The sequence below is a fragment of the Myxococcus sp. AS-1-15 genome (assembly GCF_020037055.1).
Taxonomy (GTDB): domain Bacteria; phylum Myxococcota; class Myxococcia; order Myxococcales; family Myxococcaceae; genus Myxococcus; species Myxococcus fulvus.
This window is the reverse complement of the sequence record NZ_JAIQDF010000001.1, coordinates 742,506-799,354: the sequence shown is the minus strand read 5'-3', so window position 1 is coordinate 799,354 and position 56,849 is coordinate 742,506. Positions and strand designations below refer to the sequence as shown.

The following is a 56,849-nucleotide window of genomic DNA, read 5'->3' as shown; positions in this document are numbered from 1 at the left end:
TGCTCTCCGGCGTCATCTACTTCTTCGCCTACAACTGGGCGCAGATGCACCGCTTCGCCAAGCTGGGGCTCATCGGCGTCGGCATCCTCGGCACCGCGCTGCTCGCGCGCAGGCTCGGTGACACGCTCGCGGGACAGTGCAGCCTCTTCGCCTCGTCGGTCCTCGTCGGCGCGATGCTGGCCGTCTACGGGCAGGCGTATCAGACGGGCGCGGACGCGTTCGAGCTGTTCGTCGGCTGGGCCGCGCTCATCCTGCCCTGGGTGCTCGCTGCGCGCTTCGCGCCGCTGTGGCTGCTCCTGCTCGTGCTCGTGAACACCGGCATCGTGTTGTTCCAGGACCAGGTCCTCGGCGGCGGTGACGCCTCGAAGGGCTGGCTCGCCGTGGTGCTCGGGCTGCTCAACGGCCTGGCGTGGGCCACCCACGAACACTTCGCGAACCAGGGTGTCTCCTGGCTGCAGGGCCGCTGGCTGCCCCGCGTGCTCGCGACGATGAGCGTCCTGCCCCTGCTCGCCGTCGGCACGGCGTTCATCCTCATTCCCAGGGAGGTCCGCTCCAGCGGGCTCGCCGCCCTGGTGCTGCTCCTGGGGACCTTCGCCGCGGAGTACGCGCTCCACCGGCACCTGCGCGGCGAGCTGTTCCTGCTCACCCTGGGCGCGCTCTCGGCGATGACGCTCGTGACGACGGGCCTGGGCCGCGTGGTGTTCGAGGGCACGAAGGACGAGCTGGGGCTCTTCATCCTCCCCATCTTCATCATCATCCAGGTCGCCGTCGCCGTCCGCTGGCTGCGCGCCGAGGCCCGCGCCACGGGCGCCTCCGAGGAGTCCTGACATGTCCCTGCGCCCATCCATCCAACAGGTCCTCGCGGGTCTGCGTCACGAAGGCCAGGTCGACGAGTTCGCCGAGTCCCGCGCCCGCTCCACGCTCGAGGTGCATCAGCGCACCAGCACCGCCTCGCCCTGGTTCGTGAAGGCCTTCGCCGCCTTCGGCGCCTGGTTGGCCGCGATCTTCCTGCTGAGCTTCTTCGCCTGCGTGGGACTCTGGGATGAAGAGGAGGTGTTCGCGGTCATCGGCATCGTCCTCGTCATCGCCGCCGTCGCGCTCCGGCGCACCATCCATGGCGTCTTCCTGGAGCAGCTCACGCTCGCGCTGACGCTCGCCGGCGTGGGCATGGCAGGGGTCGGGGTCGCTCAATTCGGCTCGGACAATGCCGGTGTCGGAGCCGGCCTCGTCCTCTGCCTGGTCCTGCTCTTCGTCTACCCGGACTCCACCCTGCGCTTCCTCGCCACGCTCGGCGCGGGCGCGGCGAGCCTCTATCTCCTGCTGGAGCTGGTGTCCGGGCAGGTCATGGACCTGGAACTGCTCGCGTGCACGGGACTGCTCCACTGGCTCTTCCTGCAACAGGCGAGGTTGCGGGCCGGCAAGTATGGAGACCTCGTCGGCCCCGTCAGCTTCGCGCTCGCCTGCGGCCTGCCCGCCGCGATGCTCACGCGCCTCGCGTCGTTCCTCGTCGAGACACACGAGTGGTCCCTGACGCTGCCGATGCCCCTGCTCACGCTGGGCCTCACCGCCATCACCCTCTACACCGCGTGGCACATCATGCGGGAGCACGACCTGCCCCCCTCCGGAGCCCCTGGCGCGGCCGTCTTCGCCGCGCTCACGCTCGTCGCCGTCCTCACGGTCCACACGCCCACGGTCATCTGCGCGGTGGGGCTCATGGCGCTCGGCTTCCATCGGCGCAGCAACCTGATGGTGGGAATCGCCACCGCGTTCCTGCTCGCCTCGGGCGCCTGGTACTACTACGACCTGAGCGTCACCTTGCTCGCCAAGGCGCTCGCGCTCATGGGCAGCGGGCTCATCCTGCTCGGCCTCCGGCTCTTCCTCTCACGCCGCTTCCCCCAGGCGCCGTCCCCCGTGGAGGCACGCTGATGCGCTCGCCCCTGTTCTTCGTCGGACTGCTGCTCGCGCTCGCCGTGCCACTGGGCCTCGTCGTCCAGAAGGAGCGCGTGCTCTCCACGGGCAAGGGCATCCTGCTGGAGCTCGCGCCCCGAGACCCGCGCTCGCTGATGCAGGGCGATTACATGGTGCTCGACTACGCGCTCACCCGGGAGCTCAACAACACGTACGAGAAGTTTCCCCAGGACGGCGTGCTCGTGCTGAAGCTCGACGGCGACGGCGTGGGGACGTTCGCGCGCATGGACTCGGCCGTCGTCCCCCTGGCTCCCGATGAGCACAGGCTGAGATACCGCATCAGGGACGGCCGCTTCCGACTGGGTGCGGAGTCCTTCTTCTTCCAGGAGGGCCACGCCAGGCGCTACGAGCGTGCGCGCTACGCGGAGCTGAAGACCGCCGACAACGGCGACAGCGTCCTCGCGGGCCTGCGTGACAAGGAGCGGCAGCCGCTGGGCGCCAACTCCGCTGACGACGTCGACGAGGCGACCATCACCGACACTCCCGACGAGGGCGAGGCGAACTCCGTCATCAATGCGCCCACGGACGTCGATGCTCCCACCACCATCGATGCCCCCACCACGGTCGATGCGCCTGCTCCCGTCGAAGCGCCCACCATCGACAGCCCCAGCGCGGCCGACGCTTCTACCGACGTCGACACTCCCAACGAAAAGGAGCCCACCGTCATCGAGTAGCCCTTGCGAGGATGCCTTCCGACGACGCGGCGCCTACTGTCATCGAGGAGCCCTCGCAGGGCGGCTCCTGACGACGAGGTTCCTGCGCGTCATCCAGCACCCTCTCAGCGGTGACTCCCGATAGCGCGTATCCCACTGACATCCAGCCCCCCTCGCCCGGGGTGACACGGACGACGCAGCCCACCGGCCTCAGGCTCCTCTCGCATCGAGGCGCTTGAATCCGCCGACGCGACTCCCTCCTCCAGCACCTCCCTCCGGGAGTGACACGGACGACGCAGCCCTACCGGCCTCAGGCTCCTCTCGCATCGAGGAGATTGAATCCGCCGACGTGGCTCCCTCCTCCTCCAGCCCCCCTCGCCGGGAGTGACACGGACGACGCAGCCCACCGGCCTCAGGCTCCTCTCGCATCGAGGCGCTTGAATCCGCCGACGCGACTCCCTCCTCCAGCGACCCTCCCGGGGTTGGCGCCCGCTGCCCATCATCCAGCCCCCTCTCCCCTCGGGATTGACTCCCGGGCGGGTTTCGCGCATCATCTTGTTGATTTCGATAATCAAAATCAAAATCATCGAGAAGGAGACACGCGATGCTCGGTCAGGGATGCGGCAAGAGGGTGCTCGCGCGGGGGCCATGCGCCGAGGTGACGCGTTGCACCTGCGGTCACATCCACCTGGCGATGGGGCCGGTGACGATTCGTGTCGAAGAGGAAGTGCTGCGCGCCATCGGCATGACGCTGGCGGAGGCGGTGCACAACCTGGACGAGCCCGAGCGCTCGCACGCCGACGAGGCGGAGAGCGCGCCGTCGATGCAGGCCCCGACGTTCGGCGGGTGGAAGCAGTGAGCGCCACCGGGACCTTGCGTCTGCCGCGCAACGAGCAGTCCGCGCGCGTGCGTCGACTGAGCGAGAGCGAGGCAGATGCCCTCCAGCCCGTGGCTCCCACCTCCGCGCCACTGTCCGTGCTGCTCACGGAAGGCACTGCCCGAGCGCACGAGCAGGCCGAGCGCTCCGTGTTCCTCCAGTCGCTCTTCGGCGGCTCGTGGGAAGGCGTCTACGGCCAGTACGTCCGCGCCCAGCACTACGTCAGCTACCTGCGCCAGCTCCACCTGCTCTACGCCACGTACGAGAGCGTGCTGCCCCGCGCCGCGCGCACGTCACTGACGCCCGTGCTGCTGATGCCGGAGCTGCGGCGCGCGGACGCGCTGGAGGCGGACCTGGCGTACTTCTGCGGCGAGACGCGCACGGAGACCTTCGCGTGCGTGGAGACGCGACTGCACGCCGAGCGCCTGCGCGAGGTCGCCGAGGACGCGCCGCACCTGCTCGTGGCGCACGTCTATGCGCGGTGCGTGCTGGACCTGTTCACCGCGCCGGAGCGCTCGCGCCTCGTCGCGAGCGCCTTCGAGCTCGAGGACTCCCGCGGCACGCTGTTCCACGGCTCCGCCACGCCCGACGAGCTGACCGCGCTGCGCGTGCGGCTGCACTCGCGCATCGACGGCCTGGAGCTGGAGGAGGACGAGGCGCGCGAAATCATCCAGGAGGCGCGCATGGCCTTCCGACTCCAGGCGCTCGTGTGCGACGAGCTGGCCCGGGGAGCGACGGGAATCTCCCCGCCGTCGGGCGGCTACCGGGGCGGGTTCAGCGCCTCCCAGTAGTTGGGCAGCCCGCGCAGGTGGTTGCCGCCGTCCACGTCCAGGCTCTCGCCCGTCACCCAGCCGGAGTCCTCGGAGCACAGGAACTGCACCACCCGCGCCACCTCGTCCGCCAGCGCGTGCGCGCGGCCCAGGGGCGTTCGCGCCAACAGCTCGCGGTGCATCGTCGGCCCCTCGATGAAGGCCGCGGCCTGGGGCGTGTGGGTGGCGCCCGGCGCGACGACATTCACGCGGATGTTGTGACGCCCCAGCTCCAGCGCCGCCGCGCGTGAGAGCTGCGCGAGCGCCGCCTTGGACGCGCTGTAGTGCCCCAGCCCCTCCGACACCACCGTCTGACACAGCGACGAGACATTCACGACCGCGCCCGGTTGATTCCGGGCGATGAGCGCGCGGGCGAAGGTCTTCAAGCAGAGGAAGGGGCCCTTCAGGTTCACCGCGAACAGCCGGTCCAGTTCGTCCTCGGGCAGGTCCATCAGCAGCGACAGCGACACCGTGCCCGCGTTGTTCACCAGGATGCCGGGCAGCCCCAGCTCGCGCGTGGCGCGCTCGTGGGCGCGCTCGACGTCATCCACGCGACACACGTCTCCAGCGAAAGGGACGGCGCGCGCGCGACCCTCCGCCTCGCGGTTGAGACGCTCGGCCGCCTCCACCACCTTCGTCTCCGTGCGTCCGAAAACGAGCACGTGGGTGCCCTCGCGCATGAGCCGCGAGGCGACGGCCAGACCGATTCCCTGCGCACCACCCGTGACGATGGCGCATTGAGAGAGGAGCTTCACCGTTCTCACCCCCGAGTGTCGTGTCTCTCGGAAGCTAGCAATGGCTCCTCTGCGCGAGCATTGTACCGCGGGCCACTTGGCGTCGACTCAGGCCGCCTCGTCCTCGGAGAGCAGGTCCGCGAACGGCGAGGCGTCCTCACCCAGCGCCTTGTAGAGCGCCTCCACCTTCTCCAGCTCGCGCTTGAGCGCCTTGTGGTGGTTGCGGTTCTTCACCAGGCTCTCGCGGCCCAACAGCTTGAAGCCGTCATCGCGCCCCACCTGCCGGATGGCCATGCCCAGCACCAGTCCCCGGAACGCGTCCGCCAGGTCCAGGTCCAGGGGCGCGTTGCGACGGCGCGCCTCCGCGACGAAGGCCTGCGCCGCCGCCTTCAGCGCGTCCGGCAGCGGCTTGCCGCCCGGCGCCTGCTCGTAGTCGAGCGCGCGCGCCACGTGCTTCTCGTGGAGCACCAGCTCGCCACCGGACACGGCGTGCTCCACCATGGCCAGCGTGTACGCACGGCGCACGATGTTGTCGAGCTGCCGCAGGTTGCCCGGCCACGCGCTGCCGACCAGCAGCCGCTCCGCGTCCGGCGTCACGCGCGCGCTGCCCTCGGGGGAGCGCTCGCGGTGGCGACGCTTCACCATGTACTGCGCCCAGAGCGGGATTTCGTCCTGGCGCTCCTGCAGCGCGGGCATGCGCACGGGCAGCACGTTGACGCGGTAGTAGAGGTCCTCGCGGAAGCGGCCCGCGCGCACCTCGGCGTGCAGGTCCGCGTTGGTGCCGATGATGAAGCGCACGTCCGCCTGACGCTCACCGGTGCCCTCGCCCAGCGGGCGGTAGCTGCGCGACTCCAAGAGGTGCAGCAGGCCCGCCTGCGCCTTGAGCGACAGCTTGTCGATTTCGTCGATGAACAGCGTGCCGCCGTCCGCGCGCGCCACGCTGCCGGGCGCGTCGCGCACCGCGCCCGTGAAGGCGCCCTTCTTCCAACCGAAGAGCTCCGCCATCTGGAGGTCCTCGGGCACCGTCACCAGGTCCAACGTCTCGAAGGGCTTGCCCCGACGGTTGGAGCGCTCGTGGCACCAGCGCGCCAGACGGGACTTGCCCGCGCCCGTCGCGCCGCTGATGAGGATGGTCTCGTCCTGCAGCGCGAACACCCGCAGGATGGGCAACAGCTCCGCCATGGAGCGCCCCACCACCGGCAGGTACTCGTCCACCTCCGGGGTCGCCACCGGACGCTGCGGCAGGCCGGCCAGGTACGGCGCCGCCACGTCCGCCAGCAGCTGGAGCCGCTCGCCCGACTCGCGCCAGACGAACTCCTGCCCCATGGCGGCCAGGCAGTCCGCCTCCAGGGAGATCATCCCCTCGATGCTGCCGCCCGGCGTGCGCAGGGGCAGCACGCACACGTGCGTGGCGTGGCGGCCCAGGAAGCGCTGACGGCTCTCGTTGCTGTGGAACCCCGCGAGCCCCGGGTCACCCGTCACCGGGGCGTCCGGCGCGTGCGGCTGCACCGTGCCCACGTTGACGTCGATGGACACCGCGCAGCGATGCTCCACCACCGCCCGCCACGCCGTCGCCGACGTGAAGAAGGGCGTCCCCACACTCGCATCCGTAATCTCAGTAGCGCCCACATCCAGCGCGGCCAGGCGCCGGTAGGCTTCCCCCGGGCGCAGGTGGACGATTCCGCGAAGCACGCGGGCTCGGGCTGCGTACCGACTGGACGCAACGGCGTCCTGCGCCACGGCCAACATGTGCTTGAGGGTGGTGGTCGCAGCGGTCTCGAAATCCTTCGCCCCCCGCAGCGCGCTCATGAGCTGCGGCATCTCCTCGTGCATCCACTCGCCTCCGTCCGGTGCCATCCGAGAGTACCCGCCAAGGGCCGCATCGGAGGGGAGGCAGTGTAGCGGAGATGAAGAACGCGGAAGGAGCGGCCCCTCCTTCCGCGTTCCCGAACCTCGCTGACGGCTGGGCACCCGGTTTCCCGTGGCGCCGCGTCGGAATCCCATGCGTGATTCATGCCAGACACGCATTTCACGTCTTTTCAGGGGTTTGGCTCCGAAAGGGGCCTCCAGAGGCCCGAATCCGCGTCCAACTGGTACGCAGCCGCGTCCCAACGCGACGCAGATGGGACGTGTGAGGGGGGCTCGCTATGCTTGACGCCCCTTATGACGGATTTTTCTCGGCTTCCCACGCTGCCTGGGGTGGGGGCGACCATTGGTCCGTACGAGCTGCTCGAGGTGCTCGGGCAGGGGGGCATGGGCGTCGTCTACCGGGGGCAGCATCCGGAGACGGGCGAGGCGGTGGCGGTGAAGACGGTGCGCGCGGCCTCGGAGGTTCCGCTGGCCAGCATCCGTCGGGAAATCCATGCGTTGCGCCGGCTCCGGCATCCGGGCGTGGTGCGAATCGTCGCGGAGGGCGTGACGCGGGGGCTGCCCTGGTACGCCATGGAGCTGCTCCGGGGACAGACGCTGCGGCTGGCCACGCCCGCGCCGGGGACGGGAGCGCTGGACCGCGAGCGGCTGAAGACAACGCTCAACCTGACCCGGCGGCTGTGCTCGGCGCTGGCGTTCCTGCACGGCAACGGGCTGGTGCACCGGGATCTCAAACCGGAGAACGTCTTCCTGCGTCCGGATGGGACGCCGGTGCTGGTGGACTTCGGCATCGCCGCGCGCTTCGGCGGCTCACGGGGGCGCGAGACGCTGGACGTGAGCGGCGTGGTGGTGGGCAGCGACACGTACATGGCGCCGGAGCAGCTCCGGGGCGACTACGTGGACGCGCGGGCGGACCTCTACGCCCTGGGCTGCATCCTCTACGAGCAGCTCACGGGACGGCCGCCCTTCGTCCCCGGCCGAGAGGGGCCGCTGCCCCATCAGCACCTGCACCTGACGCCCGTGCCGCCGGGCCTGCGCGTGGAGGGCGTGCCCGCGGCGCTGGACGCGTTGGTGTTGCGGCTGCTCGCCAAGCGCCCCCAGGAGCGGCCCGGGTACGCGGAGGACGTGTCGTCCGCGCTCGAGGCCCTGGGCGCGGAGCCTGGTGAGGAGGGCGCCGCCGCGGCGCCCCGGACGCCGGCCTATCTGTATCGGCCGGACCTGTCGGGACGCGGTGGTGAGCTGGGCCGGCTGCTGGCGGCGCTCGACGCGGCGTCGCGCGGACAGGGCGGCCGGGTCTTCCTCGGCGGAGAGAGCGGCGCGGGCAAGACGCGGCTGGCGCTGGAGCTGGCGGCGGAGGCGGGCTGGCGGCGCATGGCGGTGGTGACGGGCGAGTGCGTGGCCATGGGCGAGGGCGGCACGGATCTACACGCCGCGCCCCTCCAACCCCTGCGTCCGCTGCTGCTCGCGGTGGCGGACCGCTGCAACGAGCGCGGCGCGGCCGAGTCGGCGCGGCTGCTCGGTCCACGGGGCCGCGTGCTCGAGGCGTACGAGCCGTCCTTGTCGCAGCTGCCCGGTCAGCGCGAGCTGCCCGAGCCCCCTGCCCTGCCCGCGCAGGAGGCGCGCCTGCGCGTGTTGTCGGCGCTGCGCGACACGCTGTGCGCGCTGGCGGAGGCGCAGCCGCTGCTGCTGGTGCTGGATGACTTGCAGTGGGCGGACGAGCTGACGCTGAGCTTCCTGTTGGAGCTGGACGCGCGGCACCTGGCGAAGCGGCCGGTGTTGCTCGTGGGCACCTACCGGATGGACCAGATGGGGCAGGCCCTGCGCGAGGTGGTGGGCGCGTCCGACGCGGTACGAGTCGAGGTGGGCCGGCTGGACGCGAGGAGCGCGGGGCAGATGGTGCGCGGCATGCTCGCGCTGCGCGAGGTGCCCGAGCCCTTCGTCGACGCGCTGGTGCACGAGACGAGCGGCAACCCCTTCTTCATCGCGGAGTACCTGCGCGCCGCCATCGACGCGGGCCTGCTCTTCCGCGCGCCGTCCGGCGAGTGGCTCTTCGAGGCGCAAGGCAGCGCCGGCGGCCGGCCCCTGCCCCTGCCCGGCAGCATCGCCGAGCTCATCGAGCGGCGCCTGTCGGACCTGGGCGAGCACGGGCGCGCGCTGGCGGAGGTCGCCTCGGTGCTGGGGCGCGAGCTGGATGAAGAGCTGCTGCTGTCCGCCGCCGCGCTGCCGGAGGGCGCGAGCGCGGAGGCCGTGGAGGAGCTGCGGCGTCGGCAGGTGCTGGAGGAGTCCGAAGGAGGCCGGCTGCGCTTCGTGCACGACAAGCTGCGCGAGGTGGCCTACGCGCGCATCGCCGACACGCGACGACGCGTGCTGCACCATCGCTGCGCGGAGCGACTGGAGATGCAAGGCGCGACTTCACCCTCGGGCCTGACGCCGCTGGCCGCGGGGCTCGCCCACCACTGGTCCCGCGCGGGAGTGCCCGAGCGGGCCAGCGGCTGGTTCGCGCGGGCGGCGGACGCGGCGCGCGCGGCGTATGCCAATGGTGACGCCATCTCCTTCTACGAGTCCGCGCTGCGCGAGGCCGCGGCGTCCTCGGGGAACGCGCATGCGTCCGGCCCGGACGCGCCCCAGGTGGCGCTGGATGTCGTCTGGGAATCGCTGGGTGAGGTGCTCGCGCTGACCGGACGACAGCAGGCCGCGCGTCAGGCCTTCCTCCACGCCCTGGCACGGATTGAGCAGACCCAGCGTGTCCGTCGCGCCAATGTGTTGCGGAAGGTGGGCAAGTCCTTGCAGACGCACCATCAGAACGAGGAAGCGCTGCGGGTGTATGCCCAGGCCCAGGCCGAGCTGGGTCCCATGCCCGACAGCGTCTCCTCCTTGCCCGGGCAGGTGGAGGCCGCGTGGTGGCACGAGTGGGTGCAGCTGCAGGGTGAGCGCATCACCGTGCACTACTGGCTGGCCCAGCTCGACGAGATGCGGGCCCTGGTGGAGGGAGTGCGTCCGGTGATGCGGGCCCACGGCACGCCGCTGCAGCGCGCGCGGTTCTTCAACTCGCTGGTGCAGATGCAACTGCGCAGCGAACGCTATCGAGCATCGACAGAGACCGTGGCCCACGCCCGGGCCTACGCGGAAGCGGCGCTGGAGTCCGAGGGGGAAGCGGAGCACGCGGGGGCCCGGTGCGTGGTCGCCATGGTGTTGCTCTTCCATGGCGCGCTGGATGAGGCACAGAGCTGGATGGAGGAGTCCCTGCGCGGAGCCGAGCGGCAGGGGGACGTGACGTTGCAGACGCGCTGCCTCACCTACCTCACCGTCATCCTCCGCTTGAGGGAGCGGGTGGCGGAGGCGAGCGAGGCGACGGAGCGTACGCTGGAGCTGGCGACTCGCTCCGGCATGTCGGACTACCTGGGCGCGGCGCACGCCACCCGGGCCTGGGTGGCCTCGCGCGCCCGGGACCTCGTCTCGGCGAGACAGGCCGCCACGGAGTCGCTGCGGCTGTGGCAGGCGCTCTCGCTCGTGTACCCCTTCCAATGGCTCGCGCGCTGGCCCCTGCTCGCCGTGGAGCTCTCGGAAGGGGCGCTGCCCCAGGCGTTGGAGCAGGCCCGGGCGATGCTCGAGGCCCACCAGCAGCGGCAGCCGGACGTGCTCACGCAGGGATTGACGCAGGCGTTGGCGCTGGCGGACGCGGGCCGGGAGGAGGAAGCGCGGAGCGCGCTCCTCCAGGCCAGTGAGTCGGCCCGGCGGCTCTGCTATCTGTAACTGGATTGACCGCAGGTGCTTCCTTCCACCCGCCAGGGCCTCGGGGCCCGTGGCCTTGTCTCCGAGGTGCGCATGGCAGGCCCGTATGTGTATTTCTTCTTCAAGCCCGAGCGCGTCACGCTGCTGGAGGGCTTCTCCACCCAGGTCACCGTGTGGGGCGTCCCGTCGCGCAGTCCCAACCTGCCCGAGAACGTGACCAGCAAGATGAACTTCCGCATCGAGGGCAGCGACGGCTCCATCGGCCTCTCCCAGCCGGCGCCGGACGTCCTCGAGATTTCCGGACTGGATGACAACATCAAGCCCGCCACCGTCATCGCCGCGCCCAAGAACAACGACACCGAGTTCCCCCGCATCGAGGCCCGCCTGGAGTGCTCGGTGGACCAGTCGGATTTGCTCATCTACGCGCCGGACGGGAACATCTACTGGCTCAAGCCCGAGGAGTGGCAGAAGGCCCAGAAGCTGTCCCCCAAGGACAAGAGCCTGACGGGAGATCTGGAAACGCTCCTGAAGAACGAGACGGTGGTCGCCAACCTCCCGGTGCCCGCCTACGTCGCGGCGCCCACGAGCACGGCGGCCGAGAACCTGTCCGACGCCGCCGAGCCCATCACCTGCTTCCTGCTCAACCTCAACAGCATCCTCTTGAGCTACAGCCCGGGCGCGAACCTGAAGGCCGGCGAGCAGGGCCCCGTCTACCGCAATCCCGACCCCCAGCCTTGATGCGCCCTTTCACCTTCGACACCGGCAGCGCGTCCCCCGGGACGTCCAAGCAGTTCCGCCAGGGGACCCACCGGGTGATGACACCCGAGCAGACGCTGGAGCGCGTGCAACGGTTCATGCCCGTCATGGGCATCACCCGCGTCGCCAACGTCACGGGGTTGGACACGATTGGCCTCCCGGTGGTGATGGTGACGCGGCCCAACGCGCGCTCGCTGGCGGTGTCGCAGGGAAAGGGCACGAGCCTCGCCGCAGCGAAGGCGTCCGGGCTGATGGAGTCGGTGGAGGCGTACCACGCCGAGCACGTCACCCTGCCCCTGAAGCTGGCCACGTACAACGAGCTGCGCTTCCGCGCGTCCGTGGTCGACGTGGACAGGCTGCCTCGCCTGTCGGTGAGCCTGTTCCATCCCAACTGGCGCACGCTCTGGGTGGAGGGCGTGGACCTGCTGGGTTCGGGCCCGCTGTGGCTGCCCTTCGACCTGGTGCACACGGACTTCACGCTGCCGCTGCCCACGGGGAGCGGCGCGTTCCTCATGAGCAGCAATGGGCTGGCCTCCGGCAACCACGTGCTCGAGGCGATGCTGCATGGGCTGTGTGAAGTGGTGGAGCGCGACGCGACGGCGCTCTGGCAGGTGCGTGGCGAGCAGGCGCAGGCCGGCACGCGACTGAAACTCGACTCGGTGGACGACGCCGGATGTCGCCACGTGCTGGACCTCTACGAGCGCGCGGGCATGGCCGTCGGCGTCTGGGAGACGACGAGCGACATCGGAGTGCCCGCGTTCAGCTGTTACATCGTCGACCGGGAGCCCGAGCCGCTGCGCCCCGTCGCGGTGGCGGGTGGCATGGGCTGTCATCCCTCGCGAGCGGTGGCCCTGCTGCGCGCCCTGACGGAGGCCGCGCAGAGTCGACTCACGCGCATCAGCGGGGCACGAGATGACCTGCACCGCAAGGCGTACGAGGCCGCGCGCGAGGGCGTGACGGCGGAGCGACTGCGCAAGCGGCTGGCCGAGGAGCCCGCGGTGCGGGAGTTCCAACAAGCGCCCCATCACGACGCGGACACGTTCGAGGAGGACCTCGCGTGGGTGCTCGCGAAGGTGCGCTCGGTGGGCGCAAGCCAGGTGGTGGCGGTGGACCTGACGAAGCCGGAGCTGGGGCTGCCCGTCGTGCGGGTGGTGGTGCCGGGACTGGAGACGACGCACGAGGCGCCCGGATATCAGCCAGGCCCAAGGGCACGGCAGATGATGCGCGGAGACGCGCGATGAAGGTCTTCATCTTCACCGGCCCCACGCTGCGCGCCGAGGAGGCGAAGCTGGAGTTCGACGCGGTGTACCTGCCTCCCGCTCAGCAGGGCGATGTCTACCGCGCGGCGTGCGAGAAGCCGGTGGCCCTGGGCATCATCGACGGGTTCTTCGAGCACGTGCCGGCGGTCTGGCACAAGGAGCTCCTCTGGGCGATGTCAGAGGGCATCCACGTCTTCGGGGCCTCGAGCATGGGGGCGCTGCGGGCCGCGGAGCTGGCCACCTTCGGAATGGAGGGCGTGGGCTCCGTCTTCGAGGACTTCCGTCAAGGCGTGCTGGAGGACGATGACGAGGTCGCGGTGGCGCACGCGAGCGCCGAGCATGATTGGCGCCCCTTGTCCGAGGCGATGGTCAACATCCGCGCCACGCTCGCGGCGGCGCAGGCAGCGGGTGCGGTGAGCGAGCCTGTTCGCGCCTCGCTCGAGCAGCGCGCCAAGGCGCTCTTCTACGTGGAGCGCGCGTGGCCGAAGCTGCTGTCCGGATTTCCCCGCGCGGAAGCGGAGGCGCTGGAGGCCTGGCTGCCGAAGGGGCGCGTGGATGTGAAGCGCGCGGACGCGGTGGCGATGCTGCGCATGATTCGCGCGCGCGTGGAGGCGGGCCTTTCGCCCAAGGAGACCCGCTTCCCCTTCCAGCACACGGATGCGTGGGAGGAGGCGCGACGGCGCGCGGCGCGGCAGCCGCTTCGACAGACGGCACGCGCCTCGGATGGCGTGGGAATCGAGGCGCTCCTCGATGAGCTTCGCCTGCGCGGAGAGCTGAAGGACGCGCGACGGGCGAGCATGGCGCGAGCGCTCGCGGTGGAGGAGGCAAGACGGCTGGGGCGCGTCCCGGATGCAGGGGAGCTGCACGCGACGAAGGAGGCGCTGAGTCACGAGCGGCACCTCACGCCGGAGTCCTTCGAGCGGTGGAAGACGGAGCAGCACGTGGACGACGTCGCCCGGCTGCTGCGGGACGAGTCCCATGTGCGCTGGGTGGAGGCGCTCATGGAGCCGGATGTCTTGCGGCACCTGGCCGACCACCTGCGACTGACGGGCGAGTACGCCACCCTGCTGGAACGCGCGCGCGACAAGGAGCAGGTGCTCGACGCGGCGGGGCTTTCACTGCCCAAGCTGGAGGACGCGGACATCACCGAGGGCGCGCTGTGGGCCTGGTACTTCGAGGAGAACCAGGGGCGCATGGTGCCCTCGCAGTTGGAGCAGGCCGCGCGCGACGAGGGCTTCGCCGACGTGGCCTCCATGCGCAGGGCCGCGCTGCGTGAGCTTTGCTACGTCCTCACGAAGGCGGGCGCCGCGGCCTGAGAGGGATTGGACCTCCCCCCGCAAATTTTGCATGACCGGGTTCACCCAAAGCCCGTGCTAAACCCCGCGCGCGCTCGGCGGCGCGAGGGGTTTGACACAGGGGGAACATCCGATGGACGCACCCGAGGAGCAGCGCGAACCACGCAGGCCCGACTTCCTCAAACAGTGGGGGCAGATGCTGGTGGGGACCCCCATCGTCGCCATCCTGCTCATCGCCTGGCAGGACCCGCTCGTCGTCTTCGGCCACGAGCTGGCTCCTCCAGTGAAGAGCGTCCTGAGCCTCCTGCTGGTCGTCCTGGTGGCGGTGGCCTGTACCGAGGTCATCCTGCGCCTCATCGCGGTGTGGCGCGACAACCGCGCGGACGAGAATCTCACCATGATGGTCCGAGTGCTTGCATCGAAGTACTCGATGGAGGGCGCGGACCCGGAGAGGCCCATGGCCATCTGCGTCCTCGAACACCTGAAAGCGCATCACGACTTCGGCACGGTGGAATGCCCCGATTGCGGCGGGGAGGGGTGCAAGCACTGTGGCCTCACAGGGGTCCATCTCGATTACACCGAGGGCCCCTGCGGCACCGACTGCCCCCTCCGCCCCGTCGTCCCGTCCTGACGCGCTCCGTCGCCGGCTACTTCCGCGGAGCGCTCGCGCGACGCGCGACCTTCTTCCGCGCATCCGCCGAGGGCTTCTTCACCTCCACCACCGAGCCCTCCGAGGGCACCGGTTGCAGGACGAAGACCCGGTCCAACCGGCGGCTGCCTCGCTCGACGGGCGTGCTCAGGTCGTAGTCGAAGTCATACGCCGCCACCACGCGCAGGCCCGCGTTGCGGAACAACCGGTTCGCCTGCGCCGCGTCGTACGTCCGGAAGAACCAGGTCGTCTCGATGAGCCAGTCCTTCCCCGGCCCGGTGATGCGCAGCCGGTTGCGCATGGGCGAGCGGCGGGCTCGCCGGTCCGGCAGTCCCTCGTGCGTGTTGCAGACGACCTTGTCCTTGCCCACCTTCCCCAGCCAGCGCTCGTGCTCGGCCGACGTGCGCGCGTAGTCGGTGAGGTGGAAGCCCAGCACGTAGAGCCCCTGGGGCTTGAGCAGCCGCCGCGTCCCCTTCAGGTGCGCCAGCGCCGCCGCCTCGCTGTCCAGGTAGCGGAAGGTGGAGACCAGGTTGTGGGCGACGTCCACCTTGCCCTCCAGCGAGGGCTCGAAGAACTCCTCCATGCGCGACACGGAGAGCTTCACCTGACGGCGGCGCGCGGGCGTCAGCCGCTTGCGCGCATGCGCGAGCATCGCCTCGGAGATGTCGTAACCGGTGACCTTCAGTCCCCGGCTCGTGGCCTCGGCCACCAGGCGACCGGCGCCGCACGCGGGCTCCAGCCACTGCTTGCCCCCCGTGCCGTGCCGTTCGCTCAGCGCCTGGAGGAAGTCCACCTCTCGCACGGTGTCGGTGCCGAAGATGGCTTCGTAATACTCGGGGTGCTCGTACCAGTCAGTGCGTTTTTCCATGGGAGGCGTGCCCGCTCGGGCGCGCGCATCCTCCGGTCCTCCGGCTCGAAAGCCAAGTCAAAGCGTGCCTCGCCCTCACGAGGGCTCGTGCGTGGGTGACACCAGCGACGAGCGCTCCGACATCGCCTCGCGCAGGCGCCCCCCGAACATCCGACGCAGGAGCACCATGCCCAGCGGCAGCGGCAGCCACAGCGTGTACCCGCGCAGCAACATCACCGCGGTGAGCCCCACCTCCACCGGCACGCCCAGCGACGACAGCGTCCCCACCGCGGTGGCCTCGAACGTGCCCACGCCTCCGGGGATGATGCTCAGGGTCATCACCAGCGTCGCCAGCATGAACGCGGCGAACACGGCGGCGAAGTCCACCGGGTGCCCCACCGCCTGGAACATGCACGACAAGGTGAGCGCATCCAGCGCGAAGGTCGCGAGCTGGAACGCGCTCGCTCGGACCAACAGCCAGGTGTCCCGCACCAGCGCGGGCGACACCTGGGAGATGGACTCGAGCAGCGAGGTGAGCCCCGGGATGCGGCGTGCCCAGCGCGGCGGTCGCCACCCACCATGCCGCGTCAGCCAGAGGATGCCGAACGGCACCGCGCACGCGAGCACCGCGAAGGCCGTGGCCAGTCCGAGGAGGGCCGCGTGCAGCGACGCGCGATACCAGAGGATGAAGATGGACACCGCCACGGCCACCGCGTGCGCCAGGTAGAAGGACACCATGTCGACCAGCAGCGCGCCCGTGGCCGCCCGGGGCGGCGCGCCCTCCCGCTGCAGCCCCTTCATCACCACCACCGAGCCGCCGATGCCCGCGGTGGGCACCAGTTGGTCGAACGAGAGCTTCATCAAGGCCAGGCTCGCGGTGCGCAGCCAGGGCGCCTTCACGCCCTCCACCTCCAGCACCACCCGCCAGCATCCCGCCATCGTCAGGTACGAGAGGAACTGGAGCGCCACGCCCACCAGCAGCCACTCCGGCCTCGCGCGCTGGAGCATCTGGGCGAACTGCTTCTCCTCCCCGAAGCGCAGCACCACGAACACCGTGAAGGCGACCAGCAGCACCACGCCCGGCAACCAGCCCCACACGTTGTGTCGGCGAGAGGCGGGCTCCGACGGGTCGCGCGCGGAGCCGTCACCCGACATGGAGGCGTCCTCGTGCATGCGCGCGCACCAGCCCGCCCTAGTGAGCGGAGGCCTCCGTCGCGTCTTCCCGACGGGCCTCCGCGGCCGTCAGCAGCCGCGCGGCCATGCGCATGAAGTCGGCCTCGGTGATGATGCCCACCAGCCTGCGCTCGCGGTCCACCACGGGCAGACAGCCGAAGCGATGGTCCAGGAGCTTGTAGATGGCCTCTCGCACCGGCAGGTCCGGCCGCACCATCTCCACATCCCGTGACATGAGCCGGGTGACGGAGATGGGCTCGTGGCCGGCAGCCGCGAGCTGCCGCGACAGCGCGCGGAGCAGGTCGCGATGGCTCACCATCCCCACCAGCCGGCCGTCGCGCACCACGGGCAGGTGGCGGATGTGATGGAGCTTCAACAGGTCGTCCACTCGGACCAGGTCATCGGTCTCGTCCAGCGTGACGACATCCCGGGTCATCAGGTCGCCCACGGTGAGCATGACGTGTCCGCCTCCCCGTCGGTCCACGAGCTGCCGCACACCTCGCGTTTCTCGGGCCGACTATTCCCGAGGGTGCACCCTCGCCCCCGTTCGCGCAGCGACAGGGCGGACAGACGGGCAAGGGGCCGGCGCTGTCTCACCCTCGGGCCCGACGCTCGAAACCGGAAGTGTCAACCACGAGCGCCCGGCAGGTTGCTCACCTGGCGCTCCCGCGGCTTCCACACCGGCGACGGACATCACACCTCCGTCGCGTGGCGCCCAAGGCCTCCTGCTTGAATTCACATCCACCCTGGCGCGTCACCAGGACAGTGGAACAGCGGCAAGGCCGCCTCTGCTGGAGACACCCGCAATGGCTCTCATCCTTCTCGTCGACGATGACTCCACCCTGCTCGAGATCTACACCGAGGCCCTCCGGGGTGAGGGCTGGGAGGTGGCCTCGGCCCGCGACGGCGAGATGGCCCTCGCGCTGGCGCAGGCGCTGCCCCCGGACCTCATCCTCACCGACGTGTCGATGCCGGGGATGAACGGCCTGGAGCTGTGCCGGCACCTGCGCGCCGACGAGACGCTGTGCCACGTCCCGCGCATCGTCCACAGCAGCATGGAGCGGCTCGCGAGCCTCTCGGGCGACGTCTTCCTGAGGAAGTCCGGGGACCTCACCGAGCTGCTCGCCTGCATCACCCGGTGCCTGTCGCGGGGCTCGCTCGCGCCCACCATGCCGGCGGCGGCGGCGTGAGCGGCCACTCCACCTCGAACACCGCCTCGAGCCTCCTCGACGACAGGGAGGCTCGAGGACCTCAGTGCGCCGGGTGGCCCACCAGCCGCGCCAGCGCGAACATGAGCGCCAGGCCCACGAAGAGCGCCAACACGTTGCGTCCCGGCTGGTCCTTGCCGTGGCGGTGCACGTGCGGCAGCAGGTCCGACACGGCGATGTACAGGAACGTGCCCGCGGAGAACGCGAGCGCCTTGGGCGCCATGCTCTCGAAGCGCAGCACCGCGTCGAAGCCGAAGTAGATGAGCGCGCCCGCGGGCACCATCAGCCCGTACAGCGTGGAGAGCAGCAGGATGGAGCCCTTCGAGCGACCCTCCGTCTTCAGGATGGACGCGAGCGACAGCGCCGAGGGCACCTTGTGCGCGACAATCGCGATGAGCGCCATCAACCCCACGCCCTCCTCCACCGCCGAGCCCAGCGCGATTCCGTCGAACAGCGTGTGCGTGGACAGGCCGAGGAACGCGGTGAGCCCCAGCACCTGACCGGGCTCCGTGTGGCGGCCATGGCCGGACATGTGGTCGCCGGGCAGGTCCTCCCCCGCGTGCGCCACCAGGTAGCGCTCCAGCACCAACAAGAAGACGAAGCCCCCGGGCACCAGCGCGAAGGCCCACCAGCCTCCGCCCTCGTACGCCTCCGGGAGCATGTGGAAGAACGCCGCGCCCAACATCACGCCGGCGGCGAAGGCCAGGAAGCGGACCAACTGCGTCTGCTGCTGGTTCCACAGCACCACCAGCGCGCCCAACAGCGCGCCGATGACGACGATGAGTGAGTAGAGGGCCACCGTGGCCAGGACCGACATGGGGCGCGCACCCTACAACAAATCCGCCACGTCAGTAGTAGCGCCTCACCACCAACAGCCCGACCCGGCCCGGCTTCACGTCCACCGTGTGCTCCGACACCCTCCCGCCCCCCTCCACCCGCACCACGTGGCTCCCCGCCGACACCCGGAAGCGCGCCACCTGGAACTCCGCAGGCAGGGAAAGCCAGGAACGCAGGTCCGCCGCGTTGCCGGCGTTGAGGATGAGGAAGGCCAGCGCGCCCAGCTCCTCGCTCTTGGTCGCCGCGCCCACGCCCGCCGCCAGGCCCGCCTTCACGGCCACGCCGGCAATCTGCTTCGCCAGCATCCCGCCGATGCGCGTGTCCAGGTGCAGCCTCGCCACGTCCGCCATGGACGTCACCGTGACGGCGCGCACGTGCTGCTCGCCCAGCGTCACGCCCACCTGCGGCGCGCTGCCCCGGTCCCGGTAGACGGGCACCTCGATGAGGTTGCCGCCGTTGACGTCGCGCGACGCGGGCTGCTTCTCCGGGGAGAGCCCCGCCTCCACGACGACGACGATCTGGGCCTCGTCCCGCGCCAGCGGAGGGTGCTCGACGCCCGGGTACTTCGCCTTCAGCTCCTCGTAGAGCTGGTCGCGTCCGGTGTACTTCGCCAGTCGGAGCAGCGGCTCCGCGAGCTCGCCCAGCCGGGGCTCCAGCTCGTACGCCTTCGCATAGTCGATGTAGGCCGCGTCCCAGTCGCGCTGGTCCTCGCGGATGACGCCGCCCAGGTAGCGGGCGATGGCGAGCTGCTGGTAGGGCTTCTTCTCCTCGACGACCATCTTCTGGAGGCGCTCGTTGACCTGGCGCACCTCCACCATGGCCGCCTCGTCGTCGCCCAGCTCCGCGTAGTTGAGCGCCTGGATGACGGAGATCATCAGCTTCTCGAAGTCCTCGCCGCGGTAGGCGCGCTGGCGCTCGTTCGTCACCAGCGCTCCGGCCTCCTCGCTGACGGAGACGGCGTCGAGCTGCGCGCTGAGCTTCTCGGCCTGCTCCAGCACCGCGTTGCTCTCCGCCCACTTGCGGGCCGAGTGCAGCACCATCCCCTTGTCCAAGAGGATGAGCAGCGTGTCCTTCGCCGAGCCGTCCTTGGCCAGGGCCTCCAGTTCGGCCAGGGCGTCGTTGTAGCGCCCCGATTGATACGACTCACGGACGCCGCGCGTGCGGGACACGTAGTCCCCCGCGCAGCCGGACAACAGCAGCGCGCTCACCAGCGCGAGCGCGCCCCAACCACGGGGGCGCGCCGGAGGGTGGTGGAGAGGAATCATGAGCAGTCGAGCCTTCACCACGAGCCGGCGGCCACCGTCGACGGAGCTACCAGCTCACGCCGCGCTTCTCGAACTTCTTGCGGATCTGCTTCTCGTCCGTCCACTCGATGAGGCCGGTGCGCACGTTGCTGAGCTTCGCGGTCATCTTGTAGTACACGAGCTTGTCGCGGCCGACCTCCTGGATGATGGAGGCCAGGTCACCCGACATCAGGAAGTCCACGGACACCTGCTGCCCGGGGCCCTTCGCCGCGTTCGGGTTCACGTAGCCGGACTGCTGGTACTCGTACTCCTCCGCGATGTCCTGGCGCGCGGCCTGGTCCACCATGGCGAAGCGGCCCGTCTGCGCGAGCGCCGTCTGGATCTTGTCCCCCAGGGAGCGCATGTCGATGTGCTCGGAGGTGCTGTTCTTCAGCTTGCCCACGAGGACGATGGGCAGCGAGCCGTCCGGCCGGGGCGTGGAGAAGCGCGGCGAGGAGGCCAGCGACTCCGCCATCTTCTTGGCGATGAGCTGCAGGTCGTTCTCGTTGAACTGGTCCGACAGCATCTCGATTTCGTTCGGGTCCTCGTACGTGCCACGCGTGAAGGCACGCGGGCCACCACACGCGGCGAGCGAGGCGGCGAGGCAGGCGGTCAGAAGCAGGCGATGAATCTTCATGGTGCGGTGACTCCTAGTTCCATTCGCATTCGAAGCGGCTGCCTTCGAAGTTCCACTTGTAGGCGAGCACCGCGTCGCGACGGTAGCCGGCCGTCAGGCGACACTGGCTCATCAGCGAGGCGCGCGGATAGTCGAAGGTGTACGTCTGCGCCTTCGAGCGCTCCTGCGCGTTGAGCTGGGAGGGATGCGTGAGCGTGGGGCTGGCGCTGGCGGCCACCATCACCGAGTGCTTGCCGTACGTCTTCAGGGGCACGCGGCCGGCCAGCTGCACCCGGCGCACGGTGCGCGCCACCAGGATGTCGCTGCGGTCCACGTTCGTCTCGTGGCGGTTGCGGCGCTGCAGCAGCTCCGAGATGTTCGCCGTGAAGACGCGGGTGAGGTCCCCGTCCTCCACGAAGAAGTAGAGGAACGCCTCGCGCGCCACGCGGCTCTCCCCCGTGAAGTCCAGGGTGATGAGCAGCTCCAGCTCCCGGTTGGGCGTGATGCCGTGGCGCGACACCGCCGCCAGCACCTTCTTGTCCACGCCCGCCTTCTTCAGCTTGATGAGCCCGTCCGCGCTCGCGTCACACGCGCAGCGGCGCTCCTCAATCATCTTCACCAGGTCCGCCGGCTCGAAGCCCGCCTGGGACAGCTTGGTCAGCTCCTCGTCAGTCAGGGGCAGCTGGTCCGAGCGCTCGTAGATGCGTGGCAGGTTGTTCGGGTCCCACTGGATGATGTTGTAGGTCTGCACGTTCCCTTCGGGGAACGGCAGGGCGATTCGAGGGCTTCCATTCGCCGTGGACAGGCTGACGGGCGACTGGCTCGCCGCCAGCGCCAGGGTCGCCGCGAGGACTTGGGCAATCATGTCGGGACCTCCCCCTCTAGAAGCGATAACCCACGGCCATGCCCAACCGGTGCGTCACGCCGCCACCGCCGATGGGAATGTCCGGAGTGTAGAACAACCCGAGCGACACCCGGTCGCGCGAGCCCATGAGCACCTCCGCGCCCACCTGGGGCGAGATGCCGAAGTGCAGCTCCTCCTTGCTGCCCCGCCCGCTGCCGGACGCGTCGTCCACGTAGTCGGGCGTGTAGATGGCGCCCGCCTTCAGGCCCAGCGAGAACACCAGCGGCCAGCCCCAGCTGCGGAAGCGCGGGCCCACCATGACGTTGGTGCGGCCGCCGTCGAAGACGTAGGTGACGTTGGCGTCCAGCGCGAACCAGTCCGCGCCCCACCAGGACACCGTGGCGCCGACATAGAGCGGGGGGCCTTCGGGCGCATCCCGGGGAGGCTCCTCGGCGTTGACGGCCGCGCCCCACTCGAGCTGGAACGACACGCCCGTGCTGCTCGAACCCGAGTAGCCGCCCTTGCCATATTCGGATTCCTCGGGCCCATCCGTGCGGCCACGTTCCTGCGCGGCCGCGGTCAACGGCGCCGCCACGGCCAGCGACAGGAGGGCTCCGCACAACCTGGAATGACGCTTCATCTCGAAGACTCCCACATGCGGTAGGTGCGAAAATTCCACTGCGTCCGACGTCCGGCCCCCGCCAATATTCAAAACACCGCTCGGGCTGGCAAGCGCACCTTGGGCCCGGGCCGTTCTCTCAGGAAGCGCGAGGCCCCGGAGGGGTGGCGTCCTGGGGAGCGTCCGGCTGGGGGTCGACCTGCACGGGGGGCGCCTGCCGGGACTCGGTGCGGGTGAAGGGCAGCCACTGGGGGTGGGCCCTGAGGAAGATGACCAGCTTCTCGCGGACCAGGGCGCGCAGCTCGAAGAGCCGGTCCGGGTTGGCGGCGCTGACGAGCGCGCGGATGGTGAGCGTGCGGTCCTGGGCCTCGAGCACCACGACGGTCTGCACGCGGCCGTCCCAGAGGGCCTTGGCCTCGTGGTCGAGGATGCGCTTGAGCTCCCCGCGCAGCGCGTCCACGTCCGTGGAGTAGTCCACCTGGAGGGTGACGGCGCCGAGCAGCTCGGGGCTGACCTTGCTCCAGTTCTGGAAGGGCTTGTCCAGGAAGTAGGTGATGGGGATGACCATGCGGCGCTGGTCCCAGACGCGCAGCACCACGTACGTGAGGGTGATCTCCTCCACGGTGCCGAACTCGGTCTCCACCACCACCTGGTCGCCGATGCGCACCGGCTGGGTGATGGACAGCTGGATGCCCGCCAGCAGCGTGGCGATGGACTTCTGCGCGGCCAGACCAATCACGATGCCGGCGATACCGGCCGAGGCCAGCAGCGACACGCCGACGTTGCGCACCACCTCGAACTGCATCAGGAGCAGCGCGGCGGCCACCACGTATGTCGCCGCCTCGAAGACGGCGCGCAGCACGGCGAACTGGGTGCGCAGCGAGCGCGCCCGGGCGGGGTCGCGGCTCTCGGAATTGACCCGGTTCTGGATGAAGTCCGCGAACACCCGCAGGAAGCGCAGGATGAACCACGCCACCGCGACGATGATGAGCGAGTAGCTCACCCGGTTGAACACCGTCTGCGTGGGGCGAGGCAGGAGCAGGAAGGACGTGCCCACCGCCAGCAGCACCGCGAAGAACGGCAGCCGCAAGGGGCCCTTCCCCGCCGCCACCAGCTGGTCGTCCAGCTCGATCTGCGTCCAGCGCGCCAGCCTCAGGCCGAACGCCAGCGACACCTTCTCCAGGAGCAGCGACAGCCCCACCGAGGCGAGCAGCACCACCAGGAGGCCCAGCCACTGCCACGGCTCCAGGCCCAGCACCGTGCCGGAGAAGAAGAACGGCGGCAGCCACTCCGCCACGCGGGGGCCGTACGCCTCGAAGAGGGGGTCCACCAGCCGGACGGTGGACTCGCTGAAGACCCAGAGCAGCGCGCCGTCCTGCGTCACGCGCTGGAGCCGGACGCTCACGTTGGCCCCGTCCAGGGGGATGGTGCCCACCAGGTCGAAGCGCGGGTCGGCCGGGTCTCCCTCGGGGGCCTTGGAGAGCGCCGACAGGTCGATGGAGAGCTTGCGGTCCAGCACGAACTTGAGCCGGCGCGCCAGCTGGGCGCCGCGCTCGGGCTGCTGGGCCTTGGGGATGAAGTCCAGGTCCAGGTAGTGGGCCGCGGAGGCGTAGTCCCCCCGGTGCGCGGCGGACAGGAAGCCCTGCGCCGTGGCATGGGGCGTCTGGCGGTCCATCGCCGCGGAGGGTGGCGGCAGACCCGAGTTGAGCGCCTGGGAGGGCAGCGCCCCGAGGACGAGTCCCATCACGAGGAGGGCCATCCAGGCCCTTCCGTCTGTGTGCATCATGCGGCCCTCCTTACTCCTTTTCGGCCCCTTTGCCGGAAGAAGTCGGGGCCTGGCCCCCTGGCGGAGGGGCGCCGAGGGGGACGTCGGGGACACCACCCCTCTCACCCCGTGGGAAAGGCGTTGGTGCGCCGGCTGGGGGTAGGATAGAAACGGCGCCCAAGGAAGGTCGACGTGTCCGAGAAGCGAAGAATCCTCCTGATTGACGACAGCGAAATCACGCTCGCCATGGAGAAGGCCGTGCTGGAAGCGCGCGGCTACGAGGTCGTCGCCACCTCCACGCTGATGGAGTTCGAGAAGACGCTCCAGGCCTGGCGCCCGGACCTCATCCTCACGGACATCCACATGCCCGAGGCCAAGGGCACCGACATCTGTCGCACCCTGAAGAACGAGTACGGCACCCAGGACATCCCCATCGTCCTGTTCTCCAGCCTCCCGGACGTGGAGCTGTCCAAGCTGGCCGAGCAGGTGGGCGCCGACGGCTTCCTCTCCAAGGAGAACGGGCTGGAGGCCATGGGCGAGAAGATCGACGAGCTGGTGCAGAGCATCCTCTGGTGATTCGCATGCCGCGCCCCGTCCTGGTCGCCGCCCTCTGGGGCCTGGTGCTGGTGCTCGGAGGCTGCAGGCGCACGGACCCCGCTCCCCGCCCGCCCGAGACACCCGAGGCGGGCGCGTCCCCCACGGCCGCGGCCTCCTCGCCGGGCGCCATCCTCTTCGTCTCCGCGGACACGCAGGGCTACCTGGGCCCGTGTGGCTGCAGTGAGAACATGCGCGGTGGCATCGCCCGCGCGGCCTTCCAGGTGAGCGAGGCCCGCCGGGGCGCGCTGCCCGTGCACTATGTGGACGGCGGCAACAGTCTCTTCGGGGAGAAGACGCTCAAGCCCGGGCAGGTGCCGCAGGAGGAGCTGAAGGCGAAGGCGCTCGCGGACGCCATGCGGATGATGGGGCTGTCGGTGCGCGCCACCGGCCCGCTGGACGACACGCGCGGCGCGGCCTTCCGTCAGGGATTGGGGCTGCCCGAGGTGGCGGACGGCGCGGTGAAGCTCCTGCCCGCGGGTCCTCGCAAGGTGGGCGTGGTGGCGGCGGACTCGCCGGAGCAGTTGGTGGCGGCGAGCGCGAAGGCCCGCTCGGACGGCGCGGACTTCGTGCTGGGGTTGTTGGATGCGCCGTTGGAGGAGGCGCAGAAGGCGGCGGAGCTGCCGGGGCTCGCGGTGGATGTGCTGGTGGCCACCCGCTCCGCGTCCGAGCTGAGCGGCGAGCAGAACCGGCTGGTGAAGGCCACGGTCCCCGTGGTCGCGCCGCAGAGCAAGGGCCGCTCGCTGGTGCGCGTGGACCTGAGCTACGCGAAGGCGCCCGGGAGCTTCTCGCTCCAGAAGGGACAGGCCGACCTGGAGCGCGAGGTGGCCGCGCTGGAGCAGCGCACGGCGCTGTTGGACAAGGAGATCAACCTCCCGGGCATCGACCCGAAGCTCAAGGCGCTCAAGCAGGGCAAGCGCGACGAGCTGGTGGCGCGCAAGCAGGCGCTGGTGTCGGCGCCGCCCGCCGCGTCGCCCGACGTCAATGGCTTCACGGTGCGCTTCGTGCCGCTGGAGTCGGGGCTGCCGTCGCTGCCGGACGCGCAGGCGCTGGTGGCGCGCTACGACTCGGAGGTGGGCAAGCTGAACCTCGCGTGGGCGAAGGAGCACGGCCAGGACTGCCCCGCTCCCGCGAAGGGACAGGCGGGCTTCGTGGGCAACGAGCCGTGTCGCTCGTGCCACGAGGAGAGCTTCCCCGTCTGGGAGAAGTCCAAGCACCACCACGCGTGGGAGACGCTGGAGGAGGTGGGCAAGCAGCACCACCTCAACTGCGTGGGCTGTCACGTGACGGGCTGGGAGCAGCCGGACGGCGTGTGTCGGTTGGACAAGGTGGCGGGGCGCGAGGACGTGGGCTGCGAGAGCTGCCATGGCCCTGGCTCCGTGCACGCGGAGGAGCCGAGCGCGGACAACATCATCGCGTCACCGGGTGAAGCGCTGTGCGTCACCTGCCACAACCCGGAGAACTCGCCGCACTTCGACTTCGCGACGTACCTGCCGCGAATCCTGGGACCGGGTCACGGGAAGCCCCTGGACGCCGCGTCACCCGACAAGCCGGCGGACGAGCGGAAACCCGCGAAGCCGTAAACCCGCAGCGTTTGCCTGGCAGGCCGCACCCACGGTGGGTGCTTCATTCGGCCATACCGGGCGACTCGTTGTTTGACTGTCAAGAAAAAGGGCGAATACTTGGGGCTTCGCCTGCTTCTGGGCGCACTCTTCTTGCGACCGCATGCTGCCCTTCTGCCTCCTCGTGCTGAACCTGGCCTCGCTCCCCGCCTCGCAGGGAGTGCCGCCACCCATGCCGCCGCCTCCCGCCGGCATGCGCGTGCTCGCCGCGAGCGAGACGCCGGCGCCCGCCGCGGCTGAACCGAAGCCCGCGCCCGCGACGGCCACCACCATCGCTCCCACCGCGCAGGCGAGCATGCCAGACAGCGGCACGGCCACGCGCCCCACCGGGCTGGCGACCGAGCCGTCGCGCGCAGGCACGGCCGATTCAGCGAAGGGCGCAAAGGTCGAGGGCGCATCGCCGTCGAGCGGCTCGCCTTCCGCGACGACGGTGGCAAAGGGCACGAAGGTTGAGAGTATCTCGCCCTCTACGGGCTCGTCTTCCGCGACGGCGGCGACGGGCACGAAGGCCGAGGGTGTCTCGCCCTCCACGGGCTCGCCTTCCGCGACGGCGGCGACGGGCACGAAAGCCGAGGTCGCCTCGCCTTCTACAGGTTCGACCTCGGCGACGACCGTGGCGAAGGGCACGAAGGTCGAGGGCGCATCGAACGCTGTCGCGCCTCCCGCCGCGGGCACCGCCGACGCGGCGAAGGACGTGAAGGCCGAGGGCACCTCGGGCACGGACATGGCGAGCAAGCAGGAGCCGGTGGCTCCCGCGACCGACGCAGCGCCGGGGGATGACGAGGCCGACGAAGCGCGCGCCCTCGCAGGCGCTCCTGACGACGCGGACGAGGAGCCCGAGGCCACTCGCGAGGTCGTCGAGTCCGAGTCCGCGGAGCTGGAGGAGATGCGCGCGCTGGAGAGCGTGACGCTGGACCCCACCGCGAAGCCGAGCGCCGAGGTGATGCAGTCGCTGCGACGCCTGGGCCTCGCCAACCCGCTGCGCATGCGCATGCTGGACGCGCTCGAGGAGCCCACCTTCCGCGAGGACGACTCTCCCGAGCAGCTCCCGCTCATCACCAACCTGGCCACGTTCGACGTCCGCAGCATCCAGGACCGCTACGACATCCCGGTGGAGATGCAGCCCCTGGTCGCGCAGTACATCCAGTTCTTCCAGGGGCCCGGGCGCCGCTGGTTCCGCAAGTGGATGTCCCGCTCCGCGCGCTACCTGCCGGTGATGCAGCCCATCCTCGAGAAGCACGGGATGCCGCTGGACACCGTGTACCTGGCGATGATCGAGAGCGGCTTCTCCGCGCACGCCTACTCGTGGGCGCACGCCTCCGGGCCGTGGCAGTTCATCTCCAGCACGGGCAAGCAATACGGCCTCAAGCAGGACTTCTGGGTGGACGAGCGCAGGGACCCCCTCAAGGCGACCCACGCCGCGGCCACCTATCTCAAGGACCTCTACCGGGAGCTGGGCCACTGGTATCTGGCATGGGCCGGCTACAACACGGGCTCCGGTCGCGTGCGGCGCATGATTGACCGCCACGGCACGCGCGACTTCTGGGCGCTCTCCGAGGAGAAGGGCCTGGCGAAGGAGACCAAGCACTACGTGCCCAAGCTCATCGCCGCCGCGCTCGTCGCGAAGAACCCGTCCGCGTTCGGCTTCTCCGACGAGGAGTTCGACTACGAGCAGCCGCTGGAGTTCGACGAGGTGGAGCTCACCGACGCCACGGACCTGGACGTGGTGGCCCGCGCGGCGGGCGTGAACATCCAGGACGTGCAGGACCTGAACCCGGAGCTCAAGCGGTGGTGCACGCCCCCCGCGAGCACGAAGCACCCCTACAAGCTGCGGCTGCCCAAGGGCGCGGGCCCCCAGTTCGTCGAGGGGTTCAAGCGCATCTCCCCCGCGGAGCGGCTGACCTTCCGCGTGCACAAGGTGAAGCGCGGCGACACGCTGTCGCAAATCGCGGAGCGCTACGGCACGGCCTCCGAGGCCATCCTCCAGATGAACCGGCTCAAGAGCGCGCGCACGCTCAAGCTCGGCGCGGACCTGGTCATCCCCATCCCCGCGAGCAAGGCCGCAGGGGCCACGGGCGGTGCCATCGCGAGCAAGGTGGCCCAGGCCCGCCGCAGCGGCGTCGTGGCCCACCGCCCCGAGGACGAGGTGCCCGCCGGCACGCCCAAGGGTCCCGTGGCCGCGGGCCCGGTGAAGACGGAGACGCTCAACGGCCGCACGCGCGTGACGTACGGCGTGCAGTCCGGCGACAGCCTCTGGGTCATCGCGACCAAGTTCAACGTGTCGGTGGATGACTTGAAGAAGTGGAACAACCTGCGCCGGCGCAACCCGACGCTGCAGGTGGGCTCGCTCGTGTACGTGTGGCCCCAGGGCACGGCGCAGGTGCAGGAGCGCGCGGGCACCGTCGTGGTGGCCAGGCAGGTCGCGTCGAACGCGGGCAAGCCCGTGAGCGGCGGCAAGGTGCACGCGCTGGCCGAGGGCGAGACGCTCTGGTCCGTCGCGCAGCGCTACGGCGTCAGCGTCCAGGACATCATGCGGTGGAACAACATCAAGGACCACCGCACCATCCCCACGGGCAAGGTCCTCTCGCTGAGCGCGCCGTGAGCGCCTTCTCGACAGGGGCCTTCCGGACATGATGACGCCGGGCGAGTGAATTGCATCGGGTGGGCGCATGACTTCGCCCATTTCGCGGAACGGCGCGCTCACCCACCCCTTCCCGCCCGACACCGACCCGCTCCTCGCTCCGAGCAGCCTCGGGACACACCTTTCCCGGGCCTCCGGCAACATCGTGGAGCCAGCGCCACGGCAGGTCTCCAGCATCCCGGTAACGAGACGGCCCTCCCACGGAATCGGGACGTCTCAAATCGAAGACACCGCCGTGCGGGCCGGCGTCACGCGCGTCGACCTCACCGGGTCCACTTCACGCCAGGGCCTCCCTCCGGACCCAGTCACCCGCGCCACCCCGTGGTTCGGCGACCGCACGCGCGTGTCGGACGTCGGCGAGCTGGATGCCAACTCGCGAACAGTCGCTTCCGTCGAACCGAGGCCCACGCTCTCCGCGAGCCTGGCGGATGAGATCGCCCGCGTGGCCCCCGAGGCGACCCCTGCGATGCCGATGGCCTCCAGCATCGCAAGCGCGAAGGGCCACGTGCCACCAGAGCCGAGGCCCGTGCTCCCCCTGTCTGCGCGTCAGGATGATGCGAAAGCGCGCGCCTCGCGCGAGCTGCCCCCCGTGATGCCGATGGCCTCCAGCTTCGCAAGCGCGAAGGGCCTCGTGCCGCCCGAGCCGAGTCTCACAATCGCGCTGTCCGCGAGCCGGGGGGATGCGCAAGCTCGCGCGTCGCTGAATCTGGAGCCCACGCTCGCGCTGCCCGCGAGCCTGGCGGATGCGCAAGCCCGCGCGTCACTCGTATCCAAGGCTGGCCTCGGCGCCGTGAAGCCGGCCACCTCGTCGCGGGTTTCCCAACACGACACCACCCCGCTCGCAGGCTCGGTGAACGGCTGGGGCCTCTCCACATGGACACCCTCGCCTTCCCCGCTCGGCAACGCGCGCTTCGCCAACGTCGTACAGCTGTCGCCCGTGGCCTCCGGACAGGAGGTGCTCGGCCCGGGCTCACGCGGTGAGGGCATCCGCGCGGTGCAGGGCGCGCTGCTCGAGATGGGCTTCGCGCTGCACGGCGGCGCGGACGGACAGTTCGGTCCCCAGACGGTCCGCGCGCTGCGCAACTTCCAGGTGCACGCCAGCCGCACGCTTCCGGGCGTCAAGGTGACGGGCGCGCTGGACGCGGCCACGCTCAAGGCGCTCGACTCGCTGGCACCCGCGCCCGGTGCCCGTGGACAGTCGCGCGGGATTCCTCCCGCCGTCTACGAAGGCCAGCCCGTGCGCGTCATCGTCGCGCTGCGCGAGCACCGCACCTTCCTCTACGACGCGGAAGGGCGGCTGGTGGACATCTTCCCCAACGCCTCGGGCACCCAGGCCACGCCCACGCGCGTGGGCCTCAAGGTCGTCCGCTCACGTCTGGACCAGGCCGCCGCCGAGGCCGCCGGGGCTCGCCTCTGGAACGACAAGCACGTCTTCGGCACGCGCATCCTCGACCTGTCGTGGGCGGACGGACGCCACTCCGCCGAGGAGCTGCATGGCACCAACGCCCCCGCCCTGCTCGGCATGGACGTGTCCCATGGCTGCATCCGTCACTCGAACGAGGCCATCATCGTGCTCCACGACGCGCTGTCCGCGGGGGACCGCGTGGCCATCGTGGAGCACGTGAACGACCCGCACCTGGGCGCCGTCGCCCCGGTGCCGGTCTCCTGACCGACGAGCCGCTACCCCTCCTCGAGCAGCGCCTTGAGCTCCCGCACCCGACGGGTGATGAGGTCGCGGTCCACCGTGCGGTAGACCTCCGGGAGCAGCTCGCGGCTGGTGCACTCCTGCACCGCCACCAGGTTCTGCAGCTCGATTTCCAGCGGGTAGCTGGGCGGCACGAAGTCCGCGAGCACCGCGACCAGGTCCTCCTTGGACACGGCCTCGCGCCCCTCGGCCAGCGCGCGGAACTTCGAGCGCACCATGACGGCCTCGATGTCCGCGCCGCTGAAGGCGCGCACGCCCTCCGGAATCAGCTTGGAGTAGGACTCGATGCCCTCCACGGACACGCCCGTCTTCTTGGACATGGCCTGGAACAGCTCGTCGCGCTCCGCGTCCGTCTGCGGATAGAAGAGCGCCAGGTGCTCCTCGGCGCGCCCCTGCCGCTTCAGGTCGATGGGCAGCAGGTCCGGCCGCGCCGTCATCAGGAACCAGACGATTTTTCCGCGGTACTGCGTGTTGCCCATGAAGGAGGCAATCGAGCCGAACACGCGGCTGCTCGTCCCCGAGTCCCCGCCCGAGTCGCGGTTGCCCAGGAACGTGTCCGCCTCGTCGATCATCACCGCCACCGGCCACAGGGCCTTGAGCAGGTTGAAGATCTTCTCCAGGTTGGCCTCAGTGACGCCCTGCCACTGGCTGCGGAAGTTCAGGAACTTCACCACCGGGATGCCAATCTCCCCGGCGAAGCAGCTCACCATGAACGTCTTGCCCGTGCCCACGGGGCCCGACAAGAGGTAGCCCATGGGCATGACCTCCAGGCGCCCCTTCTTCAGCGCGGAGGCCGCCTGCCGCAGCATCTGCTTCGCCTTGGCGTGACCCGCCACCGCGTCCAGGGTGTGCGCCGGCTCGATGAACTCCAACAGGCCGTGGCACTCCGCCTGGATGATCTCCTTCTTCTTCTCCTTGAGGAGCTCCGCGGTGATGCGCACCTCGCGCTCCAGCGCCTCGGTGAGCACCCGGTCCAGGTTGATGCGCGACAGACCTGCCGTCATCTTCGCCAGGCCCGCGAGCGGCACGTCGGACAGCGACTGCAGCCGCTTGCCCTCCAGCTTGTAGCGCACGTACTCGAGCCGCTCCTCCTCGGTGGGCAGCGGCAATTCAATCGGCGCGACGTACGGGTTGCGGGAGATGCGCGGCGCGATGTCCGCCAGGTTCTCCGCCAGCAGCACCACGGACACGTCACCCGCGAGGAACTGCGGGTCGTGCGCCCACTTGTCCAGCGTGGCCAGCACGAAGCGGTCCTCGGAGGACAGGTGCGAAATCTCGCCGCCCGGCACCAGCGTCTCCGCGAAGTCGATGATGAGCGCCAGCGAGCGCCCCTCGCTCAGCCGCATCCGCAGGAAGTTCTCCAGAATCTGGAGCGCCCGGCCCGGGTCTCTCGGCATGACCTTGGCGTAGTCGGTGCCGTACATCGCGTCGTACCCGGACATCGTCCGCGCCAGGTCCTTCTGCGTCTCCGGCGTGGCCGAGCGGATGCCCGACGAGCGATCATAGAAGAGCACGTGGTCCCGCCCGCCGAAGAGCTCCTCGGAGAGGAACGTCTTGAGCGTGCCGAAGCCCAGCGAGTCGTCCTCCATCTTGAGCGGCTGCAGGTCCCTCACCGCTCCGTAGAGCAGGAAGGTGCTCACCGTCTTCGTGTAGTACTTGCGCGCAAGCTGCTGCGCCCAGCGGGGGAGGTCCGCCAGCGGATCTTCCTTGTGGACCTTGCGTACCTTGCTCACGGACACACGCCTCCTGTCACTCCCCACGGGAAGGGAGTCGACACACCCGCTTCCCACGAAGGGAAGCGGGGCTCGATTTCATGGAATCTAACGGCAGCGCGGCTGGCGCTTGAGCGAAACCGTCGTCGTGGCGATGGATTCTCCGGCCTGGGGCGCCGGGACCTCCACCTCCGCGTCGTTGTGGCAGCGCAGCTTCAGGGTGAGCTGGCGCTCGTTCGGCGACACCTGCACCGTGGTGGGCGTCGCCCCCAGCTCCCGGCTGCCCGCGAAGATGACCGCGCCTGCCGGCTTGGAGTCGATGCGCACCGACAGCTTGGACACCACCGGCTCCAGCTTCACCGCCACCTCGGTCGGCCCCTCACCGGACGCCGACACGCGCTTGGACGCGGACTTGTGCTGGGGGGCGCTCACCTCCACCACCCACGGGTCCGCGCCCACCGGAACGCCCTTGATGAACGCATCCGTCTGGCCCTGCTCGCGCACCACCTTGCCGTCCACCTTCACCTGGGCGTCGGCCGGCTGGGTGACGAGCACCAGCGACGCGGTGCGCACCAGGCTCTCCAGCACCACCTCCACCGGGATGACTTCCTTGCCGCTCTTGACCTCGAGCGTGCGGACGAAGGTCTTGTAGCCCTCCGCGCTGACCGTCACCATCACCTGGCCGGCCGTCACCTCGCGCAGCACCGACGTCCCCGGGCCCTCCACCGCGATGGGCTGGGTGTCCAGCAGCACCTGCACGCGGCCGCGCACCTCCGACGGAACGCGCTGCAGGTCCAGCATCACGTAGCCCTGTCCCGGACGGGACAGCGCCCAGCCAAGTCCACCGAGCACCACCAGGGCCACGAGGCTGCACACGGCGTACAGCACCCGCTTGTCCAGGCCCCGTCGGCCGAGCGCGGGCACCGCCGTCGTCGAGCGCTCCTCCTCCTCTTCCTCCTCGTGCGCCACCGGGCGCGCGGGCGGCTTGGCCACCGGAGCGCCCGCGCCGAGCATGGGAGGCGGCGAGGGAGGACGCGAGCCTCCCTGGAGCCCCTCCGTCAGCGCCTGGCGGGAGATCCCCTGCGACACGTCGGGCGGGAGCGCCGAGCGCGAGATGCCCTGCGACACGTCGGGAGGCGCCTCGCGCACGATGCGCGGCAGCGACTCTCCCCCACCCCGGCTGCCGCGGGGCGCCGACGCGGCGACCTCCGGCGGCACCAGCGTGGGCACCGTCGTCGAGGGACGGACCACCGGCGGTCCGGACGGCGACAACACCGGCATGGACGCCTGCGACAGGCGCGGAGGCTGCGGCTGGGCCTGGGGCGGCGCCACCGGCAGGACGGCCGTCTTGCCCGTGGTGGGCTCCTCCTCGTCCTCCTCCTGGGCGCGCGTCTCCAGCGGGGTGACGGTGCGGCCCACGTTGGCGCCGGGCTGCGTGGTGGGCTCCGGGCTGTCCTCGAAGACGTGGTCGCTGGAGACGAGCTGCGTGGCCTGGACCTCGTCCTCCTTCGGCGCGGGCGCGGCGGTGGCCGCCGTCAGCTTGGGCAGCGCGGCCAGCGTGGGCGAGCGGCGCACGCCCCCGGGCGACACGGCGCCCATGGTCGCGGTGGACCGGGGCTGCGGGGCCACCGGCTGCACCACGGGCACGGCCACGGGCGGGGGCGCCACGACGGGCTGTGGCGCGGCGGCCTGGGAGGGCATGCTGCTGAAGCCGGCCGCGTCCAGCGCCGCGAGCATGCCCTCGGGAGGACGGATGTCGGCGTAGTCGGACAGGCGCTGCTTCTCGCGCTCCACTTCCTCCGCGAAGGTGGACTTCATGTACTGCATGAGGTCCTTGCGGCCGAAGATGGTCTCGCTGGTGATGAGGAAGCGCTGCAGGTCGTCGCCCAGCTCGCTGGCGTACTGGTAGCGCTCGTCCACGTCCTTGGCGAGCGCGCGCATCACAATCTTCTCGAGCGTCTCCGGGATGCGCCGGTTGTACGTGGACGGCGCGGGGACCTCCGCCTTACGCACCTTCTCCAGCACGCTGAAGTCGCTGTCGCCCACGAAGAGGCGCTCGCCCGTGAGCATCTCGTAGAGGCACACGCCGATGGCGAACACGTCCGAGCGGCGGTCCAACGGCAGGCCGCGGATCTGCTCCGGGCTCATGTAGCCGAACTTGCCCTTGAGGATGCCGGCCTGCGTCTTGGTCGCCTTGCCCGCGGCCTTGGCGATGCCGAAGTCGATGACCTTGACCTCGCCCTCGAAGGACAACAAGACGTTCTGCGGCGAGATGTCGCGGTGGACGATGTTCATGTCCCGCCCCATCCCGTCCTTCTTCCGGTGGGCGTAGTCCAGGCCCTCGCACATCTTGGAGATGCAGAACGCCACCAGCGGCACCGGCGCCGGCTCCCCCTTCTTCCGACAGCGGTCGAAGATGGCCCGCATGTCCTTGCCGGGGATGTACTCCATCGAGATGAAGTAGCTGCTGGCGATCTGCCCCAGTTCGTAGATCTGCGCGATGTTGGCGTGGCTCAGCTGGACGCTGATCTTCGCCTCATCGATGAACATCGAGATGAACTCTTCGTCCTCCGCGATGTTCGGCAGGATGCGCTTGATGGCCACGAGCCGCTCGAAGCCGCTCGCGCCGAACTGCTTGCCACGCCACACCTCCGCCATGCCGCCAATGTTGATGCGGTCCAGAAGGAGGTACTTCCCAAATGGAATGGGCTGCCGCTTCGGTTGAGAGGTCGTCACGTGGGGGAGGGTCCGTTCAACGCGAGCCTAGCGATCGCCCGTCCGCAGGGTCAACCACACGGCACCTCCCACGCGCCCTCCAGGCGAGCAGGCAACAGGCGCGTAGCGGCGCGTTTTTCTCAAGGTTGGAGACTGGAGGTGCTCCCCGCGTCCGCGGCGACATCCGTGGAGGGGGCCTGGGCGTCGCGGAAGGCGGTGCCCGGCTCGGGGGCCTCCTCGCCCAGGGCGGGCTGCACGAGCAGGAAGCGTGTCTGGCCCCCGACGGAGAGCACCTCGGGGGGACCGAAGCGCGTCTCCGCGGCCAGGCCCACCAGCGTCACCCACGCGCCCTTGCGCTCGGGGGCCACGCAGTACAGGAGCGTGCCAGGGCGCACCCCTGGGGCTTCTCGTACCGGGCCCTCGCAGTCCTTTCGGACCTGGAGGGTGTACCCGGGGAGCTGCTCCCCCCGCACCAGGTAGGGCGGGCGGCCGAGCTGCTCCAGGAAGGTCTGGAGCACGCGGGGGTCCTCCACGACGGCGTCCTGGGTGGACTGCTCCTGGGCCAGCTTCTGGAAGCGCTGCAGGGCCATGGAGGCCGCGTCCGTGGGCTCGATGGGGATGCGGCTCTCGGCGAGCATCAGGTCGAAGAAGAGCGCGCCCACCAGGAGGATGGGCAGCAGGCGGTAGCCCTTGAAGTCGTCGGCCCTGCCCCGCGCGAGCCCGCCGAAGAGGGCCACGCCCACGGCGAGGGCCGCCAGCCCGAGCACCACCGCAGGCCTTACCGGCGAGGGCAGCTCGATGAGGGCGGACACGTCCGCGCTCCGGGCCCGCACGGCGTCGGCGAGGTCTCCTCCGTAGATCCAACCGAGTGCGGCCAGGCTGAGCAGGTTGCCCAACAGCGTCTTACGGGAGGGAAGCGTCATCCTGCGAGCGTCCGTGCGGGGTCGGTGGCGGCGGCGCGGCGGCTGGGGAAGTAGGCCCCCGCCAACGCGGCCAGGAGTCCCAGTACCACACCCCCGAGCACCACGGGCCAGGGGAAGGAGAAGAAGCTGTCCGGCTTGTACGGGAAGTTGGGCAGGTAGCTGGCGGCGAGCCGGTTGACGGCGAGGGACGCGGCGAGCGCCACCCCGGTGCCGATGGCGCCCCCGGCCAGCCCCACCACGGCGGCCTCGGCCAGCACGATGGCCCGGATGTCCGAGCGCGACGCGCCCACCGCCTGCATCACGCCAATCTCCTTGGCGCGAGCGCGCACCGAGGCCGACAGCGCGTGGGCGATGTTCACCGCCGCCAGGAAGCAGATGAGGATGGACAGGAGCGCCAGCGCGGACGTGGTGAGCGCCACCGCGGCGCCGGTGTTCTCCGCCATGCGCCGCTCCTGGTCATCGATTTCCAGCCCCATCCCCTTCACCGCGTCCACCAGCGCGGGCACGTGGGACGGGTCCTTGGCCACCAGCGTCACGCCCGAGTAGCTGTCCGCGTCCACGCCCGCCGCGCGGTTGAGGCGCACCGCCGTCTCCAGCGGGATGGTGATGCCGGCGAACATGGCGCGGTCGGACGCGCCCACCACCTGCGTCTGCGCGGACGTGGTGGGGCCGGTGGCGGACTGGGACACGTAGGAGCGGTTGAACTCCACCGGGAAGCCGAAGCCGACAATCATGTTCGCGGACAGCTGCGGCAGCTTGCGCGCGGGGGCGAAGGTCTTGTTGTACAGCTCCAACAGGCGCGTGGACACGAGCGCGGGGATGGGCTGGCCCTCGCCGGGGTCCTTGAACTCGCCCATCTGCACGTCGCCCTTCACGAGCGCCGGCTCCACGCCCATGGCCAGCACCTCCATGCCCATGCGCAGCTTCGTGCCGAAGAAGACGCCGTCGTAGCGCGTCACCGCGGGCACGCGCACGTTCATCTTCCGGTACGCGGACTCCACGCCGGGCAGCGCGGTGAGCCGCTCCACCGCCTCCCGGTCCAGCTTGCCGCCGCCGAGCAGCGAGCCCAGCGACACCGACGAGGGCACCACGTCCACCAGCCGCGCGTCGGTGGGGAAGATCTTCTCGCGGATGACCGCGCCCACGCCCAGGCCCAGGCCGATGAAGAACACGAGCGTGCCCACGCCCATGGCCACGCCGAAGGCGGAGAAGAACGCGCCCCGGCGCTCGCGCGCGAGGCTCAGCCGGACCAGTCGCGACAGCGCATCCAACCTCACGGGACACCTCCCGAGGCCACCTGGGACGTGGCGCGCTCCTCCACGAGCTTGCCCTCCTTGAGCCGCAGCACGCGCCGGGCGGCCGCGCTCATCCGGTCCTCGTGGGTGACGGCCAGCACGGTGAGCCCCTCTTTGTGCAGCTCGCGGAACAACTGGATGACGCCGTCACCGGTGGCCGCGTCCAGGTTGCCCGTGGGCTCGTCGCACAACAGCAGCTTCGGGCCGCCGTAGAGCGCCCGGGCGATGGCCACGCGCTGACGCTCGCCGCCGGACAGGCGCACCGGCGCGCGGTCCTTCTTCGCGCCCAGGCCCACGCGCTCCAGCAGCGCCTCCGCGCGCTTGACGGCCTCGGGCGTGCGCGGGCCGAAGTACGAGGGGAGCAGCACGTTCTCCAGCGCGGAGAGGTTGGGGATGAGGTGGAAGGACTGGAAGACGAAGCCCACGTGCGTGTTGCGGAAGCGCGCGAGCGCGGCGTCCTTCAATCCGCTGAGCGTCACGCCGCCCACCTTCACCTCGCCCCGGTAGTCGATGTCCAGGCCCCCCAACAGGTGCAGCAGCGTGGACTTGCCGCTGCCGGACGGGCCCACCACCGCGACGAAGTCCCCGTCGTCCACGTCGAGGGACATCCCGTCGAGCACCCGCACCCGGGTGCCATCGCCATCGAGGTATTCCTTGGTGACGTCTCGGGCTTGAATCACGGAGTGGCCGGCTGGGTCGTGGTGGAGGACGGAGCCGTCGGCGTGAGGCGCAGGGACAATTCGGCCTGGAGCGCGCGCTCCTTGCGCGACACGGCCAGCGTCACCGCGCGCAAATCGTCGGTGGCCTCCAGCCAGCGCACGGTGGTGGCCTTGATGGCGAAGCCGCCGATGCCCCACGCCTCCGAGGGAAGGTTCTTCACCGAGTCCGACAGGCGCCGCAAGTCGAGCACCGCGCTGAAGGCGGCGTCCTTGCCCACGTCCTTCAGGTCCGCGGCCACCTGGCCCTCCGCGGCCTTCTGGGTGAGCGCGGCGAGCGAGGCCTCCAGCTGCGACTGGGGCGAGGCCACCAGGAGCTTGCCGTTGGGCGCGAGCGCGAAGTGGGCGCCCTCCCCCGCTCGGTAGGACGTGAGGTAGACGCGCTGGCCCTTGAGGTCCGCGGCCTCCACCTTGGCGCCGAAGTCGGTGGCGAGCTGGGGCAGCCTCTCCAGCAGGCCCTTCGTGCGCTCCGGGTTCTCCAGGTCCGACAGGGCGACGAGGTTCACGAAGCGGAACGGGTTGGTGCGGCGCAGGTCCAGCGCGGGCATGCCCGAGCCCAGCTGCACCTTGGGCGACAGGGAGATGCCCAGCACCGTGCCCGGCTTGAAGTTGTCGAGCACCTCCGCCTTCACGTCGAGCCCGCTCTTCTGCACCGCGCGCGTCAGGTAGTCGCCGACGAGGTAGGGCCACACGCCGTCCAGGTGCGACGGGTCTCCCTGGAAGCGCGCGACGAGGAAGCTGTCCTGGGGCAAAAAGCCGCGCAGGTCCACGGCGTCCTTCACCGGGTCCAGCGCCGCGAGCGACGGCTTGGTGTCGGGCCACGGCGCGTCGGCGTGCAGGGTGAGGGCGCGCTCCTCGACGAGGCCGGTGAGCGTGAGGCCCTGCACCGTGCCGGCGGGCACCAGCAGGCCCGCGCCGCCGGGGAGGTACACGTGGAAGTCGCGATTGGAGGGCAGCCGCGCGAGGGACGCGGTGAGGACGGCCTCCTTCGTGAGCGACTTGTCCTCGGGCTGCGTGGCCAGGGGCCGCAGCGACGCGACGGACGGGCCCACGCCCAGGAGGGCGAACTGGCCGCCGTCGATGAAGAAGAGTCCCAGCGCGGCGGTGGCGGAACCGGGGCGGCTGAAGGTGACGAGCTTGCCGCCCGCGCCGCCTTCCTCCTTCCGCTCGGAGGCGCCCAGGCGGGTGCGCGCGAAGCCGGCGAAGGTCTCCTCGAGCTTCTGCGCGTCCTTGACGCCGACGACGGAGACGGCGCGGCTCTCACCGAGGAACGCGGCGCCGGCGCCCTTCTCCGGGGCGAGCCCGGCGGCCTCCAGGGCCTGGCGGCTGCGCAGGTCCACACCCATCTGGCGCATCACCGCGTTCACGTAGCCCTCCGCGGAGGAGAAGCTCTGCATCTGCGCGGCGAAGGAGGCGACCTTCAGGTGCTGGAAGCGCGCGAGCTTCTCTCCGAGCGCGCCGAGGTCGTGGATGACGACGGACGCCTGCGCGTCGCGTGGCAGGTAGCGCGCCGGGCCGGAGGCACTCGGGGCGACGGGGCCCTGGTCCTTGCCACAGCGCGAGCAGCCCGCGACGGCGAGCAGGAGGAGGAGGGTCGGAAACCAGGCTCGGCGGAACATGACGGCAGGACAGGACGGCTGGGCCGGAGAGTCAATGGAATCCTGTGCGGGGCGGACGTCCGGCTCCCGGCCGAGGAGGCCGTATGACGGCCAGCCAACGTCCCACGTCTGGCCGCCCCCTGTCCCGCGAGGTCCCGGTCGCCTGCCCCTCTCAGGGCGACGGGTAGCTCAGCTCCGCGATGAGGTAGCCCGGCTTGCGCTTGAAGCCGAACGGCAGGATGTGAAGCGGCTTCACCTGGATGCCCGCCGCGTCGAAGTCCACCGGGTGGACGTCGATGTAGAAGCGAGGGCGCATCTTCGTCACGTACGGCGTGGTGGTGGAGCCGCCGAGCAGGTAGCGCGCCGAGTCATCATTCGCGAGGCCATCCAGGTTCATCACGTGCTCGGGCAGCAACATCCCGAGTGAGCCGCAGCTGTAGCAGGCCACCCGCTCTCCAGGCTGGAGCGGGACGTTCTGCTTCAGCCACAGCCCCGCGCGAATCATCGTGTGCGGCCAGGACTGCGACACCGGGTCGAAGGACGTGAAGGGCTGGAGCCGCGACAGCTTGCCGTACTCCCGGGGCACCCGCGCGATGAACACGGACAGGGCCCCCGCCACCATCACCACGCCGAGGGCGAGCGTCGCGGGCCTTCCTGGAAGGGCCTTCTCGCGCCAGGACTCACGCGCGTCTTCCAGCATCGACAGCCCTCGGACACACGCGACGCCGAGCGCCACGGCGAAGAGCACCGGTGCATCGAAGACATACCAGACATAGTACGTGAGCTCGCCGGGCCGACGCGTCGCGATGAGCGAGCCCTGCGCCACGTAGGCGAAGAGCAGGCCCACCAGGAGCGCGGCCACCAGTCCAATGACCGCCGATGAGCCCCGAAGCTCCCGACGGGTCCGCCAGAGGCCCGCGATGACCAGCGCCACGAGCGTCGCCACGGCGAGGGTCATCCAGAGAGCGCCCTGGTTCGAACCGAACACCACCCGGCCCACATCTTGCTGAGGCAGGTAGAGCCGCCCCGGCATCCCCATCGCGAAGGTCAATGCGCTCTGCAAGTAGCCCCAGCCCTCCGTGGACACCACGTCCCAGGTGATGGGCAGGGAGCTGGACGCGAGGGCCTTCACTCGCGCCGAGGTGGGCAGCGGGTGACCGAACGCGAGGGTGGCATAGCCAAACCACAGCATGAGCGGGACCGTGAACGCGCCCATCAGCGCCCAGGGGCGCCGCCAGCGCAGCAGTGCCCCGAGCCCCACCAGCCCCACGATAACCAGCGACGTGGGCAACATCCGGCACAGCAGCAGCGCGGAGAGCCCCAGCCCCACCACCCAGGACATCCGGCGGCGCTCCTCGGGGGTCCGCGCATCCGTCGTGGCCGCGAGGAGCAATCCCACGAAGAACAGGGCCGTCAGGGCGTTCTCCTTGCACGTCATCGCGCTGAGCAGCACGGTGCCGCGCGTGAAATAGAAGAGCCCCGCCACGCCCGCCAGCGCGAGTTGCAGGGCCCTCAGCCATGGAGCCTTCGCGTCGGCGACTCGCATCACCAGCAACACGATGAGGAAGCTGGTGAGCACGTGCAGCCACACGCCCAGCGCCATCGCGCCACGGAAGAAGGACTCGAAGTCATCGTGGAAGAAGGCGAGCCCGGCCAGAAGCAGCTCGTACATCGGCTGGAAGCCATAGCTCGGCGAGTGCCCATCGAAGGTGAAGAAGAGCTTCGTCTTGAAGTGATACGCGGGCAGCAGGTAGTAGAAGCTGTCGTCCTGGATGGATGCCGCCAGCTCCAGGAAATCGCTATCCCTGACGCGCGCGAGGATTCGCGGCAACGCCAGGGCCATGACGAGCGCGACACTCCCCAAGGTGATGAGCACCCCGGGCTCGACGCCTCGGCGCACACGCGAGTCCTCCAGCGTGACGCCCAAACGAACGCCATCCATGTCAGTCCATTTCGCCGGCCCCGTACTCTTCAGCGCTCAATCCTGCCACAGAACAGACACCACCCCATCATTCCAAGACGCAATTCTTCACTTCACGCCCTGGGACGAACCGCGCATCCCCGCGGACGGGGACCCAATTCATTGCCAGACCCCATTCACTCGCGAACGGCCACATCCACCCTCAATGACAGGTCAATCTCTCCCATCTTGGAGAGGGCCTGGCCCTGACGCCCCTGAGGAAGGCGCGGTTTGGGGCTCCTTCACGTCAGCCCGCACGGGCCCGCTCGGGACAGATTGACGCGAGCAGGCACCTGCTCGCGGTCGAGGCTCCTCGACGGACCCCAGGGCACGGGGATTGAACAGGCGAGCGCACTCCTCTCCCAGGAGCGTCCCGCCCATGACCCTCATCGAGCTGTTGGTGATCCTCGGCATCCTCGCCGGCGCCGGAATCGGCGCCGTGCAGGGCTGGGCCCTTCATCCCCTGCTCGGCCTCGTCGGGCTCGCGCTGGGAGGCTGGCTGGGCGCCTACGTGTTGCCCCTTCTCGGCTTCGTGTTCGTCGCCGTCTTCACGTTCCTGGAGGAGGCCCCACGGTGGCTCCTCACACGAACCCGGGCACTGCGGTCATCGCGCCGGCGCACCGGGCCCGACCAGGACTGAGGCCAGGCCCCTGGACGCCCGGGCTCAGCGCACCCGCGAGCCATGCGGCAGCGGGCCGCGCGTCTCCTCGGTGAACTCCAGGAACTGCTCCATCTGCCGCACGGACTCCTCGGTGGCCTCGGCCTCCGCGCTCAGCATGGTGAGCTGGCGGTTGACCACCTCCGGGTCCCGGATGGCGATGGACTGCTCGTGCGTCAGCCGCATCATGTCCTCGATGCCGGCCAGCTGGTGGCTCACCACCTCGCGGCTCTCGCTCGCCTGCTCGAAGCGCGCCAGCCGCTTGCGCAGGATGTCCACCCGGTTCTGCTTCACGTCCTTCAACCGGGGGTTCGTCTCGCGCGCCACGTCCTCCTCCAGCTCGCGCACGTCCTTCTCCAGGTTTCCCCGATCGGAGCTGTTCAGGTACGAGCGGTACTGGTTCAGCGTGGAGATGAGCCGCAGGAACGACGTCAGGAGCGCATCCAGCCGGGGCTCGCTGTCGGACTCCAGCACCTTGCCGCCCGGCAGCTTGCGGTAGTTGGCGAGGATCTTCTCCTTGAGCCCGACCAGCTGCTGGTAGTGCTCACGCTGCGACGGCGCCAGGTCCGCCAGCAGCGAGTCCACCGCCTTGCGCGCCGCCTCCGGGTCCGAGGGCTCCCGCGAGCGGATGGCCCGCTGGAAGCGCGGCATCGACGAGAAGAGCGCCAGGTAGAGCCCCTCCAACCCCAGCGCGATGAGCGCGGGCAACGGCTCGCCCGTCACCGCCGCGGACGCCGCCGCCGTGCCCAACCCCATCAGGTTGGCGGGCATCATGAATGCGGCCTTGATGTAGTTCGGAGACTTCTTCGCCACGTCCGACCTCCCCTGCCCGGTCGCTCGGTCGCCGCTGCTTCAGGGACCGCGCGCCTCCGACACGTACTTCAACGCCCCCAGGTCCCTCGTATCCTCCGCGAGTGGCACCGGTGGTCCCTGCTTGAGCTTCTGGAAGAGCGCGGCGGCGCTCTGGTACAGCTCGTCATAGGTGACCGGCGCCTCGCCGGAAAGACCGAAGAACGCTCGATTGTCCGCCAGCGTCGCCGGCGGCGCGCTGCGGATGGCCTCCGTCGGGTCTCCCAGGTACGGCGCCACCTCCCCCAACATCCTCGCCCCCGCCGCCGGGTCCTTCAGCACCGCCTGCCCCGCGTCCAGCATCCCTCTGAGCACCCGCCGCACGGCGTCCGGGTAGCGCGCCGCGAAGTCCCCCCGCGCCACCAGCACCGTGGCCACCAGGTGCGGCGCGTCCGCCGTCGTCGCCAGCACCGCCCCACCCCTGTCCCGCGCCGCCAGCTCCACGTCGCCCCACAGCCCCACCACCGCGTCCGCGCGGCCCTCGCGTAGCGCCCGCCCCGCGTCCAGCGTGGACGGCAGGTCCACCCACTTCACGTCCGTCGTCCTCAGCCCCGCCCGAGCCAGCACCCACAGCGCGAAGTAGTGCGTGGAGCTGAACGGGTAGACGCCCACGCGCTTGCCTCGAAGGCTCGCCAAGTCCGTGACGCCCACCGCCGCGAGCGCCTCCTGCCCCCGGCTTCGCCCCACCAGCAGCAACGTGCGCGGCGCGGCGTCCCGCAGGCCCGGCGCCCAGGACGCCAGCCGGTCCACCGACAGGAAGCCCATGTCCACGCCGCCGTTCTCCGCGCCGATGGCCAGGGCCTGCCGCAGCTCCTCCTCCCGGGCGAAGAGCACCGCGCGCGCATCCAGCGCATAGGCCGTCTTCAGCACGCCCTGCGCCGCGCCCGGAGGTGCCGCCGGGTTGTCCAGCGTCGTCGCCCCGCCGGCCGCCACCAGCAGGCTCGCCGCCGAGCCGCGCGCCGTGAAGCCGATGAGCACGGGCCGAAGCGGCACCGAGGCCACGTCCGCCACCGGCGCGGACACGCCCGCGGGGAAGTCACCGGGCGACAGCCGCACCGCCTCGCGCACCGAGGGGAAGAAGCGGGCCTGGAGGGTGTCCAGATATCCCATGCGGGACGCGACCACCCAGGCCGCGCCCAGCACACACAGGAACAAGAAGAGGAAGAGACCTGGTCCGCGGTGGAGCTTCATCCGTCAGTGTCCGGGGCTCTTCCCTTCTCCATGCGCCGACACGCTACTCGACGCCGACCTTCTTGCCGATGGTCTTCCCCGTCTGCCCGCTCACGTCGGACACCGGGGCGGGGCTGTCCATCAACCCCATCTCCATCTTGAACTGCTTCACCAGCTCGTTGGCCTGGATCTTCTCGGCCTCTTCTTCAATCTGCGCGGACTGGTGGTCCACCGACTCGAGCGCCATCTGCATGCGCGCCTCGTTCACGGCGGTGCGCTCCTCCACCTTGCGCAGCATCTCGTCGTGCGTCGAGTCGATGCCGGCGACGGTGAAGGACTCCATCGTGTCGGCCACCTTGGCCTGCCACTTGGCGCGCCGCGCGTCACGGATGGCCGTCATGGCCTCCGCCGTCTTGCGGTCCTTCTCCCGCATGAACGCCTTCTTGACGTTCAGCGCCTTCTCGTACGCCAGACGCGCCGTGTTCAGCTGCGCCTCGTTGCGCTCCAGCGCTTCCTTCTCCACCTGGAGCTTCGTCGCGTACTGCGCCGCCAGGTCGTCGCGACCGGCCTGGATGGCGGCCTTCACCTTGGCCGTCAGCCCGCGCACGTCGTCCTTGTACTTGGCGTTCTCCTTCTCCAGCAGCGTCACGTTCGCCCGAACCATGGCGATGGACTCGTTCATCTTCGGGACCTGGTCGTTCAGGTCACGGATGTTCTGCTCGAGGATGAGCTCCGGATCCTCGATGGAGGAGACGAAGAAGCCCGCGAAGCTGCGCAACGCCCTCTTGAGTCTGTCCCACATATCGCTGGTCTACCTCCGTCCAGACCTACTTGCAGCCACCTTACACGAACTCCGGGGCGTGCAAGCAGCCACATCACCCCTCTGATCAGTGCTACGCGAACTCACCTAAGGCGATTGCCGACCACCCACAAGTCCACCCGCGCCTTCCCGCTCGCAAGCCCCGCGTGAGGCCCCTCGAGCCGCTATCCGGTGGGCTCCCCCGGTTGGGGGGCTTGCTCCACGGACGCGAAGCGGGAAAACCTCCCCCCGCGTGGACATCGCCCCGGGTTGGCCCCATTCCTCCTATGACGAATCGCTGGCGAGGGCGGTGGATGCCCAACGCCGGAGCATCCTGGGCACGGGAGCGGCGGTGCGGCTGGTGGGCGCGTCGCTCTTCCTGCTCGTCACCACGACGCTCTGGCTGACGGGTGGAGAGGACTGGACGCCCTACCCGCTGCTGCTCGCGCCCTACGTGGGCGTGGCCGCCGTGCTCTTCGTCGTGAGGCACCGCCCGGAGGCGAGCTGGCTGGGGGTGCTGCAGGCCCCGGTGGACGTCGCGCTGGTGTACGGCCTCCAACACCTGGCGCTGCCCATCTCCCCGTTCCCCGCGGGAGTGGCGGGCTTCAGCCTGGGCCTCTTCGCGCTGGTGGTGACGCTCAGCGGGCTCACCCTGCGCCCCATCGTCGTCTACGGCACCGCCGCGCTGTCGTCCGTGGCCCAGGCCGCGCTGATGCGCGAGGCGGGCGTGGGCTGGGGCGCGGTGCTCATCGCCGTCGTCACGCTGATGATGGTGGCCGCGGTGAAGCACTACGGCACCGGGCGGCTGCGCGTGCTCGCCGGCGCCCTCACCCGCGTGGAGGTGGACCGGGCCCTGGAGGCCCGACGCTTCCAGGAGGTGGAGGAGGCGCGGACCCTCATCGCCCGGCTGCTCGACGAGGAGCACGAGAAGAACGACGAACTGCGCGCGCTCCAGCGAGACAAGGAGCTGCTCACGCAGTTCCTCGTCCATGACCTGCGCTCGCCGCTGTCGGCCCTGACGATGACGCTGTCGTGGATGCAGCAGGAGCTGCCCCAGGGGCCCCTCAACGAGTCCGCGAACACGGGACTGGCCGTCACCGCGCGCCTGGACCGCATGATCACCGACTTGATGGACGTGTCCCGGCTGGAGCAGGGGCGACTGGCGCCGCGCAAGGTGCCGCTCGACGCGCTCCGGCTCCTGGAGGACGTGCGGCGCTCGCTGGAGAGCGTGGCCCGCGCGCGCCGGCTCACCCTGGACATCACCCTGCCCGAGGGGCTGGCCCTCCAGGGCGACGCGGACCTGCTCACGCGCGTCGTGGAGAACCTGGCCACCAATGCCCTGCGCTACGCGCCCACCGGCGGCAAGGTGCGCCTGGAGGGTGGAGCGGACGCACGCGGCCCCTGGCTGGCGGTGCGCAACGACGGCCCGCCCATCCCCGCGGACCTGCGCGACAAGCTGTTCGACAAGTACGTGCAGGGCGCCCCGGAGCGCGACAGCCGCCGGGGCTACGGCCTGGGCCTGTACTTCGCGCGGCTGGCCACCGAGGCCCACGGCGGCAGGGTGGCCGTGGAGGACACGCCGGGCTGGCCCACCTCCTTCGTGGTGCGCCTGCCCGCCTGACGTCGCCCGTCAGCCCCGGGCGCGCTGCTTCTTGCGCTTGAGGATGCGCTCCACGTTGGACTTCGCGCTGGAGAGCACCGACGCCGCGTCCAGCGTGGTCAGCACGCCGTCCTTGAGCACCGGCCGCCCGTCGATGAACACGTGGGTGACGTCGCTGGAGCGCGCCGAGTGCACCAGCGGCACCAGCACGTCCTCCGGCGTGGGCCCCGCGTGCAGGCCGCTCAGGTCCACGACGGTGATGTCCGCGCGCTTGCCGGACTCGAGCGAGCCCACCTCGTCCTCCAGCCCCAGCGCCCTGGCGCCGTGCAGCGTGGCCATCTCCAGCACGCGCATGGGCGTCATCGCCAGCGGGCCCACGCGCGGGTTGTGCATCACCGCCGCGAGCCGCATCTCGTGGAACAGGTCGAGCGTGTTGTTGCAGGGCGCGCCGTCCGCGCCCAGCGCCACCGACACCCCGGCCTCGAGCAGCTCCGGCACCTTGGCGATGCCCGACGCCAGCTTCAGGTTGGAGCCGGGGCAGTGGCACACCACCGTCTGCGTCTCGCGGAGGATCTCCTGCTCCTCGGCGGACAGCCACACGCAGTGGGCCAGCGTCACGTGCCGGCCCGTGAGCCCCACCGTGTGGAAGAAGTCGACGTTGTCGCGGCCGCCCGTGTACTGGCGCACCGCCTCCGTCTCCTTCGCGTTCTCGCTCGCGTGCGTGTGGATGCGCACGCCCTTCTCGCGCGACAGCCGGGCCACCTCCCGCAGCAGCTCCGGCGTGCACGACAACACGAAGCGCGGCGCGAAGGCGTAGCGCAGGCGTCCCTCGTGCGTGCCGTGCCACTTCTCCAAGAGCGCCAGGCTCTCGGAGAGCGAGTCGGCGGTGGACTCGCGCAGGCCCGCGGGCACGCTGGCGCCCGCGTCCATCATCGCCTTGCCGCCCACCAGCCGGAACCCCGAGTCCCGCGCGGACTCGAAGACCGAGTCGTAGTGGTGCACGCTGCCCATGTCGAGCGCCGCCGTGGAGCCCGAGCGGATGAGCTCCGCGAACGTCAGGTCCGCCGACGCGCGCATGGAGGCCGCGTCGTGGGACGCCTCGTACGGCCAGATGCGCTCGCGGAGCCAGTCGAGCAGCTCCAGCCCGTCCGCGCGGCCGCGGAACAGCGTCTGGCAGGCATGCAGGTGGCCATGGATGAGGCCGGGCAGGACCACCTTGCCCGTCACGTCCACCACGCGCCGCGTGCCCCGGGCCTTCAGGCCCCGGCCCACCTTCGCGATGCGCCCGTCCTGCACGAGCACGTCCGCGCCCGCGAGCACCTCGCGCTCGCGGTTCATCGTCACCACGGTACCGCCGGTCAGAAGCAAATCCACGGGTACTCGCGCTCTCTCTAGAGGAAGTCCTTGGTGAAGGCGTGCGGCAGCAGCTCGCCCAGGGTGTAGCGCGCCTCGACCCCGTTCGGGGAGCGGCTGCGCACGGGCAGGTTCGGCCCCGCGAACTCCGCCATCACCTGTCGGCACATGCCGCACGGGGGCACCGGCGCCTCGGGGTTGGCCACCACGGCCACCGCCACCGGCTGCTTGCGCCCCTGGGCCACGCCCGCGGCCAGGGCGTTGCGCTCGGCGCACACCGTGAGGCCGTAGGTCGCGTTCTCCACGTTGCAGCCCGCCACCACGGAGCCGTCCGCGTAGAGCACCGCCGCCCCCACGGGGAAGCGGGAGTACGGCACGTGCGCCCGCTCGCGCACCCGGGTGGCCTCCTCGTACAGCCGCTCCCAGGCAATCTCGTCCGCCATGTCGCCCTCCTCCAACAAGGTGCCGCGGGTGGACTCAGCCCGGCTCGCCGGCCAGCCGCCGGTCATCCAGGTGGCGGGCGATGGCCAGCTCCGCCTCCACCGGCAGGTCCACGAAGCGCACGTGCGCGGCGGGCCCCTGCGGGCCGTTCGTCACGTGCAGCACCTCGCCGCGGGCCTCGACCTCGTCGGGGAGGATGGGGAGCTGGAAGCGCACCTCCACCTGGGCCCCCGCCTCCAGCCCCGGCCCGTTCCAGGCGCAGCCGCCAATGGACAGGTCGCCCTCACGTGTCTCGAACTCCGTCGAGCTTCCCGCCCGGCGCACCTTCAGGCGCATGGGAATCCGGGGGGAGTCGCGCCGGTCCTCGGCCTTGTCGCTCATCGAGTCGTTCCTCTCGGCCATCGCCGTTCCAGTCCTGCCACTCATGCCCGCGTCACCGTCGGGAGCGCCCGCGGGACGGCCCGCCTCCGGAGACACCCTCTCCGGAAGGTGCGCATCCACACCCGCTCCGCTCGCATGACTGCTGGCATCCGTTGAAGTCCCGCCGGGGCAGCCCCCGGCACGCGGCGCGCTCGAGGACACGTCACGGGCCCGCCCGGCCGCGCCAGGGAAAGCCCCGTGGGGAGGTCGAAGCCCGGGTGTGGCTTCCTCTCCCAGGCCCCCCGGCGAACGGCCCTCAGCGCGTCCGTCACGTGTTCCTGATGCACCATCTGCCGCCCATCATACGCTTGCCCACCCGCCGGGGAGGCGCCGATTTTCATGGGTGACGCGGGTTTGCCCCAAGAATGTCTTGTACCGGGAGTGAGGCGCCTTGCGCCCCGCGTCGAAGCCACGGGCCCGCTCAGGGAGGGCCCCCCTGGCCCCGGGAGTCCCACCACTCCTCGCCGTAGCTGATGCAGATCTGCTCGCCGGGGTGGATGTCCCGGAGGGCGTAGAAGGTGAAGAGGTCCCGGTCCACCGCGCGGTAGTAGGCGGCGCTGGGCTCCTTGGCGTGGTTGTAGAGCATGCCGTAGCCCAGCACGAGCGCGACCCAGTCCCCCGCGGGCTGCTGCTCGCGGTCGCTCCAGCGAATCTGGAAGACGTAGTCGTCGAGCGGCGGGTGCCGGGTGTGCTTCTGCAGCACCTTGAGATAGCGACACTCCTCGATGAGCTCGCCGGCCTTGATGAATTCGTCGGTGAAGACGCCGTAGCCCCACTCGCAGGGCCGGACCTTCACACCCGGATGCAGATACAGCGCTTCGCCCGTGTTCATGCGCCCCTGCCGTTGGCGCGCGCGAAGATGCCTCTTTCCAGGGCCGAGGTGAAGACCGGAGCGAGGCTCAGGTCGGCCACGCCAGAAGCGACGTCCGGGCCACGCGCCGCAGCGACTCGCGGCTGGCCCCGGTGGCGGCCTGCACGGCCATCCCCTGCGTGACGGTGGTGAAGTAGCGCGCCAGGTCCGCGCAGTCGACGTGCGCGGGGACGTCACCCTCGCGTTGGCCCTGCTCCAGCCGCTCGCGCAGGGCCTGCTCCCCCGCCGCGCGCCGGGCGGCCAGCTCCCCCTGGATGGGCGCCGCGTCCGCCCCGCTCACCAGCGCGCCCTGCACCGTGATGCAGCCCTTGGGCTCGCGGGGCAGCGTCTGCGCGTCCGCCAGCCCCAGGAGCAGGTGCTCCACGGCCTCCCTGGCCGTGGGCTTCGCGAAGGCGTCGCGGTAGAGGCACAGGTGGCGCTCGACGTAGCGGTCCAGCGCCTTGCGGAACAGGGACTCCTTGTTGCCGAACGCCGCGTAGAGGCTGGGCCGGTTGATGCCGAGCGCCTCCGTCAGGTCCGACAGCGAGGTGCCCTCGTAGCCCTGCCGCCAGAACAGCCGCAGCGCACGGTCCAACGCCTCATCCACGTCGAAACCCCGGGGACGCCCCACTGGGGCGGCTGCCGTCTTTGGTTTCATACCGTTCGATACTAATCCCCTTGACCCGGGCCGGCCAGCGCCGCATATCTGTACCGGCCGGTACGAATCCAATGCGTGCGGCTCGCGTGTCCCGCGCGGAGCGCGCCCGGCGTGCGCCCAATTCAGTACCAATTAGTACACAACCTCATTGAAGGGATGACGAACATGTCGAAGAAGCTCGCAGGCAAGGTGGCGCTGGTGACGGGGGGTTCGCGGGGCATCGGCGCGGCGGCGGCGCGGGCGCTCGCGCGGGAGGGAGCGGACGTGGCCATCAGCTACGTGGCGTCGGCGGAGAAGGCGCAGGCGCTGGTGCGGGAGCTGGAGTCCGAGGGGGTGCGGGCGGCGGCCTTCCAGGCGGACCAGGCGGTGGCGGAGGAGGCGGCGAAGCTCATCCCGGCCGTCGCCGAGCGCTTCGGGCGGCTGGACATCCTGGTGAACAACGCGGGCGTGGCGACGCAGAGTCCCATCGACAACGCGCAGCAGGACGTGGCGGTGCTGGACCGGCAGCACCGGGTCAACGTCACCGGCGTCATCGCGGCCATCCGCGAGGCGGCGAAGGTGATGGGCGAGGGTGGGCGCATCATCACCGTGGGCTCGAGCATCACGGGCCGCGTCGGCATGCCGGGCATGGCGGACTACACGGCGACGAAGGCGGCGGTGGTGGGCTACACCAAGGGCGTGGCGAGAGACCTGGGCGCGCGCGGCATCACGGTCAACGTGGTGCAGCCGGGCTTCACGGACACGGACATGTCCGCGGGGCTGGAGCCGCACAAGCCCGCCATCAACGCGACCATCCCCCTGGGGCGCTTCGGCCGTCCCGAGGAGGTCGCCGAGAGCATCGTGTTCCTCGCCGGACCGGGCGCTTCCTACATCACCGGCGCCGTGCTCGACGTCGACGGCGGCCAGGGCGCGTAGGCACGGCGGAGTGACGAGCCTCCGTGGCGCGAGCGGTCCGAAGATGGACCACTCGGCCCAGGCACCCCACCTCGAGCGCCCGGCCTCACGCACTCGCGCGAGGCCGCGAACGCAATTCGAGGGGCGCTTCACCGCGAACGGCGCCCCTTCCCTCCTACCTACTCCACGCGCTCGCGAACCAGCGGGCGCGGCGCGGGCGCGGCATCGCCGAAGCGATAGGCCGCGAGCAGCCGCGCCTTGACGCCCTCGACGGGCGCCTCGTCGTTGTAGTGCACGCGCACCACGGGCTCGCCCTTCTTCACCGCCTCGCCCGTCTTCTTCAGCAGCGTGAAGCCCACGGCCGGGTCGATCTTGCTGTCTACCCGCTGCCGGCCCGCGCCGAGCGCCACGCCCGCCAGGCCCACGCCCTCCGTGTCGATGCCCGTCACGAAGCCATCCCGGGGCGCCACCACGTCCACCGTGGCGCGCGCCTGCGGCAAGAGCGAGTAGTCGTCGACGGAGCGCGGGTCTCCGCCCTGCGACTGGACGATCTCCTTCAACTTCCGGATGGCGCTGCCGTCCTCGACGGACTTGCGCAGCTTCTCGCGCGCCTCGTCCACGGTGGCGGCCTTCTTGCCCAGCACCAGCATCTCCGCCGTCAGCGCGTAGGTGATTTCGGTGTAGTCCTCCGGCGCCTCGCCGCGGAGCATGTCCACCGCCTCCATCACCTCCAGCGCGTTGCCCACCTTGCGGCCCAGGGGCTGGTCCATGTCCGTCAGGAGCGCCACCACCTTGCGCCCCATCTCCGCGCCCAGGCCAATCATCGTCTTCGCCAGCGTGCGGGCATCCTCGTCGCGCTTCATGAACGCGCCGCTGCCCACCTTCACGTCCAGCACCAGCGCGTCGATGCCCTCCGCCAGCTTCTTGCTCATGATGGACGAGGCAATCAGCGGGATGCAGTCCACCGTCGCCGTCACGTCACGCAGCGCGTAGAGCTTCTTGTCCGCGGGCGCCACCTGCGCCGTCTGGCCAATCAGGCAGCAGCCCACCTCGCGCACCAGCCGGCGGTACTCGGCCGTGGACAGGTTCACGTTGAAGCCCGGGATGGACTCCAGCTTGTCCAGCGTCCCGCCCGTGTGGCCCAGGCCCCGGCCCGAAATCATCGGCACCGGCACCCCGCACGCGGCCGCCAGGGGCGCCAGGCTGAGCGACACCTTGTCCCCCACGCCGCCCGTCGAGTGCTTGTCCACCTTCACGGCCGGGGTGTCGGACAGGTCCAGCACCTCGCCTGAATTGAGCATGGCCCGAGCCCAGGCCCCCAGCTCCCGGGAGTCCAGCCCCCGGAAGAAGACGGCCATGCACATGGCCGCCATCTGGTAGTCCGCCACCGTTCCCGCCGTATACGCCTGGATGAACGCGGCGATGTCCGCCGGCTCCAGCCGGCCTCCATCCCGCTTTGCCTTGATGAGCTCGTAGGGTTGCACGGGGACTGCCCATACCAGGAACGAGGCCCCCCATGCACTTCCGCGAAAGGCGCCGCCGCATCTGGTAGATAGCCAGCCATGATGCTTCGCCTCCAGGTCCTCGCCCTCACGGCCCTCCTGTGCGCCTGTACCAAGTCCAAGGAGGAGTCGCCCCCCGCGGGCGCTCCCGCCACCTCCCAGCAGGCGGCGAAGAAGCCCCTCCCCGTCGGCCTCGTCATCGACGTGGGCGGCCGGGGTGACCATTCCTTCAACGACGCCGCCCTGCGCGGCCTGGAGCTGTGGGCCGCCGGCAAGCGCTATGAGGGCGGCAAGTACGTGGACGCGGCCCCGGACGAGGTGAGCAAGTCGCTCCCCGCCCACCTGTCCTCCATCGCCGCCACCCTGAAGCCGCTGCCCATCCAGCCCGTGGTCCTCCAGAGCAAGGCCCAGGAGGACTACATCCCCAACCTCCAGTTGCTCGTGGACCGGGGCTCGCAGCTGACCATCGGCAACGGCTACCTGCTGGCCAACGCCGTGCGCACCTCCGCCCAGGAGAACCCGAAGGCGCGCTTCCTGCTCATCGACAGCCAGGTGCTCGACTCGCAGGGCAAGGCGCTGAAGCTGCCCAACGTGCGCACCGTCCTCTTCAAGGAGCACGAGGGCAGCTTCCTCGTGGGCGCGCTGGCGGGCCTGGTGACGAAGACGAACAAGGTGGGCTTCGTGGGCGGCATCGAGGTGCCCCTCATCCAGCGCTTCGAGGTGGGCTACCGCGCGGGCGTGAAGACGACGAAGCCCGAGGCCGCCCAGGCCCTGATGTCCGTCTACACCGGCAGCTTCAACGACATGGCCGCCGGCAAGCAGGTGGCCCAGGACCTCATCGCCAAGGGCGCGGACGTCATCTTCCACGCGGCCGGCTCGGACGGCATCGGCGTCATCCAGGCGGTGAAGGAGGCGCGAGCCGCGGGCAAGAGCGTCTATGCCATCGGCGTGGACTCGGACCAGTCGCACGTGGCGCCGGAGGCCATCCTCACCTCCATGCTGAAGCACACGGACCTGGTCGTGTACCAGACGGCCAAGGACCTGGTGGACGACAAGTTCACCGCCAGCGAGCAGGTGCTGGGCATCAAGGAGAACGGCGTGGCCATGGCCGAGGTGCGGGTGGACTTCCCGGGCAAGGCGGAGGCGCTCCAGAAGGTGGAGGCCTTGCGCCAGCGCATCATCTCCGGCGACATCCAGGTGCCTTCCGTCCCGGCGGACCTCGCCTCCTTCCAGGCCGCCGCGCCCTGATCTCCCTCCGGCACATCCAGAAGCGGTTCGGCGCCGTCACGGCGCTGGACGACGTGTCGCTCGACATCCGCGAGAAGGAGCTGCTCGCCGTCGTGGGCGAGAACGGCGCGGGCAAGTCCAGCCTGATGAACGTCCTCTACGGGCTCTATCACCCGGACTCGGGTGAGGTGTCCGTGGAGGGCGCGCCCGTGCGCCTCAAGAGCCCGCGCGACGCCATCGACCGGGGCATCGGAATGGTGCACCAGCACTTCATGCTCGTGCCCACGCTGACGGTGGCGGAGAACGTGGTGCTCGGCCGCGAGCCCACGCGCCGGGGCCTGTTCGATTACGAGCGCGCCGTCGCGGAGGTGTCCGAGACGTGCGCCCGCTTCGGCTTCGCGCTGGACGCCCGGGCCCGGGTGGACACGCTCACCGTCGGCTCGCAGCAGAAGGTGGAGATCGTCAAGGCGCTGCACCGGGGCGCGCGGGTGCTCATCCTCGACGAGCCCACCGCCGTGCTCACGCCCCAGGAGGCCGACGAGCTGGCGCGCGTGATGCGCGGCCTCGTCGAGCAGGGGCGCTCCGTGGTGCTCATCAGCCACAAGCTCAAGGAAGTGCTCGGCGTGGCGGACCGCATCGCCGTGATGCGCCGGGGCCGGCTGGTCTCCGAGGTGCGCCCGGCGGACACCTCCGCGAGCGCGCTCGCCGCCCTCATGGTGGGCGACACCGCGCGCGCCGCTCCGACGGACACCGCCACGCAGGCCCCCGAGACGCCCTCCACGGGCGAGGTGCTGCTCGAGGTGTCAGGGCTGCAGGCCCAGGGCGACAACGGCCGGCCCGCGCTCCAGGGCGTGGACCTCACGGTGCGCGCGGGCGAAATCGTCGGCATCGCGGGCGTGGACGGCAACGGCCAGCGCGAGCTGGCGGAGGTGCTCACGGGCCTGCGTCCCTTGACGTCGGGCACCGGGACGCTGCTCGGAGGGAAGCTGGCGCACCTGACGCCCGCCCAGGCGCGCGAGCGCGGCGTGGGCCACGTGCCCGAGGACCGGCTGCGCCGCGCGGTGGTGAAGGCGCTCAGCGTGGAGGAGAACATCGCGCTGGGTCGGCACAACCGGCCGCCCTTCGCCAAGGGGCCGTGGATCGACTTCGACGGACGCCGCGCGCGGGCCACGGAGCTGCTCGCCGCCTACGACGTGCGCCCGCCGGAGCCGACGCTGCCGCTGCAGGCCCTGTCCGGTGGCAATCAGCAGAAGGTGGTGGTCGCGCGCGAGCTGGACGCGCGACCCCGCTTGCTGGTGGTGGTGCAGCCCACGCGAGGCCTGGACATCGGCGCGGTGGCCCAGGTGCACACGAGGCTTCGCGAGGCCCGGGCCCAGGGCACCGGCGTGGTGCTGGTGTCGTTGGACCTGGAAGAGGTGCTGGCGCTGGCGGACCGCGTCTACGTGCTCTTCGAGGGGCGCGTGACGGGCCAGTTCACCCGGCCCGAGTACGACGAGCAGGAGCTGGGACGTCGCATGCTGGGAGCGGAGCCGGGCCATGGGTGAGCGCACGCGGCAGGCCCTGCCGTCGGTGCTGTCGGTGTTGTTGTCGCTGGGGGTGTGCTGGCTGCTCATCGCCTTCACGCGCGACGAGGGCGGCCTCGCCACGGCCACCGCGGCGTACCTCCAGATGCTCTGGGGCGGCGTGGGCGACTGGCCCCGGTTCCTCATCGAGGACGCGCCGGCCACCGTGCTCACGCGTCCGCTGGGCGAGGCGGCCATGAAGGCCGCGCTGCTCACCTTCACCGGGCTGTCGGTGGCGGTGGCCTTCAAGGTGGGCCTGTTCAACATCGGCGCGCAGGGGCAGATGCTGCTGGGCGCGCTCGCGGCCGCGGTGGTGGGCGCGCACGTGGCGCTGCCCAGCGTGCTGCACATCCCCGCGGCGCTCGTGGGCGCGGCGCTCGCCGGGGCCGCGTGGGCGGGCATCGCCGCCCTGCTGCGGCTCTACCGGGGCGTGCACGAGGTCATCTCCACCATCATGCTCAACTGGGTGGCGCTGCGGCTGGTCGACAACTGGCTCGTCGTGGGCCCGCTGCGCGGCACCGCGGAGGCCGGCGCCTCCATCACCGGCACCGCCGAAATCCACCCCACCGCGGCGCTGCCGCGCCTGCTGGGTGACGCCTCGCGACTGAACCTGGGCTTCGTGCTGGCCACCCTCGCCGCGGTGGCGGTGTGGGCGTGGCTGACGCGCACGCGCTCGGGCTTCGAGACGCGCGCGGTGGGACTGGGCGACGAGGCCGCGCGCGCCGCCGGCATCCCCGTGGCGCGACGGGCGGGACTCGCCATGGCGCTGGCCGGCGCGCTGTCGGGCCTGGCCGGCGCGGTGCTGGTGCTGGGCACCGAGGGCCGCTACCCGGGCACGCTCGGCGCGCCCTACGGCTTCGACGGCATCGCCATCGCGCTCATCGGAAACAACCATCCGCTGGGCGTGGGCGCCGCGGCGCTGTTCTTCGGCGTGCTGCGCGCGGGCGGCACGCGCATGCAGTTGCTCGACGTGCACAAGAGCTTCCCCGAGCTCATCCAGGGCCTCGCGCTGCTCTTCGTCGCAGGCCGCCTCATCTGGCTGGCCGTGCTGCGCCGGCGCGCCGCGCCCGCCCCCGTCGCCTCGCCCGCCGCGCCCACCGCGCAGGTGCCCCATGCTTGAGGTCCTCCATCGGCTGCTGTTCGCCACGCTGGACGCCGCTCCGGCGCTCGTCTTCGCCGCGCTGGGCGCGGTGCTCTCCGAGCGCGCGGGCGTGGTGGCCGTCGGCGTCGAGGGCATGATGCGCGTGGGCGCCTTCTGCGCCGCCGTCGCCGCGCTCGTCATGCCCACGCCCCTGGCCGTCGTCATGGGCATGCTCGCGGGCGCGGGGCTCGCGGCGGTGCACGGCTTCCTGTGCATCCGCTGGCGCTCGGACCAGGTGGTGTCCGGCATCGCCCTCAACCTGGTGGCCCTGGCCGGCGGCACCTTCCTCCTGGAGACGCACTTCGGCCCCAACGGCACGCCCTCCATCCAGCAGCTCTCCACGTGGGAGCTGCCGGGGCTGTCCTCGGTGCCCGTGCTGGGCGCGCTCTCCGGCCACGCCGCGCCCACGTACCTGGCGCTGCTGCTCCCCGTGCTCCTGCAGCTCGTCCTG

Annotated in this window: 50 protein-coding genes (2 of these 50 cut by a window edge); 22 read left to right on the top strand and 28 right to left on the bottom strand. The window is 70.6% G+C overall.

Translation table 11 applies throughout. The annotated features are described in order from the left end of the window. The 5 genes from K8625_RS03320 to K8625_RS03300 form a co-directional block, all read left to right on the top strand. Window positions 1-827 carry the 3' portion of a DUF2157 domain-containing protein gene (locus K8625_RS03320; protein ID WP_223781803.1) on the top strand. It extends 181 nt beyond the left edge of the window, so the window shows 827 of its 1,008 coding nt (coding positions 182-1,008); the start codon falls outside the window, past its left edge; its stop codon occupies window positions 825-827. Between the two features lies 1 nt (window position 828). Then, complete coding sequence (locus tag K8625_RS03315; protein ID WP_223781802.1) at window positions 829-1,926, top strand: DUF4401 domain-containing protein; 1,098 nt, start codon at window positions 829-831, stop codon at window positions 1,924-1,926. Beyond that, window positions 1,926-2,642, top strand: a complete 717-nt coding sequence (locus K8625_RS03310) for a GDYXXLXY domain-containing protein (RefSeq protein WP_223781801.1) — start codon at window positions 1,926-1,928, stop codon at window positions 2,640-2,642. Before K8625_RS03315 ends, K8625_RS03310 begins: the two co-directional genes overlap by 1 nt. A gap of 583 nt (window positions 2,643-3,225) precedes the next feature. Continuing rightward, entirely contained in the window at window positions 3,226-3,480 is a 255-nt protein-coding gene (locus tag K8625_RS03305; RefSeq protein ID WP_223781800.1) for a hypothetical protein, read from the top strand. Continuing rightward, window positions 3,477-4,289, top strand: coding sequence for a biliverdin-producing heme oxygenase (locus K8625_RS03300; RefSeq protein WP_223781799.1), 813 nt, complete (start codon window positions 3,477-3,479; stop codon window positions 4,287-4,289). The genes K8625_RS03305 and K8625_RS03300 overlap by 4 nt, the downstream gene beginning before the upstream one ends. Here the strand turns inward: K8625_RS03300 and K8625_RS03295 are convergent. After that, the gene (locus K8625_RS03295) at window positions 4,259-5,062 is read right to left on the bottom strand and encodes an SDR family NAD(P)-dependent oxidoreductase (RefSeq protein ID WP_141329268.1); all 804 of its coding nucleotides are present in this window, start codon (window positions 5,060-5,062) and stop codon (window positions 4,259-4,261) included. The two genes, K8625_RS03300 and K8625_RS03295, sit on opposite strands and share 31 nt — an antisense overlap. Window positions 5,063-5,149: 87 nt before the next feature. Next, entirely contained in the window at window positions 5,150-6,898 is a 1,749-nt protein-coding gene (locus K8625_RS03290; protein ID WP_305070665.1) for a sigma-54 dependent transcriptional regulator, read from the bottom strand. 306 nt (window positions 6,899-7,204) lie between these two features. Here K8625_RS03290 and K8625_RS03285 point away from each other — a divergent pair, with 306 nt between their 5' ends. The 5 genes from K8625_RS03285 (at window position 7,205) to K8625_RS03265 (ending at window position 14,583) form a co-directional block, all read left to right on the top strand. Next, a complete protein-coding gene (locus tag K8625_RS03285; RefSeq protein WP_223781798.1) occupies window positions 7,205-10,663 on the top strand; it encodes a serine/threonine-protein kinase PknK in 3,459 nt (1,152 codons plus the stop codon). 72 nt (window positions 10,664-10,735) lie between these two features. Beyond that, window positions 10,736-11,380, top strand: coding sequence for a hypothetical protein (locus K8625_RS03280; protein WP_141329272.1), 645 nt, complete (start codon window positions 10,736-10,738; stop codon window positions 11,378-11,380). Next, complete coding sequence (locus K8625_RS03275) at window positions 11,380-12,639, top strand: YcaO-like family protein (protein ID WP_223781797.1); 1,260 nt, start codon at window positions 11,380-11,382, stop codon at window positions 12,637-12,639. The genes K8625_RS03280 and K8625_RS03275 overlap by 1 nt, the downstream gene beginning before the upstream one ends. Next, complete coding sequence (locus tag K8625_RS03270; protein ID WP_223781796.1) at window positions 12,636-13,973, top strand: TfuA-like protein; 1,338 nt, start codon at window positions 12,636-12,638, stop codon at window positions 13,971-13,973. The genes K8625_RS03275 and K8625_RS03270 overlap by 4 nt, the downstream gene beginning before the upstream one ends. 112 nt (window positions 13,974-14,085) lie before the next feature. Beyond that, window positions 14,086-14,583: a hypothetical protein gene (locus K8625_RS03265; RefSeq protein WP_223748211.1), complete on the top strand. Its 498-nt coding sequence runs from the start codon at window positions 14,086-14,088 to the stop codon at window positions 14,581-14,583. Window positions 14,584-14,599: 16 nt separating this feature from the next. On the opposite strand, the gene K8625_RS03260 is transcribed toward K8625_RS03265, so the two are convergent. From K8625_RS03260 to K8625_RS03250, 3 genes are all read right to left on the bottom strand, one after another. Then, entirely contained in the window at window positions 14,600-15,469 is an 870-nt protein-coding gene (locus K8625_RS03260; protein WP_223748210.1) for a bifunctional 2-polyprenyl-6-hydroxyphenol methylase/3-demethylubiquinol 3-O-methyltransferase UbiG, read from the bottom strand. 75 nt (window positions 15,470-15,544) lie between these two features. Then, the gene (locus K8625_RS03255) at window positions 15,545-16,621 is read right to left on the bottom strand and encodes a lysylphosphatidylglycerol synthase transmembrane domain-containing protein (RefSeq protein WP_223781795.1); all 1,077 of its coding nucleotides are present in this window, start codon (window positions 16,619-16,621) and stop codon (window positions 15,545-15,547) included. 19 nt (window positions 16,622-16,640) lie between these two features. Then, on the bottom strand, window positions 16,641-17,078 hold the full coding sequence (locus K8625_RS03250) for a CBS domain-containing protein (protein ID WP_141329280.1): 438 nt from the start codon (window positions 17,076-17,078) through the stop codon (window positions 16,641-16,643). Window positions 17,079-17,427: 349 nt separating this feature from the next. Between K8625_RS03250 and K8625_RS03245 the strand changes: the two genes are divergently transcribed. Further along, window positions 17,428-17,811, top strand: a complete 384-nt coding sequence (locus K8625_RS03245) for a PleD family two-component system response regulator (RefSeq protein WP_223748208.1) — start codon at window positions 17,428-17,430, stop codon at window positions 17,809-17,811. Window positions 17,812-17,872: 61 nt separating this feature from the next. On the opposite strand, the gene K8625_RS03240 is transcribed toward K8625_RS03245, so the two are convergent. From K8625_RS03240 to K8625_RS03215, 6 genes are all read right to left on the bottom strand, one after another. Continuing rightward, window positions 17,873-18,646 (bottom strand): ZIP family metal transporter, encoded by a 774-nt coding sequence (locus K8625_RS03240; RefSeq protein ID WP_223748207.1) that lies wholly within the window; start codon window positions 18,644-18,646, stop codon window positions 17,873-17,875. A 31-nt stretch (window positions 18,647-18,677) separates the two neighbouring features. Then, complete coding sequence (locus K8625_RS03235; protein ID WP_223748206.1) at window positions 18,678-19,931, bottom strand: COG3014 family protein; 1,254 nt, start codon at window positions 19,929-19,931, stop codon at window positions 18,678-18,680. A gap of 46 nt (window positions 19,932-19,977) precedes the next feature. Then, window positions 19,978-20,586 (bottom strand): penicillin-binding protein activator LpoB, encoded by a 609-nt coding sequence (gene lpoB, locus K8625_RS03230; RefSeq protein WP_223748205.1) that lies wholly within the window; start codon window positions 20,584-20,586, stop codon window positions 19,978-19,980. Between the two features lie 13 nt (window positions 20,587-20,599). Beyond that, window positions 20,600-21,430: a hypothetical protein gene (locus K8625_RS03225; protein ID WP_141332376.1), complete on the bottom strand. Its 831-nt coding sequence runs from the start codon at window positions 21,428-21,430 to the stop codon at window positions 20,600-20,602. Between the two features lie 16 nt (window positions 21,431-21,446). Further along, entirely contained in the window at window positions 21,447-22,049 is a 603-nt protein-coding gene (locus tag K8625_RS03220) for a hypothetical protein (RefSeq protein WP_223781794.1), read from the bottom strand. Between the two features lie 118 nt (window positions 22,050-22,167). After that, window positions 22,168-23,814 (bottom strand): mechanosensitive ion channel family protein, encoded by a 1,647-nt coding sequence (locus tag K8625_RS03215; protein ID WP_223781793.1) that lies wholly within the window; start codon window positions 23,812-23,814, stop codon window positions 22,168-22,170. Between the two features lie 171 nt (window positions 23,815-23,985). On the opposite strand from K8625_RS03215, the gene K8625_RS03210 reads away from it, so the two are divergent. Together K8625_RS03210 and K8625_RS03205 are read left to right on the top strand one after the other, a co-directional pair. After that, the gene (locus K8625_RS03210; RefSeq protein ID WP_141332373.1) at window positions 23,986-24,369 is read left to right on the top strand and encodes a PleD family two-component system response regulator; all 384 of its coding nucleotides are present in this window, start codon (window positions 23,986-23,988) and stop codon (window positions 24,367-24,369) included. 5 nt (window positions 24,370-24,374) lie between these two features. After that, complete coding sequence (locus K8625_RS03205) at window positions 24,375-25,970, top strand: multiheme c-type cytochrome (protein WP_223781792.1); 1,596 nt, start codon at window positions 24,375-24,377, stop codon at window positions 25,968-25,970. Here K8625_RS03205 and K8625_RS03200 read toward each other — a convergent pair. After that, a complete protein-coding gene (locus K8625_RS03200) occupies window positions 25,926-26,636 on the bottom strand; it encodes a hypothetical protein (RefSeq protein ID WP_223748201.1) in 711 nt (236 codons plus the stop codon). The two genes, K8625_RS03205 and K8625_RS03200, sit on opposite strands and share 45 nt — an antisense overlap. A gap of 97 nt (window positions 26,637-26,733) precedes the next feature. Between K8625_RS03200 and K8625_RS03195 the strand changes: the two genes are divergently transcribed. Together K8625_RS03195 and K8625_RS03190 are read left to right on the top strand one after the other, a co-directional pair. Next, window positions 26,734-28,611: a LysM peptidoglycan-binding domain-containing protein gene (locus K8625_RS03195; protein ID WP_255653228.1), complete on the top strand. Its 1,878-nt coding sequence runs from the start codon at window positions 26,734-26,736 to the stop codon at window positions 28,609-28,611. 565 nt (window positions 28,612-29,176) lie between these two features. Next, window positions 29,177-30,319, top strand: coding sequence for a L,D-transpeptidase family protein (locus K8625_RS03190; protein WP_223781791.1), 1,143 nt, complete (start codon window positions 29,177-29,179; stop codon window positions 30,317-30,319). An 11-nt stretch (window positions 30,320-30,330) separates the two neighbouring features. Here the strand turns inward: K8625_RS03190 and K8625_RS03185 are convergent, their stop codons facing one another. The 7 genes from K8625_RS03185 to K8625_RS03155 form a co-directional block, all read right to left on the bottom strand. After that, the gene (locus tag K8625_RS03185) at window positions 30,331-32,088 is read right to left on the bottom strand and encodes an ATP-binding protein (protein ID WP_223781790.1); all 1,758 of its coding nucleotides are present in this window, start codon (window positions 32,086-32,088) and stop codon (window positions 30,331-30,333) included. An 87-nt stretch (window positions 32,089-32,175) separates the two neighbouring features. Continuing rightward, window positions 32,176-34,803, bottom strand: a complete 2,628-nt coding sequence (locus K8625_RS03180) for a serine/threonine-protein kinase (RefSeq protein ID WP_223781789.1) — start codon at window positions 34,801-34,803, stop codon at window positions 32,176-32,178. A 119-nt stretch (window positions 34,804-34,922) separates the two neighbouring features. Next, window positions 34,923-35,705: a hypothetical protein gene (locus tag K8625_RS03175; protein ID WP_223748196.1), complete on the bottom strand. Its 783-nt coding sequence runs from the start codon at window positions 35,703-35,705 to the stop codon at window positions 34,923-34,925. Further along, complete coding sequence (locus tag K8625_RS03170; protein ID WP_223748195.1) at window positions 35,702-36,982, bottom strand: ABC transporter permease; 1,281 nt, start codon at window positions 36,980-36,982, stop codon at window positions 35,702-35,704. Before K8625_RS03170 ends, K8625_RS03175 begins: the two co-directional genes overlap by 4 nt. Next, window positions 36,979-37,680, bottom strand: coding sequence for an ABC transporter ATP-binding protein (locus K8625_RS03165; protein ID WP_223748194.1), 702 nt, complete (start codon window positions 37,678-37,680; stop codon window positions 36,979-36,981). Before K8625_RS03165 ends, K8625_RS03170 begins: the two co-directional genes overlap by 4 nt. Continuing rightward, window positions 37,677-39,335 carry a hypothetical protein gene (locus tag K8625_RS03160; RefSeq protein ID WP_223781788.1) on the bottom strand — a complete coding sequence of 553 codons (1,659 nt, stop codon included), beginning with the start codon at window positions 39,333-39,335 and terminating at the stop codon, window positions 37,677-37,679. The genes K8625_RS03165 and K8625_RS03160 overlap by 4 nt, the downstream gene beginning before the upstream one ends. Window positions 39,336-39,486: 151 nt before the next feature. Next, complete coding sequence (locus K8625_RS03155; protein WP_223781787.1) at window positions 39,487-41,256, bottom strand: hypothetical protein; 1,770 nt, start codon at window positions 41,254-41,256, stop codon at window positions 39,487-39,489. 397 nt (window positions 41,257-41,653) lie between these two features. Here K8625_RS03155 and K8625_RS03150 point away from each other — a divergent pair, with 397 nt between their 5' ends. Next, window positions 41,654-41,914 carry a type II secretion system protein gene (locus K8625_RS03150; RefSeq protein ID WP_223781786.1) on the top strand — a complete coding sequence of 87 codons (261 nt, stop codon included), beginning with the start codon at window positions 41,654-41,656 and terminating at the stop codon, window positions 41,912-41,914. A gap of 24 nt (window positions 41,915-41,938) precedes the next feature. On the opposite strand, the gene K8625_RS03145 is transcribed toward K8625_RS03150, so the two are convergent. The 3 genes from K8625_RS03145 to K8625_RS03135 all read right to left on the bottom strand — a co-directional run bounded on the left by K8625_RS03145 (window position 41,939) and on the right by K8625_RS03135 (window position 44,753). After that, window positions 41,939-42,706 (bottom strand): hypothetical protein, encoded by a 768-nt coding sequence (locus K8625_RS03145; RefSeq protein ID WP_223748291.1) that lies wholly within the window; start codon window positions 42,704-42,706, stop codon window positions 41,939-41,941. Window positions 42,707-42,784: 78 nt separating this feature from the next. Further along, window positions 42,785-43,972, bottom strand: coding sequence for an ABC transporter substrate-binding protein (locus K8625_RS03140; protein ID WP_223748190.1), 1,188 nt, complete (start codon window positions 43,970-43,972; stop codon window positions 42,785-42,787). Between the two features lie 43 nt (window positions 43,973-44,015). Beyond that, complete coding sequence (locus tag K8625_RS03135; protein WP_141328147.1) at window positions 44,016-44,753, bottom strand: PspA/IM30 family protein; 738 nt, start codon at window positions 44,751-44,753, stop codon at window positions 44,016-44,018. A 307-nt stretch (window positions 44,754-45,060) separates the two neighbouring features. Between K8625_RS03135 and K8625_RS03130 the strand changes: the two genes are divergently transcribed. Further along, on the top strand, window positions 45,061-46,371 hold the full coding sequence (locus K8625_RS03130) for a sensor histidine kinase KdpD (RefSeq protein ID WP_223748189.1): 1,311 nt from the start codon (window positions 45,061-45,063) through the stop codon (window positions 46,369-46,371). 9 nt (window positions 46,372-46,380) lie between these two features. On the opposite strand, the gene K8625_RS03125 is transcribed toward K8625_RS03130, so the two are convergent. The 5 genes from K8625_RS03125 to K8625_RS03105 form a co-directional block, all read right to left on the bottom strand. Further along, complete coding sequence (locus K8625_RS03125; protein WP_223781785.1) at window positions 46,381-47,724, bottom strand: 5'-deoxyadenosine deaminase; 1,344 nt, start codon at window positions 47,722-47,724, stop codon at window positions 46,381-46,383. A 17-nt stretch (window positions 47,725-47,741) separates the two neighbouring features. Further along, complete coding sequence (locus K8625_RS03120) at window positions 47,742-48,146, bottom strand: cytidine deaminase (RefSeq protein WP_223748187.1); 405 nt, start codon at window positions 48,144-48,146, stop codon at window positions 47,742-47,744. Window positions 48,147-48,180: 34 nt separating this feature from the next. After that, on the bottom strand, window positions 48,181-48,546 hold the full coding sequence (locus K8625_RS03115; RefSeq protein ID WP_223748186.1) for a PilZ domain-containing protein: 366 nt from the start codon (window positions 48,544-48,546) through the stop codon (window positions 48,181-48,183). Between the two features lie 439 nt (window positions 48,547-48,985). Beyond that, on the bottom strand, window positions 48,986-49,396 hold the full coding sequence (locus tag K8625_RS03110; protein WP_223748185.1) for an SET domain-containing protein-lysine N-methyltransferase: 411 nt from the start codon (window positions 49,394-49,396) through the stop codon (window positions 48,986-48,988). A gap of 67 nt (window positions 49,397-49,463) precedes the next feature. Next, window positions 49,464-50,009: a TetR/AcrR family transcriptional regulator gene (locus K8625_RS03105; protein ID WP_223781784.1), complete on the bottom strand. Its 546-nt coding sequence runs from the start codon at window positions 50,007-50,009 to the stop codon at window positions 49,464-49,466. 228 nt (window positions 50,010-50,237) lie between these two features. On the opposite strand from K8625_RS03105, the gene K8625_RS03100 reads away from it, so the two are divergent. Continuing rightward, the gene (locus K8625_RS03100; protein WP_223748183.1) at window positions 50,238-50,987 is read left to right on the top strand and encodes an SDR family NAD(P)-dependent oxidoreductase; all 750 of its coding nucleotides are present in this window, start codon (window positions 50,238-50,240) and stop codon (window positions 50,985-50,987) included. Between the two features lie 158 nt (window positions 50,988-51,145). Here the strand turns inward: K8625_RS03100 and K8625_RS03095 are convergent, their stop codons facing one another. Then, window positions 51,146-52,450 (bottom strand): thymidine phosphorylase, encoded by a 1,305-nt coding sequence (locus K8625_RS03095; protein ID WP_223781783.1) that lies wholly within the window; start codon window positions 52,448-52,450, stop codon window positions 51,146-51,148. 78 nt (window positions 52,451-52,528) lie between these two features. Between K8625_RS03095 and K8625_RS03090 the strand changes: the two genes are divergently transcribed. The 4 genes in view from K8625_RS03090 to K8625_RS03075 are tightly spaced (at most 53 nt apart) and all read left to right on the top strand, a layout consistent with a single transcriptional unit that may run on beyond the window. Next, window positions 52,529-53,716: a BMP family protein gene (locus tag K8625_RS03090; protein ID WP_223748181.1), complete on the top strand. Its 1,188-nt coding sequence runs from the start codon at window positions 52,529-52,531 to the stop codon at window positions 53,714-53,716. 53 nt (window positions 53,717-53,769) lie between these two features. After that, window positions 53,770-55,239: an ABC transporter ATP-binding protein gene (locus tag K8625_RS03085; RefSeq protein ID WP_223781782.1), complete on the top strand. Its 1,470-nt coding sequence runs from the start codon at window positions 53,770-53,772 to the stop codon at window positions 55,237-55,239. Next, the gene (locus K8625_RS03080) at window positions 55,232-56,377 is read left to right on the top strand and encodes an ABC transporter permease (RefSeq protein WP_223781781.1); all 1,146 of its coding nucleotides are present in this window, start codon (window positions 55,232-55,234) and stop codon (window positions 56,375-56,377) included. The genes K8625_RS03085 and K8625_RS03080 overlap by 8 nt, the downstream gene beginning before the upstream one ends. Beyond that, window positions 56,370-56,849: the 5' portion of an ABC transporter permease gene (locus K8625_RS03075; protein ID WP_046715597.1), read on the top strand. 450 nt of this gene lie beyond the right edge of the window; only the first 480 of its 930 coding nucleotides appear in the window; the start codon lies at window positions 56,370-56,372; its stop codon lies off the right edge, out of view. Before K8625_RS03080 ends, K8625_RS03075 begins: the two co-directional genes overlap by 8 nt.

Coding starts and splice junctions, on each gene's coding strand:
- K8625_RS03160 (WP_223781788.1), bottom strand. CDS start 39,335: ATGTTCCGCCGAGCCTGGTTTCCGACCCTCCTCCTCCTGCTCGCCGTC.
- K8625_RS03285 (WP_223781798.1), top strand. CDS start 7,205: ATGACGGATTTTTCTCGGCTTCCCACGCTGCCTGGGGTGGGGGCGACC.
- lpoB (WP_223748205.1), bottom strand. CDS start 20,586: ATGAAGATTCATCGCCTGCTTCTGACCGCCTGCCTCGCCGCCTCGCTC.
- K8625_RS03155 (WP_223781787.1), bottom strand. CDS start 41,256: ATGGATGGCGTTCGTTTGGGCGTCACGCTGGAGGACTCGCGTGTGCGC.
- K8625_RS03265 (WP_223748211.1), top strand. CDS start 14,086: ATGGACGCACCCGAGGAGCAGCGCGAACCACGCAGGCCCGACTTCCTC.
- K8625_RS03120 (WP_223748187.1), bottom strand. CDS start 48,146: ATGGCGGACGAGATTGCCTGGGAGCGGCTGTACGAGGAGGCCACCCGG.
- K8625_RS03175 (WP_223748196.1), bottom strand. CDS start 35,705: ATGACGCTTCCCTCCCGTAAGACGCTGTTGGGCAACCTGCTCAGCCTG.
- K8625_RS03310 (WP_223781801.1), top strand. CDS start 1,926: ATGCGCTCGCCCCTGTTCTTCGTCGGACTGCTGCTCGCGCTCGCCGTG.
- K8625_RS03135 (WP_141328147.1), bottom strand. CDS start 44,753: ATGTGGGACAGACTCAAGAGGGCGTTGCGCAGCTTCGCGGGCTTCTTC.
- K8625_RS03260 (WP_223748210.1), bottom strand. CDS start 15,469: ATGGAAAAACGCACTGACTGGTACGAGCACCCCGAGTATTACGAAGCC.
- K8625_RS03275 (WP_223781797.1), top strand. CDS start 11,380: ATGCGCCCTTTCACCTTCGACACCGGCAGCGCGTCCCCCGGGACGTCC.
- K8625_RS03140 (WP_223748190.1), bottom strand. CDS start 43,972: ATGAAGCTCCACCGCGGACCAGGTCTCTTCCTCTTCTTGTTCCTGTGT.
- K8625_RS03080 (WP_223781781.1), top strand. CDS start 55,232: ATGGGTGAGCGCACGCGGCAGGCCCTGCCGTCGGTGCTGTCGGTGTTG.
- K8625_RS03250 (WP_141329280.1), bottom strand. CDS start 17,078: ATGCTCACCGTGGGCGACCTGATGACCCGGGATGTCGTCACGCTGGAC.
- K8625_RS03145 (WP_223748291.1), bottom strand. CDS start 42,706: ATGATGCCCGCCAACCTGATGGGGTTGGGCACGGCGGCGGCGTCCGCG.
- K8625_RS03150 (WP_223781786.1), top strand. CDS start 41,654: ATGACCCTCATCGAGCTGTTGGTGATCCTCGGCATCCTCGCCGGCGCC.
- K8625_RS03240 (WP_223748207.1), bottom strand. CDS start 18,646: ATGTCGGTCCTGGCCACGGTGGCCCTCTACTCACTCATCGTCGTCATC.
- K8625_RS03220 (WP_223781794.1), bottom strand. CDS start 22,049: ATGAAGCGTCATTCCAGGTTGTGCGGAGCCCTCCTGTCGCTGGCCGTG.
- K8625_RS03280 (WP_141329272.1), top strand. CDS start 10,736: ATGGCAGGCCCGTATGTGTATTTCTTCTTCAAGCCCGAGCGCGTCACG.
- K8625_RS03115 (WP_223748186.1), bottom strand. CDS start 48,546: ATGGCCGAGAGGAACGACTCGATGAGCGACAAGGCCGAGGACCGGCGC.
- K8625_RS03305 (WP_223781800.1), top strand. CDS start 3,226: ATGCTCGGTCAGGGATGCGGCAAGAGGGTGCTCGCGCGGGGGCCATGC.
- K8625_RS03205 (WP_223781792.1), top strand. CDS start 24,375: ATGCCGCGCCCCGTCCTGGTCGCCGCCCTCTGGGGCCTGGTGCTGGTG.
- K8625_RS03090 (WP_223748181.1), top strand. CDS start 52,529: ATGATGCTTCGCCTCCAGGTCCTCGCCCTCACGGCCCTCCTGTGCGCC.
- K8625_RS03290 (WP_305070665.1), bottom strand. CDS start 6,898: ATGGCACCGGACGGAGGCGAGTGGATGCACGAGGAGATGCCGCAGCTC.
- K8625_RS03255 (WP_223781795.1), bottom strand. CDS start 16,621: ATGCACGAGGACGCCTCCATGTCGGGTGACGGCTCCGCGCGCGACCCG.
- K8625_RS03270 (WP_223781796.1), top strand. CDS start 12,636: ATGAAGGTCTTCATCTTCACCGGCCCCACGCTGCGCGCCGAGGAGGCG.
- K8625_RS03225 (WP_141332376.1), bottom strand. CDS start 21,430: ATGATTGCCCAAGTCCTCGCGGCGACCCTGGCGCTGGCGGCGAGCCAG.
- K8625_RS03100 (WP_223748183.1), top strand. CDS start 50,238: ATGTCGAAGAAGCTCGCAGGCAAGGTGGCGCTGGTGACGGGGGGTTCG.
- K8625_RS03195 (WP_255653228.1), top strand. CDS start 26,734: ATGGCGAGCAAGCAGGAGCCGGTGGCTCCCGCGACCGACGCAGCGCCG.
- K8625_RS03110 (WP_223748185.1), bottom strand. CDS start 49,396: ATGAACACGGGCGAAGCGCTGTATCTGCATCCGGGTGTGAAGGTCCGG.
- K8625_RS03235 (WP_223748206.1), bottom strand. CDS start 19,931: ATGATTCCTCTCCACCACCCTCCGGCGCGCCCCCGTGGTTGGGGCGCG.
- K8625_RS03315 (WP_223781802.1), top strand. CDS start 829: ATGTCCCTGCGCCCATCCATCCAACAGGTCCTCGCGGGTCTGCGTCAC.
- K8625_RS03215 (WP_223781793.1), bottom strand. CDS start 23,814: ATGATGCACACAGACGGAAGGGCCTGGATGGCCCTCCTCGTGATGGGA.
- K8625_RS03245 (WP_223748208.1), top strand. CDS start 17,428: ATGGCTCTCATCCTTCTCGTCGACGATGACTCCACCCTGCTCGAGATC.